The 57671-nt window shown below is 36.5% G+C and carries 60 protein-coding genes, 1 pseudogene and 2 other annotated features; of the genes and pseudogenes, 47 read left to right on the forward strand and 14 right to left on the reverse strand.

Going from position 1 to position 57671, the window contains the following annotated elements:
- Positions 1–2 precede the first annotated feature (2 nt).
- Both AC0IXC_RS08685 and ald read left to right on the forward strand, forming a co-directional pair.
- Positions 3–794, forward strand: coding sequence for an SDR family oxidoreductase (locus AC0IXC_RS08685; RefSeq protein ID WP_002015530.1), 792 nt, complete (start codon positions 3–5; stop codon positions 792–794).
- Positions 795–1008: 214 nt separating this feature from the next.
- Positions 1009–2142: an alanine dehydrogenase gene (ald, locus tag AC0IXC_RS08690; protein ID WP_088034037.1), complete on the forward strand. Its 1134-nt coding sequence runs from the start codon at positions 1009–1011 to the stop codon at positions 2140–2142.
- Between the two features lie 51 nt (positions 2143–2193).
- On the opposite strand, the gene AC0IXC_RS08695 is transcribed toward ald, so the two are convergent.
- Together AC0IXC_RS08695 and AC0IXC_RS08700 are read right to left on the reverse strand one after the other, a co-directional pair.
- Entirely contained in the window at positions 2194–2619 is a 426-nt protein-coding gene (locus tag AC0IXC_RS08695; protein ID WP_002138610.1) for a hypothetical protein, read from the reverse strand.
- Entirely contained in the window at positions 2616–2879 is a 264-nt protein-coding gene (locus AC0IXC_RS08700; RefSeq protein WP_133059863.1) for a helix-turn-helix transcriptional regulator, read from the reverse strand. The genes AC0IXC_RS08695 and AC0IXC_RS08700 overlap by 4 nt, the downstream gene beginning before the upstream one ends.
- 131 nt (positions 2880–3010) lie before the next feature.
- On the opposite strand from AC0IXC_RS08700, the gene AC0IXC_RS08705 reads away from it, so the two are divergent.
- The 6 genes and pseudogenes from AC0IXC_RS08705 to AC0IXC_RS08730 all read left to right on the forward strand — a co-directional run bounded on the left by AC0IXC_RS08705 (position 3011) and on the right by AC0IXC_RS08730 (position 5516).
- Positions 3011–3433, forward strand: coding sequence for a hypothetical protein (locus AC0IXC_RS08705; RefSeq protein ID WP_107887375.1), 423 nt, complete (start codon positions 3011–3013; stop codon positions 3431–3433).
- 44 nt (positions 3434–3477) lie between these two features.
- Positions 3478–3810: a cupin domain-containing protein gene (locus AC0IXC_RS08710; RefSeq protein WP_002129379.1), complete on the forward strand. Its 333-nt coding sequence runs from the start codon at positions 3478–3480 to the stop codon at positions 3808–3810.
- Positions 3807–4601 carry a GNAT family N-acetyltransferase gene (locus tag AC0IXC_RS08715; protein ID WP_471652830.1) on the forward strand — a complete coding sequence of 265 codons (795 nt, stop codon included), beginning with the start codon at positions 3807–3809 and terminating at the stop codon, positions 4599–4601. The genes AC0IXC_RS08710 and AC0IXC_RS08715 overlap by 4 nt, the downstream gene beginning before the upstream one ends.
- A 3-nt stretch (positions 4602–4604) precedes the next feature.
- Complete coding sequence (locus AC0IXC_RS08720) at positions 4605–4949, forward strand: DUF6176 family protein (protein ID WP_002167581.1); 345 nt, start codon at positions 4605–4607, stop codon at positions 4947–4949.
- Between the two features lie 50 nt (positions 4950–4999).
- A pseudogene (locus AC0IXC_RS08725) lies at positions 5000–5246 on the forward strand (anti sigma factor C-terminal domain-containing protein); the annotation flags it as partial.
- 63 nt (positions 5247–5309) lie between these two features.
- Entirely contained in the window at positions 5310–5516 is a 207-nt protein-coding gene (locus AC0IXC_RS08730) for a hypothetical protein (RefSeq protein WP_002088956.1), read from the forward strand.
- Between the two features lie 45 nt (positions 5517–5561).
- On the opposite strand, the gene pepQ is transcribed toward AC0IXC_RS08730, so the two are convergent.
- Positions 5562–6659, reverse strand: coding sequence for a Xaa-Pro dipeptidase (gene pepQ / locus AC0IXC_RS08735; RefSeq protein WP_002143359.1), 1098 nt, complete (start codon positions 6657–6659; stop codon positions 5562–5564).
- 148 nt (positions 6660–6807) lie between these two features.
- Between pepQ and AC0IXC_RS08740 the strand changes: the two genes are divergently transcribed.
- Positions 6808–7491 (forward strand): metal-dependent hydrolase, encoded by a 684-nt coding sequence (locus AC0IXC_RS08740; RefSeq protein WP_193662813.1) that lies wholly within the window; start codon positions 6808–6810, stop codon positions 7489–7491.
- Positions 7492–7531: 40 nt separating this feature from the next.
- Here the strand turns inward: AC0IXC_RS08740 and AC0IXC_RS08745 are convergent, their stop codons facing one another.
- Positions 7532–7693: a hypothetical protein gene (locus AC0IXC_RS08745; protein ID WP_100248390.1), complete on the reverse strand. Its 162-nt coding sequence runs from the start codon at positions 7691–7693 to the stop codon at positions 7532–7534.
- Between the two features lie 244 nt (positions 7694–7937).
- On the opposite strand from AC0IXC_RS08745, the gene AC0IXC_RS08750 reads away from it, so the two are divergent.
- Complete coding sequence (locus tag AC0IXC_RS08750) at positions 7938–9251, forward strand: CBS domain-containing protein (RefSeq protein ID WP_002088951.1); 1314 nt, start codon at positions 7938–7940, stop codon at positions 9249–9251.
- A 211-nt stretch (positions 9252–9462) separates the two neighbouring features.
- Complete coding sequence (locus tag AC0IXC_RS08755) at positions 9463–9726, forward strand: DUF3949 domain-containing protein (RefSeq protein ID WP_098635284.1); 264 nt, start codon at positions 9463–9465, stop codon at positions 9724–9726.
- A 7-nt stretch (positions 9727–9733) separates the two neighbouring features.
- Here the strand turns inward: AC0IXC_RS08755 and AC0IXC_RS08760 are convergent, their stop codons facing one another.
- Positions 9734–10039, reverse strand: coding sequence for a YtpI family protein (locus AC0IXC_RS08760; RefSeq protein ID WP_002138595.1), 306 nt, complete (start codon positions 10037–10039; stop codon positions 9734–9736).
- A 315-nt stretch (positions 10040–10354) separates the two neighbouring features.
- Between AC0IXC_RS08760 and AC0IXC_RS08765 the strand changes: the two genes are divergently transcribed.
- Entirely contained in the window at positions 10355–11287 is a 933-nt protein-coding gene (locus AC0IXC_RS08765) for a DHH family phosphoesterase (RefSeq protein WP_002143355.1), read from the forward strand.
- A 52-nt stretch (positions 11288–11339) separates the two neighbouring features.
- Here the strand turns inward: AC0IXC_RS08765 and ytrI are convergent, their stop codons facing one another.
- Together ytrI and AC0IXC_RS08775 are read right to left on the reverse strand one after the other, a co-directional pair.
- Positions 11340–11843 (reverse strand): sporulation membrane protein YtrI, encoded by a 504-nt coding sequence (gene ytrI, locus AC0IXC_RS08770; RefSeq protein ID WP_002088948.1) that lies wholly within the window; start codon positions 11841–11843, stop codon positions 11340–11342.
- Positions 11840–12253: a YtrH family sporulation protein gene (locus AC0IXC_RS08775; protein ID WP_002034291.1), complete on the reverse strand. Its 414-nt coding sequence runs from the start codon at positions 12251–12253 to the stop codon at positions 11840–11842. The genes ytrI and AC0IXC_RS08775 overlap by 4 nt, the downstream gene beginning before the upstream one ends.
- A gap of 42 nt (positions 12254–12295) precedes the next feature.
- Here AC0IXC_RS08775 and dnaE point away from each other — a divergent pair, with 42 nt between their 5' ends.
- The 8 genes from dnaE to AC0IXC_RS08815 all read left to right on the forward strand — a co-directional run bounded on the left by dnaE (position 12296) and on the right by AC0IXC_RS08815 (position 23166).
- Complete coding sequence (dnaE, locus tag AC0IXC_RS08780; RefSeq protein ID WP_326997483.1) at positions 12296–15628, forward strand: DNA polymerase III subunit alpha; 3333 nt, start codon at positions 12296–12298, stop codon at positions 15626–15628.
- Positions 15629–15761: 133 nt separating this feature from the next.
- Entirely contained in the window at positions 15762–16970 is a 1209-nt protein-coding gene (ystJ, locus tag AC0IXC_RS08785; RefSeq protein ID WP_161793975.1) for an NADP-dependent malic enzyme, read from the forward strand.
- A gap of 14 nt (positions 16971–16984) precedes the next feature.
- Positions 16985–17629 carry a FadR/GntR family transcriptional regulator gene (locus AC0IXC_RS08790; protein WP_002015502.1) on the forward strand — a complete coding sequence of 215 codons (645 nt, stop codon included), beginning with the start codon at positions 16985–16987 and terminating at the stop codon, positions 17627–17629.
- Between the two features lie 185 nt (positions 17630–17814).
- Positions 17815–18684, forward strand: a complete 870-nt coding sequence (gene accD, locus AC0IXC_RS08795; RefSeq protein ID WP_002015500.1) for an acetyl-CoA carboxylase, carboxyltransferase subunit beta — start codon at positions 17815–17817, stop codon at positions 18682–18684.
- The gene (gene accA, locus AC0IXC_RS08800) at positions 18672–19646 is read left to right on the forward strand and encodes an acetyl-CoA carboxylase carboxyl transferase subunit alpha (RefSeq protein WP_000818787.1); all 975 of its coding nucleotides are present in this window, start codon (positions 18672–18674) and stop codon (positions 19644–19646) included. The genes accD and accA overlap by 13 nt, the downstream gene beginning before the upstream one ends.
- A gap of 128 nt (positions 19647–19774) precedes the next feature.
- Positions 19775–20734, forward strand: coding sequence for a 6-phosphofructokinase (gene pfkA / locus AC0IXC_RS08805; RefSeq protein ID WP_002034288.1), 960 nt, complete (start codon positions 19775–19777; stop codon positions 20732–20734).
- A gap of 53 nt (positions 20735–20787) precedes the next feature.
- On the forward strand, positions 20788–22545 hold the full coding sequence (gene pyk, locus AC0IXC_RS08810; protein ID WP_002015497.1) for a pyruvate kinase: 1758 nt from the start codon (positions 20788–20790) through the stop codon (positions 22543–22545).
- A gap of 231 nt (positions 22546–22776) precedes the next feature.
- Positions 22777–23166: an FxsA family protein gene (locus AC0IXC_RS08815; RefSeq protein ID WP_471652831.1), complete on the forward strand. Its 390-nt coding sequence runs from the start codon at positions 22777–22779 to the stop codon at positions 23164–23166.
- Between the two features lie 474 nt (positions 23167–23640).
- Here AC0IXC_RS08815 and ytvI read toward each other — a convergent pair whose 3' ends face one another.
- Positions 23641–24759 carry a sporulation integral membrane protein YtvI gene (ytvI, locus tag AC0IXC_RS08820; RefSeq protein WP_002143350.1) on the reverse strand — a complete coding sequence of 373 codons (1119 nt, stop codon included), beginning with the start codon at positions 24757–24759 and terminating at the stop codon, positions 23641–23643.
- Between the two features lie 420 nt (positions 24760–25179).
- On the opposite strand from ytvI, the gene AC0IXC_RS08825 reads away from it, so the two are divergent.
- The 24 genes from AC0IXC_RS08825 to AC0IXC_RS08940 all read left to right on the forward strand — a co-directional run bounded on the left by AC0IXC_RS08825 (position 25180) and on the right by AC0IXC_RS08940 (position 50649).
- The gene (locus tag AC0IXC_RS08825; RefSeq protein WP_000625507.1) at positions 25180–25641 is read left to right on the forward strand and encodes a DUF441 domain-containing protein; all 462 of its coding nucleotides are present in this window, start codon (positions 25180–25182) and stop codon (positions 25639–25641) included.
- A 386-nt stretch (positions 25642–26027) separates the two neighbouring features.
- The gene (gene citZ / locus AC0IXC_RS08830) at positions 26028–27176 is read left to right on the forward strand and encodes a citrate synthase (protein ID WP_002015492.1); all 1149 of its coding nucleotides are present in this window, start codon (positions 26028–26030) and stop codon (positions 27174–27176) included.
- Positions 27177–27336: 160 nt separating this feature from the next.
- Entirely contained in the window at positions 27337–28629 is a 1293-nt protein-coding gene (gene icd, locus AC0IXC_RS08835) for an NADP-dependent isocitrate dehydrogenase (protein WP_002088934.1), read from the forward strand.
- A 19-nt stretch (positions 28630–28648) separates the two neighbouring features.
- Positions 28649–29587 (forward strand): malate dehydrogenase, encoded by a 939-nt coding sequence (mdh, locus tag AC0IXC_RS08840; RefSeq protein WP_002034284.1) that lies wholly within the window; start codon positions 28649–28651, stop codon positions 29585–29587.
- A 216-nt stretch (positions 29588–29803) separates the two neighbouring features.
- Complete coding sequence (locus AC0IXC_RS08845) at positions 29804–30277, forward strand: MaoC/PaaZ C-terminal domain-containing protein (RefSeq protein ID WP_002015489.1); 474 nt, start codon at positions 29804–29806, stop codon at positions 30275–30277.
- Positions 30278–30372: 95 nt separating this feature from the next.
- Positions 30373–30609 carry a hypothetical protein gene (locus tag AC0IXC_RS08850; RefSeq protein WP_002034283.1) on the forward strand — a complete coding sequence of 79 codons (237 nt, stop codon included), beginning with the start codon at positions 30373–30375 and terminating at the stop codon, positions 30607–30609.
- A gap of 164 nt (positions 30610–30773) precedes the next feature.
- Positions 30774–31493, forward strand: a complete 720-nt coding sequence (gene phoP, locus AC0IXC_RS08855; RefSeq protein ID WP_002015484.1) for a two-component system response regulator PhoP — start codon at positions 30774–30776, stop codon at positions 31491–31493.
- Positions 31486–33249 carry a sensory box histidine kinase PhoR gene (gene phoR, locus AC0IXC_RS08860; RefSeq protein ID WP_002167588.1) on the forward strand — a complete coding sequence of 588 codons (1764 nt, stop codon included), beginning with the start codon at positions 31486–31488 and terminating at the stop codon, positions 33247–33249. Before phoP ends, phoR begins: the two co-directional genes overlap by 8 nt.
- 284 nt (positions 33250–33533) lie before the next feature.
- Positions 33534–36167: a DNA polymerase I gene (polA, locus tag AC0IXC_RS08865; protein ID WP_471652832.1), complete on the forward strand. Its 2634-nt coding sequence runs from the start codon at positions 33534–33536 to the stop codon at positions 36165–36167.
- 12 nt (positions 36168–36179) lie between these two features.
- Positions 36180–37010, forward strand: a complete 831-nt coding sequence (gene mutM, locus AC0IXC_RS08870) for a DNA-formamidopyrimidine glycosylase (protein ID WP_471652833.1) — start codon at positions 36180–36182, stop codon at positions 37008–37010.
- 72 nt (positions 37011–37082) lie between these two features.
- Complete coding sequence (ytaF, locus tag AC0IXC_RS08875; protein WP_002034279.1) at positions 37083–37715, forward strand: sporulation membrane protein YtaF; 633 nt, start codon at positions 37083–37085, stop codon at positions 37713–37715.
- Positions 37716–37768: 53 nt separating this feature from the next.
- The gene (coaE, locus tag AC0IXC_RS08880) at positions 37769–38371 is read left to right on the forward strand and encodes a dephospho-CoA kinase (RefSeq protein ID WP_002034278.1); all 603 of its coding nucleotides are present in this window, start codon (positions 37769–37771) and stop codon (positions 38369–38371) included.
- A 109-nt stretch (positions 38372–38480) separates the two neighbouring features.
- Complete coding sequence (locus AC0IXC_RS08885) at positions 38481–39509, forward strand: glyceraldehyde-3-phosphate dehydrogenase (RefSeq protein ID WP_033709483.1); 1029 nt, start codon at positions 38481–38483, stop codon at positions 39507–39509.
- 385 nt (positions 39510–39894) lie between these two features.
- On the forward strand, positions 39895–40278 hold the full coding sequence (gene speD / locus AC0IXC_RS08890) for an adenosylmethionine decarboxylase (RefSeq protein WP_002003660.1): 384 nt from the start codon (positions 39895–39897) through the stop codon (positions 40276–40278).
- Between the two features lie 196 nt (positions 40279–40474).
- On the forward strand, positions 40475–40936 hold the full coding sequence (nrdR, locus tag AC0IXC_RS08895) for a transcriptional regulator NrdR (RefSeq protein WP_001203686.1): 462 nt from the start codon (positions 40475–40477) through the stop codon (positions 40934–40936).
- Positions 40937–41081: 145 nt separating this feature from the next.
- Entirely contained in the window at positions 41082–42488 is a 1407-nt protein-coding gene (locus AC0IXC_RS08900; protein ID WP_471652834.1) for a replication initiation and membrane attachment family protein, read from the forward strand.
- Between the two features lie 33 nt (positions 42489–42521).
- Positions 42522–43460: a primosomal protein DnaI gene (dnaI, locus tag AC0IXC_RS08905; protein ID WP_002015473.1), complete on the forward strand. Its 939-nt coding sequence runs from the start codon at positions 42522–42524 to the stop codon at positions 43458–43460.
- A gap of 389 nt (positions 43461–43849) precedes the next feature.
- Positions 43850–44731, forward strand: a complete 882-nt coding sequence (gene ytxC, locus AC0IXC_RS08910; protein WP_061673936.1) for a putative sporulation protein YtxC — start codon at positions 43850–43852, stop codon at positions 44729–44731.
- Positions 44732–44762: 31 nt separating this feature from the next.
- Positions 44763–44990, forward strand: a binding site (T-box leader).
- A gap of 48 nt (positions 44991–45038) precedes the next feature.
- Positions 45039–46976 (forward strand): threonine--tRNA ligase, encoded by a 1938-nt coding sequence (thrS, locus tag AC0IXC_RS08915; RefSeq protein WP_002034275.1) that lies wholly within the window; start codon positions 45039–45041, stop codon positions 46974–46976.
- Between the two features lie 206 nt (positions 46977–47182).
- Positions 47183–47303, forward strand: a sequence feature (ribosomal protein L20 leader region).
- A gap of 63 nt (positions 47304–47366) precedes the next feature.
- Positions 47367–47870, forward strand: coding sequence for a translation initiation factor IF-3 (infC, locus tag AC0IXC_RS08920; protein WP_002015470.1), 504 nt, complete (start codon positions 47367–47369; stop codon positions 47868–47870).
- A 21-nt stretch (positions 47871–47891) separates the two neighbouring features.
- On the forward strand, positions 47892–48092 hold the full coding sequence (gene rpmI / locus AC0IXC_RS08925; RefSeq protein ID WP_001125945.1) for a 50S ribosomal protein L35: 201 nt from the start codon (positions 47892–47894) through the stop codon (positions 48090–48092).
- Between the two features lie 38 nt (positions 48093–48130).
- Positions 48131–48487 carry a 50S ribosomal protein L20 gene (rplT, locus tag AC0IXC_RS08930; RefSeq protein ID WP_001138364.1) on the forward strand — a complete coding sequence of 119 codons (357 nt, stop codon included), beginning with the start codon at positions 48131–48133 and terminating at the stop codon, positions 48485–48487.
- 515 nt (positions 48488–49002) lie between these two features.
- Positions 49003–49494, forward strand: coding sequence for a dUTP diphosphatase (locus AC0IXC_RS08935; protein ID WP_002015469.1), 492 nt, complete (start codon positions 49003–49005; stop codon positions 49492–49494).
- Positions 49495–49563: 69 nt separating this feature from the next.
- Complete coding sequence (locus AC0IXC_RS08940; protein WP_471652835.1) at positions 49564–50649, forward strand: M42 family metallopeptidase; 1086 nt, start codon at positions 49564–49566, stop codon at positions 50647–50649.
- Positions 50650–50690: 41 nt separating this feature from the next.
- Here the strand turns inward: AC0IXC_RS08940 and AC0IXC_RS08945 are convergent, their stop codons facing one another.
- Positions 50691–51308 carry a TetR/AcrR family transcriptional regulator gene (locus tag AC0IXC_RS08945; protein ID WP_002015467.1) on the reverse strand — a complete coding sequence of 206 codons (618 nt, stop codon included), beginning with the start codon at positions 51306–51308 and terminating at the stop codon, positions 50691–50693.
- A 296-nt stretch (positions 51309–51604) separates the two neighbouring features.
- On the opposite strand from AC0IXC_RS08945, the gene AC0IXC_RS08950 reads away from it, so the two are divergent.
- Together AC0IXC_RS08950 and AC0IXC_RS08955 are read left to right on the forward strand one after the other, a co-directional pair.
- Complete coding sequence (locus tag AC0IXC_RS08950) at positions 51605–52258, forward strand: HlyD family secretion protein (protein WP_002190842.1); 654 nt, start codon at positions 51605–51607, stop codon at positions 52256–52258.
- Positions 52259–52270: 12 nt separating this feature from the next.
- A complete protein-coding gene (locus tag AC0IXC_RS08955) occupies positions 52271–54064 on the forward strand; it encodes a DHA2 family efflux MFS transporter permease subunit (protein WP_002143335.1) in 1794 nt (597 codons plus the stop codon).
- Between the two features lie 21 nt (positions 54065–54085).
- On the opposite strand, the gene AC0IXC_RS08960 is transcribed toward AC0IXC_RS08955, so the two are convergent.
- The 5 genes from AC0IXC_RS08960 to sspI form a co-directional block, all read right to left on the reverse strand.
- The gene (locus AC0IXC_RS08960; RefSeq protein WP_341087279.1) at positions 54086–54442 is read right to left on the reverse strand and encodes an ammonia permease; all 357 of its coding nucleotides are present in this window, start codon (positions 54440–54442) and stop codon (positions 54086–54088) included.
- Between the two features lie 24 nt (positions 54443–54466).
- Positions 54467–54838, reverse strand: a complete 372-nt coding sequence (locus AC0IXC_RS08965; protein ID WP_002165001.1) for a hypothetical protein — start codon at positions 54836–54838, stop codon at positions 54467–54469.
- Positions 54839–54980: 142 nt separating this feature from the next.
- On the reverse strand, positions 54981–55694 hold the full coding sequence (locus AC0IXC_RS08970) for a CPBP family intramembrane glutamic endopeptidase (RefSeq protein ID WP_002167594.1): 714 nt from the start codon (positions 55692–55694) through the stop codon (positions 54981–54983).
- Positions 55695–55833: 139 nt separating this feature from the next.
- Positions 55834–56391, reverse strand: a complete 558-nt coding sequence (locus tag AC0IXC_RS08975) for an HD domain-containing protein (RefSeq protein WP_002143328.1) — start codon at positions 56389–56391, stop codon at positions 55834–55836.
- Positions 56392–56569: 178 nt separating this feature from the next.
- Positions 56570–56779: a small acid-soluble spore protein SspI gene (gene sspI / locus AC0IXC_RS08980; protein ID WP_000009511.1), complete on the reverse strand. Its 210-nt coding sequence runs from the start codon at positions 56777–56779 to the stop codon at positions 56570–56572.
- A gap of 82 nt (positions 56780–56861) precedes the next feature.
- On the opposite strand from sspI, the gene AC0IXC_RS08985 reads away from it, so the two are divergent.
- Positions 56862–57659: a TrmH family RNA methyltransferase gene (locus AC0IXC_RS08985; RefSeq protein ID WP_002015458.1), complete on the forward strand. Its 798-nt coding sequence runs from the start codon at positions 56862–56864 to the stop codon at positions 57657–57659.
- Positions 57660–57671: the final 12 nt, after the last annotated feature.

Genomic DNA, 57671 nt, shown 5'->3' on the forward strand with positions numbered 1-57671 from the left:
ATATGGAGTATAGCAATTTAAAAGGAGGCATGTTTGTGAGACACGCGCTCATTACAGCCGGTACGAAAGGTTTAGGAAAGCAAGTAACAGAAAAGTTATTGGATAAAGGATATTCCGTAACAGTAACATATCATAGCGATACAAGTGCTATGGAAACAATGAAAGAAACATATAAAAATATGGAAGAACGTCTACAGTTCGTGCAAGCTGATGTCACGAAAAAGGAAGATTTACATAAAATAGTAGAAGAAGCGATGAGCCGTTTTGGCAAAATTGACTTCTTAATTAATAATGCTGGTCCTTACGTATTTGAAAGGAAAAAATTAGTCGATTACGAAGAAGACGAATGGAATGAAATGATCCAGGGTAATTTAACAGCGGTGTTTCATTTATTAAAACTTGTCGTACCGATTATGAGAAACCAGCAATTTGGTCGTATTATTAACTATGGATTTCAAGGGGCAGATAGCGCGCCTGGATGGATTTATCGTTCAGCCTTTGCAGCTGCGAAAGTCGGACTTGTTTCTTTAACGAAAACAGTCGCATACGAAGAAGCTGAATACGGTATTACTGCGAATATGGTATGTCCTGGTGATATAATTGGTGAAATGAAAGAGGCAACGATTGAAGAAGCACGAAATCTGAAAGGTAGTAACACACCAATTGGTAGATCTGGAACAGGGGAAGATATCGCAAGAACCATTTCGTTTTTATGTGAGGACGATTCTGATATGATTACTGGCACGATTATTGAAGTAACAGGCGCTGTTGATGTTATTCATAGACATCGATAGAATTAAATAAAGTGAAGTTTCGAATAATTGGACAGTTTATCCTTTATACTGAGAGGTACGGATAATACTGTCCTTTCATGTAAGATTAAATCTATCGGAAAACTTGTATTAATTTTTTGTCAAATATTGAGATATTATGTTAGAATATAAGAGTATAGAAAGCGCTTTAAAAAATGATTCAGGGGTCATTTCATAACTCAAGGGGGAACTAATAATGCGTATCGGTATTCCAACAGAAATTAAAAACAATGAAAACCGCGTGGCAATGACGCCAGCGGGAGCTGTACATTTAGTACAAAATGGTCATGAAGTTTTTGTTCAAAAAGGATCAGGTGTAGGATCAGGCTTTACAGATGAAGAATACGTACAAGCTGGTGCGAAACTTGTTGAAACTGCTGAAGAAGCATGGAATCAAGATATGGTTATGAAGGTAAAAGAGCCAGTTGAAAGTGAATACGGTTATTTCCGCGAAGGTTTAATTTTATTCACATACTTACACTTAGCTCCAGAGCCAGAATTAACGAAAGCATTAATTGATAACAAAGTGGTATCAATTGCATACGAAACAGTACAATTAGACAATCGTTCTTTACCATTACTTGCACCTATGAGTGAAGTAGCTGGTCGTATGTCTGCGCAAATCGGTGCACAGTTCCTTGAGAAAAACAAAGGTGGTAAAGGTATTTTACTTGCAGGTGTTCCAGGGGTGAAACGCGGTAAAGTAACAATTATCGGCGGTGGTCAAGCTGGTACAAACGCAGCGAAAATTGCAGTAGGTTTAGGTGCAGATGTAACAATCATCGACTTAAGTGCAGAACGTCTTCGTCAATTAGATGACATTTTCGGAAACCAAGTGAAAACGTTAATGTCTAACCCGTATAACATTGCAGAAGCTGTAAGAGAATCTGACCTTGTAATCGGTGCAGTATTAATCCCAGGTGCAAAAGCGCCAAAACTTGTAACAGAAGAAATGATTCAATCAATGGAACCAGGTTCTGTTGTTGTAGATATCGCGATTGACCAAGGTGGTATTTTCGAAACAACTGACCGTATTACAACTCACGACAACCCAACTTACGAAAAATATGGTGTTGTTCATTATGCAGTTGCAAATATGCCAGGTGCGGTTCCACGTACATCAACGCTTGCATTAACAAACGTAACAGTACCATATGCAGTACAAATTGCTAACAAAGGCTATAAAGACGCTTGCTTAGGCAACTCTGCATTATTAAAAGGTATTAACACATTAGATGGCTATGTAACATTCGAAGCAGTTGCGGAAGCTCACGGCTTACAATACGCTGATGCGAAAGAGCTTCTTGAAAAAGCTCCTGCTTTATCATAATAGAAATAAAATAAGGACCTTTCCTTTGTAGGAAGGGTCTTTTTGTTTAAATTAATTATCTAATTTCTTCACAATTTTCAAGCCGAACATCATTGTAAAGAAAAGAATGCCGAACAAGTAATACAAGGCATACTCAACTCGTATCATCGAATTTTTGTCAGTGATATATAAAATAAATAGTATTGCAGAACCGATTAAATGAGATAGGCCGAAAATTTGTGCCATAAGTTTTAAACTCATCTTCTCGATTCTTTCATCCATTTCAGGTAATGGATATTTCTCGGAATCGTTCTTTTTTTTCTTAAAGAATATTCGTTTCACTACGAATAGTATTAAGGCTAAGAGTATGTATACGCCAGCGAATAGAAGGACAGAACTAATCTTTTCTTCATCATTATTATCGAAATAAAGAAAAGTTGAACCTAACAATAAAATGGTAAGATGCGAAATGAACTCTTGATTAAAAGTATTTTTCATTCTTTTTCCTCCCCAGTTTTATCTAATTGAAATAAATCTTCTACTTTACAGTTGAAAAACTCACATAATTTCAATGCTAATTCTAAACTTGGGTTGTATTTATTCTTCTCGATAGCGATGAGGGATTGTCTAGTGATTTGAACAGAGGAAGCTAATTGCTCTTGGGTGATGTCTCTAACGACGCGGAATTGTTTTACTTTATTTTGTATCAAATATACAAAGTCTCCTTTTTGTAAATTTGTTACAGTTATTATATCCATTTTTAGGTAATAAGTAAATAAAACTTTACAAAAAGTAAACAAAACTTTACGTGAAATATTGCTTGTTATGATGTTGTTTTTTGTGATAATTTGGAATTAAATGAAAAATGAAAGTCGATAGAGGAGATTCAATGGGGAGCAAAAAGAGTAAGAAAAAGCAAGCTAAAAGACAAAAGTATATAAAGAAAAAACAGGAACAGAACATACCTCTTTCAAAAAAAGTAGTCATTATGATAGAAAAAACATTTCGGTATATTTGTATGTTCTTGTATGTGATTTTTTGCGTGTTTTTATGTGGGATGGTTAAAAATTTTGGGATAACCCCTAATGTTATTGAAGGTATTTTTGGCGTTACACTTGTTATGGTAGAAGGATTCTTATTCTTTATATTATTTGATAAAGTGTGGCCTAGTCATGAAAGTAAAAAAGATAGAAAAAGAAGAAAAAAATCTTCATCCGATTCAAGCTCATCAAGCGGATTTGGTGATTACAGTAGCAACGATTGTAGCAGCTCAAGTGACGGTGGAGGAGATTGCGGAGGTGGTGGAGACTAAGTTAGTTTTTCAGAAGAACGACTAATGAAAGGGTGGGACGAAAGATGGAAACTGTAAATTTATTAGAATTAACAAAGGACATTCAAGAACAACATAAAAACTTCGTCGTTTCAAATGTAAATAATCATTGCTTACGAATCGCCGTATTTACTGGTGAATATGATTGGCACTATCACTCTAATTCGGATGAATTATTTATTGTGCTAGAGGGAGAACTACTTATCGATTTTGAAGATGGAGAGACGGCGGTTTTAAAGCCAAATGATTCTATCTTAATTCCAGCATGCACGATCCATAGAACGAGAGCATTCAAGAGAACGGTAAATCTTTGTTTTGAAAATATAGAGGCTGATACGATTAAAGTGGAGCAATTATGAAAAAAATATCTGTAGCCCAGTATAGAAAAATCCTTTCGATTTTAGAAGGTCATACAAGGACAACAACCTTTGCTCATGCGGTATGTGATCAAATGATAGATGGTGAAGTTTTTGCAAACGAGAAATTAACAGCAGGACTAATTCGTACAGCTAATGGTATCTATTATTTATTTGGTGATACGGATGATCAAAATTATAACGAATATTTATTTGCGTATTTAAAAATGGCTATTGAAAAAACAGAGAAACGATTTACACTGTTCACTTCGAGTGAAGAGTGGGAAATGATGATTGAAGAGTACTTTAGTAATGCATTTCGGAACATCCCACGAATGACATTTCAATTTCAAAGAGAAGTTTTTGAAGATAGAAGAATAGAATTAAACAAAAATACATATGAAATTAAACGTATTGATAAAAGTGATATAGAACGAAGTAATGAATTTACAGAGGATTATTACAAAGAATATTGGGGATCAAAAGAAGTGTTTTTAAATAACGGCTTTGGTTTTTGTATAGAACAAGATGGGATGATTGTAGCCGAATGCGTCTCAATATTTAGAGGGAATGGTTTTGCTGAAATTGATATTGCAACACATGAAGCACATCAAGGGAAAGGGTTAGCTCAAGCTGTCGCAACACGTTTCATTGAACAGTGTATACAAAATCATATTACACCATGCTGGGATTGTAATGTAGATAATATTCCCTCGCAAAAATTAGCTAGTAAATTAAGCTTCCATAATCCAGTAGAATATGTTTTGTTTGTCCGCAAGAAAATGGGGGAATAAAAGATGAACGTAGAATTAACAAGATTCAAAGTCAAGCCAGGTAAAAGTCATCGCGTAGATGAATGGATGCAGCTTCTTAATGATAATATGAAAGAAGTGCTTTTGACATTAAACGACGAAAAGATGTATGTAGAGACAATTTTCCGGGAAATAAGAGATGGAGAAGAGTACTTATATTGGTATTCTGTGCAAGGAGAAGGCGGGGCTCTTGTCGAAAATTCTCATCATGAAATTGATAAAAAACATTTAGAGTTTTGGTATGAATGTATTGATGAAGAAGCACCGTCTGTTGATATGGAAACAGAAGTTGTTATGATTCAAGATGTTGTGAAGGAAGTAATGAAATAATAGAATAGTATGTTGGAGAGAAGCGCATCAAAATAGATGTGCTTTTTATTTTGAAAAACGATTTAACAATAAACTCAAAAGAGTTTCTGTACCAAATGAAGTCTTTAGCAAAAAAATAGTGAAGGTATACCAAGTGATTATTTTGAACAATATTATAAAGAAATAAAAAACACGAAACCAAAAGACCTACCAATATACGGTGTAGTCGTAACAGGGAAAACAGAGGATTTACAAGATTTACAAGGAGCGCCATATATTAAAGCGGCTGTTAGAGGTGTAACAGTGGAGAAATATTAATTACAGTTAATTAATGTGAATAATCAGAAAATTTATGTTATAATATGGGAAAAGGAGGTTTATATGAGGCAAATACATGGAGCAATTTATATTTACATAACAATGTTTTTCGTGGCGATATCCTATGGATTAGGGCACGTGTATTCGCATCCTATACTAACTTTCTTAAGCGGAGCATGTATGGCGTTTGCGCTTCTTGTCCACCTTTTCTCAGTTTGGATCGTGAAATTTCAAATTAATATTAGTGAAATAGAAGAAGGCACTTTTTAAAGGGCCTTCTTTAATAAAAAGGTAGCGATCACGCTACCTTTTTTATTATTTCACAAATTGTAATTCTTTCGGGAATTTCGTTAAGATTTCTGATCCGTCTTTTGTGATGTAAATATCATCTTCAATACGAACGCCGCCTACGTTTGGTACGTAAATACCTGGCTCGATTGTGAAGACCATACCTTCTTTTAATAGAGACTCATTGCCTTCTTTTACATCTGGATATTCGTGTACGCTAATTCCAAGTCCGTGACCAAGTCGGTGTGGGAAGAAGTCTCCATAACCTGCATCTGCGATAACAGAGCGAGCGGCGTTGTCAATTGCACCAAATGTAACGCCTGGTTTACATGCTTCAACTGCTTGTAGTTGTCCAGCAAGTACAGTGTTGTAAATGCGAGTTTGTTCTTCAGAAATATCACCAAATGCTACTGTACGCGTAATATCAGAGCAATAACCTTCAATGATTACACCTAAATCAAATAGTACGAAATCGCCGCGTTTCATTTTGTTTGCACCTGGAATACCGTGTGGAAGAGCAGAGTTTGAGCCTGCTAATACCATCGTATCGAATGACATTTTATGGATGCCTTTTGTTTTTAATTCATGCTCAATAATTGCTAATACTTCTAGCTCACTACGATTTTCTTTAATTGCATTTACACCAACTTCAACAGCATAATCTGCCATTTTAGCCGCTTCACGCAAAATAGAAAGTTCTTTTTCGTCTTTAATTAAGCGAAGTTCGCGAACTTTCTCTTCAGCTGATTTGAAAGCTGCATTTGGGAATAACTTTGTTAATTCTTCGTAACGTTCTACGTTTAAATGTTCTTTTTCAATTGCAACTGCATTTGCATCAATACCACGATCTTTAATTGCTTTTGCAATCATATCCCATGGTCTGTCCGTATCAGTAAATCCGATAATCTCATGTGCCCAGCCAGCGTTACGTGCTTGGCCTTCTTCCATTTTAGGACAAATTAAAATAGGCTCTTTTTCTTGGAATACAAACATACCAAGTAGTCTTTCATGTGGTTCACAGTGGAAGTTTGTCATGTAGAAGACGTTCGGTGTAGAAGTTAAGAACGCAGCTTCTACGTTTTTTTCTTTTAGCCATTGCATTAAATTTTCTAATCTAGCATTCATCGATTGGCACCCCCGAGATATTTAATTACAAATATAACTTTACATCGGAGGAAAGCGTTATGACAAGTAAATCGATGTTAGAAAAGACAGGGAATTGAGAAATCATGTAGAATAAAAAGTGAGAATGTGAATAGGGAGGAATGTAATGATGAAAGTATCGTATCACGGGCATTCAGTTGTAAAGATTGAAACGAATGGAAAAGTTATTTTAATTGACCCATTTTTAACGGGAAATCCGAAAACAGATTTAAAGGCTGAAGATGTAAAAGTTGATGCGATTATTTTATCGCACGGACACGGTGATCATGTTGGGGATACAGTAGCGTTAGCAAAGAACAATAATGCGGTCGTTGTGGCACCGTTTGAATTAGCGACATTTTTAGGGTGGCAAGGTGTAAATACACATCCAATGCATATTGGTGGTTCACATGAATTTGACTTTGGAAAGGTGAAATTTACTCAAGCATTCCACGGCTCTAGTTATATTGATGAAGAAAATAAGACGATTACATATACAGGTATGCCAGCTGGTATTTTGTTTACAGCAGAGGAGAAAACGGTATATCATGCAGGAGATACTGCTTTATTCTCTGATATGAAGTTAATTGGAGAACTGAATAATATTGATGTAGCATTTTTACCAATTGGCGATAATTTCACAATGGGGCCAGAAGATGCTGTGTTAGCAGCAAAATGGATAGAGGCGAAAACAGTTGTACCGATGCATTACAATACGTTCCCAGTTATTGAACAAGATCCATATCAATTTGTAGAAAAGCTACAAAATTGTACAGGGAAAGTATTAGAAGCTGGAGAAAGTATTACACTATAAAAAAGAAACCCTTCATTTGAAATGACAAGTGAAGGGTTTTTTATGTGTGTAGTACAGTTTTTAAAGTTTGCGCTTGTTTTGGTGATTCTTTTCTTTTTGGAAGTGGCTGTTCGGGTGTTTCATTCAACTCCATTGCAACTTTTTTCCCATCTACGAAAGCTAAAAATACAGCACCTACAACCTCTAAAAATTTTTTCATCATGTATTCGCTCCTTTGTTTCATTTCTTGTCTTAATTGTATATTGAAGCGTCTGGACAAACTATCGAACGAGATGACAACAGCATTACATTGTTGTAATAGAATGACTGGTGGAATGTAAGGGGTATTTTGTTATAAAAAAAATGGTACAGGCATATAAAGAGAGAGTGTAACAGTTTTGAAAATATAGTATACTGAAAATACAACACATGAAGAATTTAGGGAAAAGAAAGTATGGTGAAACCATTTGGCTACCAAACATAATCAAATTTTAGAACATATTAATAGCCTGCCGGTAGGGCATAAAATTTCTGTGAGGCAAATTGCGAAAGATTTGAGTGTAAGTGAAGGGACAGCTTACCGTGCAATTAAAGACGCAGAAAATAAAGGATATGTTAGTACAATTGAACGTGTCGGAACAATTCGAATTGAACAAAAGAAGAAAGAGAATATCGAAAAACTGACATATGCAGAAGTCGTTAACATTGTCGATGGTCAAGTACTTGGAGGCAGAGAAGGACTACATAAAACATTAAATAAATTCGTAATCGGGGCTATGAAATTAGAAGCGATGATGCGCTATACAGAAGCAGGGAATTTACTTATCATCGGTAACCGTACGAACGCACATCAATTAGCACTAGAAGCTGGGGCAGCAGTGTTAATTACGGGCGGATTTGATACGGAAGATCATGTGAAGAAATTAGCAGATGAATTAAAACTTCCAATTATTTCAAGTAGTTATGATACATTTACGGTCGCAACGTTAATTAACCGTGCAATTTATGATCAACTTATCAAGAAAGAAATTGTACTCGTTGAAGATATTTTAACGCCGATTGAAGAAACGTTATATTTAAAGCCAAATGATACAGTACAGCAATGGCATGCGTATAATGAAGAAACGATGCATGGACGTTATCCAATTGTTGATGAAAATAAAAAGGTGTTAGGTATTGTAACTTCAAAAGATATGATTGGTGTCGTGAAAGAAACACCAATTGATAAAGTGATGACAAAGCATCCAATTACGGTAAACGGAAAAATGTCTGTCGCAGCTGCAGCACGTATGATGGTGTGGGAAGGTATTGAGTTACTTCCTGTTGTGGAAGAAGGGAATAAATTGCAAGGGATCATTAGTCGCCAAGATGTACTTCAGGCGTTGCAAATGATTCAACGTCAACCGCAAGTTGGGGAAACAATTGATGATATTGTAACGAACCAATTTATGACGCCGAAAGAAGCGAAAAATGAGCATTTGTATCAATTTTCAGTGACGCCACAAATGACGAATTCAATCGGGACGTTATCTTACGGTGTATTCACAACAATTGTGACAGAAGCAACAAACCGTGTCATTCGTGCGCAGAAGAAGAGCGATTTAATTGTTGAAAACTTAACCATTTATTTCGTTAAGCCAGTTCAAATTGATAATGTTGTATCAGTTCATCCGAAAGTATTAGAAATTGGGCGTAAATTTGGTAAGATTGATGTAGAAGTGCATCATGAAGGTAATGTTGTCGGGAAAGCATTACTTATGGTGCAATTGATCGATAAATAAAAAGATGGAACAAATCGTCTTGGTTTGTTCCATCTTTTTTGTTTTATTGGGTTTGGAAGCTGTTGCTAAAGATGTGGAAGAGTTTTAGCGGGAAATATATATAAGGAGAGATGATTGTATAATTAGAAAAAACAGAATATTTATTTGTTTAGAGTGTATACTATGATATAATTAGATTGTAAGATAATGGATGTCGGAAGGGGGATGCAATATGTCATCAGAATTACTCTTTTTTGGTGGTATCGCACTCTTTTATTTCTTTGTGATGATACCAATTCAATACTTATACTTACAAGGATTAAATGAAAAAAAGAAACGAACAGGATTATCTCAGCAAGAACTATACAAACAGATGTCTTTTGGAGAAGAACAATTACATTTTCACGTGCAAGGTAATCCCTTTAATATACCATCTGCGTTTGTTGCATATATGATTTTGAAAGTGAAGGGACGTAAAAAAGCATCACAATGTTGATGCTTTTTTACGTTGTTTTATAAGATTCGGCTTCTTTGACTGCTAATGGTAGAAAGTGTTTATATTGGCGGAATCCATTAAATGTACTCGCGCTGCCAAGTAAAATAAACAAAACACCAACGATAATGCGTGCAGTTGAAAGTTCTAAAAAGAATTGGTTTATCCCAAAGAATAGGACGAATAAGCCGAGTGCCATTGCGGATTTTCCTGAGAGCCAACCTTTCTCCATTGGACGGTTTGTACGAAAGAACTTTGTTTTGTAGAAGAGGTACAACACAAATGAGATGATAATACAAAAGACGAATATTGGCATAATACACGCTCCCATCGATTGGTATAAAAATAACAATTTAGAAAAAAGAAAAATCTAAACTTTCTAACTTTTATTATAAAGCAATTGTTCGCATGTATGAAATGTTTTCCGTTATAATGAGGGATAAAGTGAAACTTTAATTAGTGTGGGGAGATCCCACGTACTAATTATTAACCCTCACCAATCGGGCTTTTACGTGCATCCAGGCTCCAAATTAATTTTGCCCCATTGTTTTTAATACTTTTGAGGTGGGAGTCTTACTACACGTTAATGCGGGATAAAATGAAGAAGTTGAATAAAAAGGAGATTATACATATGCATGAGCAAATTTTAGGAGCAATTAAAGAGTTTGATACAATTATTATTCATCGTCATGTGCGTCCAGATCCAGATGCATTAGGTTCACAGGGCGGTCTTGGTACGATTCTACAAGAATCGTTTCCAGAGAAAAATATTTATACGGTTGGGTACAATGAACCGTCACTAGAATATTTACGAGTAATGGATGATATTGAAGATAGTGTATATGAAAATGCACTTGTTATCGTATGTGATACTGCGAACCAAGAACGTGTTGACGATCAACGCTATGCAAAAGGGAAGATGTTAATTAAAATTGATCATCATCCGAATGAAGATCCGTACGGAGATATTACGTGGGTAGATACGACATCAAGTTCTACAAGTGAAATGATTTATGAGTTTTACAGTTATGGAAAAGATAAAGGATTACAGATAACGAAAGAAGCAGCTCGTCTTATTTTAGCGGGTATTGTTGGGGATACAGGTCGTTTCTTATTCCCGAATACAACAGCGAAAACACTTCGTTACGTAAGTGAGCTCGTTGACATGGATGTGAAATTTACAGATTTATACAATGAAATGTATAAGACAAAAGAAAAAATTGCTCGTTTAAACGGTTATATTTTACAAAACTTCACAATGGTAGAAGAAGGCGCAGCGTACATTAAATTAACGAAAGAGGTACTAGAAGAGTTTGATGTACTTTCTACTGAAGCATCTGGTGTTGTCGGAGCACTTGGTAATATTGATGGATTAAAGGCATGGGTTCTATTTTTAGAGGAAGATGATGTTATTCGTGTTCGTCTTCGTTCAAAAGGACCAGTTATTAATAAGTTAGCAATGCAATATAATGGCGGAGGACATCCGATGGCTTCTGGTGCAAAAGCATCTTCTTGGGAAGAAGCAGATCGCCTGTTTGCTGATTTACGTGAGCTGTGTAGATAAAAATTGTAGGTTGAACGAAAGAGAAGGAGAGGCACTGAAGCCCTCCTTTTTTTTATTTTTCTTTCTCTATATCAATACTAATTTCAAGTACGGTATCAAAAGAGACTGTGTCTACTTTAAAGCGGTATATACGATCGTAATGTTTGTACGTTTTATTTTCGATGACTTTTTTGAGCAGGTCTTTATTTTTTGCGATGCTTTGAATGTTTTTCGTTAAAAGATGCTGGAGATCATTATGGATAGAAGTGGTCATGTTTTCAAGTGTAAGATTGTCTAAATCATATTTTTTTCGATTTATAATTTTTATTTTGATTTCTTGAATTGTTAAGAGCCGTTTATTTTCTGTGTTCAATTTCTCTTGGTCTTCGAGAAGGACGTGGAGTTTTGCTTCTTGTTTTTCGATAATTTCTTTTTGTTCTGCTATTTTACTAGTTTGTTCTTCTTGAAAAACACCGTATATGTACAAAAAAACAAACCAGCTCAACACGCCTCCAACAGCAGCGCCAGCTAAAACTAAATACCACCTTTTGGCTGTATTGGCACTGGGTACTCTCATACATGTTCCTGTGTAAGCCATTTAATAATAATAAGACCAGTTTGCATACCGCCAGTTGCAAAAAAAATAAGGAGAATTTGTTTTACGATATCTTTCATATCTCCGCCAAAGAAGCTTCTTTCAAAGCTATAAAAGGTATCGAACGTTCCGCCAATTGCTGCAACGAGTGCCCAAATTCTTAAATTTTGGGCGAATTGATTAATATAAGTTAGAGCTGGTTTTCCGATGAGAAATGCACCAAATCCGCCAATTAATGAACCACCAAGTATAACTCCAAAGGCAATAAAATAACTAATAATAAGCAGAGAGAAAAAAGTATGTTCTCTTACATCCATCGTCATTCCCCTTTCTTCTTCATATATATGGACAAAGTATGAGAAGTATGTTTTGATTTCCGCTTTCCTCATCACCTATAATAAAAGTAGTCACATAGGTAAAGAGAGGGTACAACAGTGAAGTTTGTGCATTTACAATGTCAAACCGTTTTTAGTTTATTAAAAAGTGCTTGTAAAATTGATGAGCTTGTCATTCGGGCGAAAGAGCTTGGATTTTCATCGCTGGCCATTACAGATGAAAATGTTATGTATGGAGTTATTCCGTTTTATAAAGCATGCAAGAAAAATGGTATACAGCCTATTATCGGCTTAACAGCTTCTATTTTTAGTGAAGAAGAAGAAAGGTCTTATCCACTCGTCTTACTTGCTGAGAATGAAATAGGCTATCAAAATTTATTAAAGATCTCTAGCAGCATTATGACGAAGTCAAAAGAAGGTATCCCGAAGAAGTGGCTTGCTCATTATGCGAAAGGGTTAATTGCAATTTCACCAGGGAAAGACGGAGAGATTGAACAGCTATTATTAGAAGACAAAGAGAGTCAGGCTGAAGAAGTAGCTCGTACGTATCAAAATATGTTCAGCAATTTTTATATAAGTTTGCAGCATCATGCGATTCAAGATGAACTGCTTTTACAAGAAAAACTGCCTGAATTTATTAATAAGGTAAACGTTCCAGTCGTTGCAACAAATGATGTTCGCTATATTAATCAAAGTGACGCACTTGTTCATGAATGTTTATTATCTGTTGAAGGCGGAACGAAAATGACTGATCCAGATAGACCGAGAATGAAAACGGATCAGTATTATTTAAAGTCATCGGATGAAATGGGAGCATTATTTTCTCATGCTGAGGAAGCGGTTCAAAATACAATAACAATCGCGGAACGTTGCCAAGTAGAAATTCCTTTCCATGTAAATCAATTACCGAAATTTCCTGTTCCATCTAACGAGACGAATGATACGTATTTGCGCCGTGTTTGTGAAGAAGGTTTGCAGAAACGCTATGGTACGCCGAAAGAAGCGCATATAGGACGTTTGGATCATGAATTAAATGTTATTTCTCGTATGGGATTTAGCGATTATTTCCTCATCGTATGGGACTTTATGAAATATGCACATGAAAATCATATTTTAACTGGGCCAGGCCGTGGATCGGCAGCTGGTTCACTCGTTTCTTACGTATTGGAAATTACAGATATTGATCCGATTGAATATGAATTATTATTTGAAAGGTTTTTAAACCCTGAACGTGTGACACTTCCAGATATTGATATTGATTTTCCAGATATAAGACGTGATGAGATGATTCGATATGTGAAAGATAAATATGGTCAGCTTCGTGTTGCTCAAATTGTAACGTTCGGAACTCTTGCAGCGAAAGCCGCAATTAGAGACATTGCTCGTGTAATGGGACTCCTGCCAAGAGATATTGACATATTTTCAAAACTTATCCCATCAAAGCTTGGTATAACGTTAAGAGATGCATATGAGGAATCGCAATCGCTCCGTGAGTTTATACAAGGGAATCTGTTACATGAGCGTGTGTTTGAAATTGCAAAACGTGTAGAGGGATTACCGCGTCATACGTCTATTCATGCAGCTGGCGTTATTATGAGCCAAGAACCGTTAACGGGAAGTGTAGCGATTCAAGAAGGGCATAACGATGTCTATGTTACGCAATATCCAGCTGATGCATTGGAAGAACTTGGATTGCTCAAGATGGATTTTTTAGGCTTACGTAATTTAACGTTACTTGAAAATATTATAAAATTTATTGTTAAAAAAACCGGGAAACAAATTGATATAAGAAATTTACCTCTGCAAGATGAAAAGACGTTTCAATTGTTAGGAAGAGGGGATACAACAGGTGTATTCCAGCTTGAATCAGGTGGTATGCGAAATGTACTTCGTGGGTTAAAACCAAATGAATTTGAAGACATAGTCGCCGTTAACTCGTTATACAGACCAGGACCGATGGAACAAATTCCAACCTTTATTGAATCGAAGCATGGGAAAAGACAAATTGAATATTTACATCCGGATTTAAAGCCGATTTTAGAAAGAACATACGGCGTAATTGTATACCAAGAACAAATTATGCAAATCGCATCGAAGTTAGCTGGATTTTCGCTTGGAGAAGCGGATTTGCTGCGCCGTGCAGTGAGTAAAAAGAATCGTGATATTTTAGATCAAGAACGTAAGCATTTTGTTCAAGGTTGTTTGGAAAACGGATACGATGAGACATCTTCAGAACAAATTTATGATTTAATTGTAAGATTTGCGAATTACGGTTTTAACCGAAGTCACGCTGTAGCTTACAGTATGATCGGATATCAGCTTGCATATTTAAAAGCAAATTATACGCTGGAATTTATGACTGCGTTATTATCAAGTGCAATTGGAAATGAAGATAAGATTGTGCAGTATGTACGAGAAACGAAGCGGAAAGGTTTTCACGTTTTACCGCCGTCTCTTCAGAGAAGTGGTTACAACTTCCAAATAGAAGGGAATGCGATTCGATATAGTTTACTTTCGATTCGGAATATCGGGATGGCTACCGTGACGGCATTACTCGAAGAACGAGAGGAAAAAATGTTCGAAGATTTATTTGAGTTTTGTCTTCGTATGCCATCAAAATTTGTAACAGAGCGAAATTTAGAAGCGTTTGTCTGGTCTGGTTGTTTTGACGGTTTTGGTGTTTCGAGGACGACGTTATGGAGAAGTCTTAAAGGAGCGTTGGAGTATGCAAATCTTGCACGTGATTTTGATTTAGGGGATGCTGTTCCGAAATCAAAATACGTACAAGGAGAAGAGCTATCCTTTATTGAACAGTTAAATAAAGAGAAGGAAGCACTCGGTTTTTATTTATCTAGCTATCCGACAGCGCAGTATGCGGAGCTAGGAAAAGAATTAGAAATTCCATCTCTTGCTCAGGCGATGCGACATAAGAAAAAAGTACAAAGAGCGATCGTATATATAACAAGTGTGAAAGTTATTCGTACGAAAAAGTTGCAAAAGATGGCGTTTATTACGTTCTGTGATCAAAATGATGAAATGGAAGCCGTTATTTTTCCAGAAACGTATATACATTTTTCGGACAGGTTACAAGAAGGTGCAATCGTTTTAGTTGATGGTACGATCGAGCAAAGAAATCATAAGTTGCAATGGATCGTGAATGGACTATATCCGCTAGAAGAAATGGATGTTTATGAAGGAATGAAAGAAGCATCTGTTTACGTGAAATTGCCGTCTCAATATGAAAAAAAGCTTGTAAATCAAGTTACAAAAATATTGTTTGATTATTCAGGTTTTACGAAAGTACTAATTTATTATGAAAAGGAACATAAAATGGTACAATTATCTCGAAGTTTATCGATTCATCCAAGTGAAGAATGTCTAGGAGCACTTCGTGAAATTGTCGGTGACGAAAATGTCGTTGTGAAAATATAATGGACAATTTCCCTACACTTCGATTATTATAGTAGTAGTGTTCGTGGTCAGACCACTTGGAGAAATTGATATCAGCAAGCATAATTTGAGGAGAGTGGATAGTTTGTCAACACTTCGTGAAGAAGCACTTCACATGCATAAAGTGCATCAAGGAAAATTAGAAACTGTATCAAAAGTAAAAGTAGAAAATGCAAAAGATTTAAGTCTTGCATATTCTCCAGGGGTTGCAGAGCCTTGTAAAGAAATTTATGACGATAAAAGTAAGGTATATGAATATACAATGAAGGGAAATATGGTAGCAGTTGTGACAGATGGAACGGCTGTACTTGGTCTTGGTAACATTGGACCTGAAGCATCTCTTCCAGTAATGGAAGGTAAAGCTGTATTATTCAAGAGCTTTGCTGGTGTAGATGCATTCCCGATTGCCTTAAATACAAACGATGTAGATAAAATTGTTGAAACTGTAAAATTAATGGAGCCAACTTTTGGCGGTGTAAACTTAGAAGATATCGCAGCGCCAAACTGCTTCGTTATTGAAGAACGTTTGAAAAAAGAGACAAACATTCCAATATTCCATGATGATCAACACGGAACAGCTATCGTAACAGTAGCAGGCCTTGTGAACGCGCTGAAGTTAGTTGGAAAGAAAATGTCTGACATTAAAGTTGTCGCAAATGGTGCAGGTGCAGCAGGTATTGCAATCATTAAACTTTTATACCGCTATGGTGTACGTGACGTTATTATGTGTGACCGTAAAGGTGCAATCTATGAAGGTCGTCCTGTCGGTATGAATCCGGTGAAAGATGAAGTTGCAAAATATACAAATAAGAGTCGTATAGAAGGTTCTTTAGCTGACGTTTTACAAGGTGCGGACGTATTCATTGGTGTATCTGCAGCAGGTGCATTAACTGAAGAGATGGTTCGTACAATGAATGACGATGCAATTATTTTTGCAATGGCGAATCCGGTTCCAGAAATTATGCCAGAATTGGCAAAAGCAGCGGGCGCAGCTGTTGTTGGAACAGGTCGTTCTGACTTCCCGAACCAAGTAAATAATGTACTAGCGTTCCCAGGGATTTTCCGCGGTGCACTTGATGTACATGCGACACAAATTAATGAAGAAATGAAGATGGCAGCTGTACAGGCCATTGCAGAGCTTGTATCAGAGGATGAGTTGAATGCAGATCATATCATTCCAGCACCATTTGACGCGCGTGTAGCGCCTCAAGTAGCGGCTTACGTTGCGAAAGCAGCAATGGAGACAGGAGTAGCTCGCCGTCAAGTAGATCCAAATGAAGTCGCTGAGAAAACAAAACAATTAGCGCTGATTGGTAAAGAATAAGCGAGGAATTTCCATTGACATCATCAAATACAAAAGTATATCTCGAAATTGTAAAAAAAATCCGTTCCATTATGGAAGAGGATTGTTTAGTGGCAGGGGATCGTTTGCCATCTGAGCGTGAGTTAAGTTCACGCTTAAATGTTGGACGTTCCTCTGTAAGAGAAGCATTACGTGCGTTAGAGCTGGTAGGATTAATTGAAACGAGACGTGGTGAGGGAACGTTTATTCGAAACTTTTACGATAACGGTCTTGTACAATTAATTGCTCCGTTCTTGCTGCAAGATGAGAAAACAATTCGTGATTTATTACAAACAAAACGATTGCTTGAGAAAGATATGATTCGACTTGTATGTAATTTACCGAAAGAAACGTTTTCTGAAGTACTAAGTAAATTACACCAAGTGCTTGAAGAAAATGAAAGCTCAATTCCGGTGCTTCATCAAACGTTCTTTAAAACACTTATTGAACAATTCGATAATTATTTACTCTATCGCATTTGGATGATCGTAAATGATTACGTTGCAACTCTTTCTTGTGAAGTTTCAGGAGATTCTATCGAAATGTATAGAAAGCTTTATGCTACTTTGGAAGTGAAACAAGAAAATGATGCATTAAAAATTTACGATGAATTAGTAGAGAATATACAGTTTCACTCGTAATGTATAAAATTTGTCGAAATGACCATGACACGTTATGACAAACATTCTACCGCATAGCGGTTAAAGTTAAACGTAAAGAGAGAGGTTATTAGACAGATTGAGAAGATAAGGCTAACATCAAACATTGGTGTTAGCCCCATTTTCTTCTTACGCTAACCTTAGCTCTCAATGAAGGGGGTCAAATTGTGCTAAGAGATTTATTCGTGAAAAAGAAAAAGTACGCTGCAATACCTTCAGAACAAGTACGAAAAGATGTACCAGATGGCGTTATGACAAAATGTCCGAAATGCAAAAAAATCATGTATACGAAAGAGCTTCTTAAAAATTTAAAAGTATGCGTGAATTGTGGATATCATCATCCGATGAATGCATGGGAACGCCTTGATAGTATATTGGACGAAGGTTCATTTCGTGAGTATGACAAAGAGATGGTTTCACTAAATCCACTTGAGTTTCCGGGATATGAAGAGAAACTAGAAAACGATCGTAAGAAGACTAAATTGAATGAAGCGGTTGTAACTGGTGAAGGAACAATTGATGACATGCTTGTTGTTGTTGCAGTAATGGATTCTCGTTTTCGAATGGGCAGCATGGGCTCTGTTGTAGGAGAGAAAATTGCCCGTGCGGTTGAAAAGGCATACGACTTACAAGTTCCATTTATTATCTTTACTGCTTCGGGTGGTGCTCGTATGCAAGAAGGGATATTAAGTTTAATGCAAATGGCAAAAACAAGCGTAGCTTTGAAAAAGCATAGTAATGCAGGAGGGTTATTTATTTCTGTTATGACTCACCCAACGACGGGCGGGGTTTCAGCGAGTTTCGCTTCACTTGGTGATTACAATCTTGCAGAGCCAGGTGCACTTATCGGATTTGCTGGTAGACGCGTAATTGAACAAACAGTGCGTGAGAAACTACCGGAAGATTTCCAAACGGCAGAATTTTTACTAGAGCACGGTCAATTAGATGCGGTGGTGCATCGTGATGATATGAGAGAATCACTCCGTAAGATTTTAGAAGTTCATCAAGGGGGGGAAATGGCTGTATGGCAGAGCTAGAATTTGAAAAACCAGTTGTTGAGCTAAGAAATAAGATTCGTGAACTGAAAGACTATACGAAAAACAGCCAGATGGACTTCAGTGAGGAGATTCGTATTTTGGAAGACAAGCTAGAAAAACTAGAGGAAGATATATACGGCAATATGAAAGTATGGGACCGTGTTCAAATTGCTCGTCATGCAGAACGACCGACAACGCTCGATTATATTGAGCACTTATTTACTAATTTTTTTGAATGTCATGGAGATCGCCTATTTGGCGACGATGCAGCGATTGTCGGCGGCATTGCGAAATATAAGGGGATGCCCGTAACTGTAATTGGGCACCAACGCGGAAAAGATACGAAAGAAAATATTCGTCGTAATTTTGGGATGCCTCATCCAGAAGGATATCGAAAAGCACTGCGTCTAATGAAACAAGCGGAAAAGTTTAATCGTCCCATTATTTGTTTCATCGATACGAAGGGAGCTTATCCTGGTAAAGCAGCTGAAGAACGTGGACAAAGTGAGGCAATTGCCCGTAATTTATTTGAAATGGCGGGTTTAACTGTACCTGTTATTTGTATCGTTATCGGTGAAGGTGGTAGCGGTGGTGCGTTAGGTCTTGGAGTAGGAGATTACATTCATATGCTGGAAAATTCCACTTATTCTGTTATTACACCAGAGGGTGCGGCGGCGATTCTTTGGAAAGATGCTGGTAAAGCAAAAGAAGCTGCAGAAGCGATGAAAATTACAGCATTAGATTTGAAAGAATTAGGTGTAATTGACGAAATTATTCCAGAGGCAAAAGGCGGAGCACATCGTAATGTTTTGAAACAATCAGAAAATATAGATTTAATGCTTAAGAAAACTTTTGAACAATTAAGCGGAATTTCGAAAGATGAATTAATCGAAAAACGTTATGAAAAATATATGAAAATTGGGCAAGTTTCGTTTTCAAACGCTTCCATTGGGATAAAATAAGAAAAGCGTGCGTTCCTCTTCGCGAATGCACGTTTTTATTATGAAAAGACACATCTTCTCCATTGTGTTTTTGTATTTTTTCGTGTTATTTTATTATAAGGCAAATAATCTTTATGAGGTGAGTACAAATGAAACGTATTGGTGTATTAACAAGTGGTGGAGATTCACCTGGTATGAATGCTGCCATTCGTGCAGTTGTTCGTAAAGCGATTTTCCATGATATTGAAGTATATGGTATTTACCATGGATACGCTGGTTTAATTTCTGGTCATATTGAAAAATTAGAACTTGGTTCTGTTGGCGATATTATCCACCGTGGTGGTACAAAATTATATACAGCAAGATGTCCTGAGTTTAAAGACCCAGAAGTACGACTAAAAGGAATCGAGCAATTAAAGAAACATGGTATTGAAGGACTTGTCGTTATTGGTGGAGATGGTTCGTACCAAGGCGCAAAAAAATTAACTGAGCAAGGATTCCCATGTGTAGGTGTACCAGGTACAATCGACAATGATATCCCTGGAACAGACTTCACAATTGGTTTTGATACAGCTTTAAACACTGTTATTGATGCAATTGATAAAATCCGTGATACAGCTACATCTCATGAACGTACATATGTTATCGAAGTAATGGGACGTCACGCTGGAGATATCGCATTATGGGCTGGTTTAGCTGATGGTGCAGAAACTATCTTAATTCCAGAAGAAAAGTATGACATGGAAGATGTTATCGCTCGTCTGAAACGCGGTAGTGAACGTGGTAAAAAGCACAGTATTATCGTTGTAGCTGAAGGTGTTGGAAGTGCAATTGACATCGGTAAGCACATTGAAGAAGCAACAAGCTTTGATACTCGTGTAACTGTATTAGGTCACGTACAACGTGGTGGATCACCAAGTGCACAAGACCGTGTATTAGCTAGTCGTCTTGGCGCAAGAGCAGTTGAATTATTAATTGCTGGTAATGGCGGACGTTGTGTTGGTATTCAAAATAATAAACTTGTTGATCATGACATTATCGAAGCGTTAGCTCAAAAGCATACAATCGATAAAGATATGTATCAATTATCTAAAGAATTATCTATCTAATCGGCTTAATGCCTTGTATTTGGGAACGGTTTCATAATTTTCGGAGGTGCAATATGCGTAAAACTAAAATTGTATGTACTATAGGTCCTGCTAGTGAAAGTATTGAGAAATTAGAACAATTAATGGAAGCGGGTATGAACGTTGCTCGTTTAAACTTCTCTCATGGTAGCCATGAAGAGCATGGAGCTCGTATTAAAAATATTCGTGAAGCTTCAAAGAAAACTGGTAAAACAGTTGGTATCTTACTTGATACAAAAGGTCCAGAAATCCGTACACATGACTTCGTAGACGGACAAGCTGAGCTTGTAACAGGTGCAGAAGTAATTCTTTCTACTGAACAAGTATTAGGAACTGCAGAGAAGTTCTCTGTATCTTATGCTGGCCTTTATGATGATGTTGATCCAGGCTCTCGTATTCTAATCGATGACGGTCTTATCGAACTAGAAGTAATCGAGAAAGCTGACGGAAACATCCGTACAAAAGTATTAAACAGCGGAACTGTAAAAAATAAAAAAGGTGTTAACGTACCAAACGTAAGCATTAAGCTTCCTGGTATCACTGAAAAAGACGTGCAAGATATCGTTTTCGGTATCGAGCAAAAAGTTGATTTCATCGCAGCATCTTTCGTACGTAAAGCATCTGACGTATTAGAAATTCGTGAATTATTAGAAGGGCATAACGCTCAATACATCCAAATCGTACCAAAAATCGAAAACCAAGAAGGTATCGACAACATCGATTCAATCTTAGAAGTTTCTGACGGTTTAATGGTTGCTCGTGGTGATATGGGTGTAGAAATTCCACCAGAAGAAGTACCATTAGTACAAAAACGTCTAATCAAAAAATGTAACGTATTAGGCAAACCAGTTATTACTGCAACACAAATGTTAGATTCTATGCAACGTAACCCACGTCCAACTCGTGCGGAAGCAAGTGACGTAGCAAACGCAATCTTCGATGGAACAGATGCAATCATGCTTTCAGGTGAAACTGCTGCGGGTCAATACCCTGTAGAAGCTGTAACAATGATGGCTAACATTGCGGTACGTGTTGAAAAATCATTACAATATGAAGATATGTTCAAAAAACGTATTAAAGAGTTCACGCCAACAATTACAGATGCAATTAGCCAATCTGTTGCGCACACAGCACTTGCTCTTGATGTAGCTGCAATCGTAGCTCCAACAGAAAGTGGACATACTGCGAAAATGATCTCTAAATACCGTCCGAAATCTCCAATCGTAGCTGTAACATCTGACGAGCAAGTAGGACGTCGTCTTGCACTTGTTTGGGGTGTTCAAGCATTTATGTCTGAGAAACGTGCAGCTTCTACTGACGAAATGTTAGATACAGCAATTCAAACAGGTATGGATGCGGGTCTAATCGGACTTGGAGATACTGTAGTAATCACTGCTGGTGTTCCAGTTGCTGAAACTGGTACAACAAACTTAATGAAAATCCACGTTGTTGGTGAAAAAGTTGCTAAAGGGCAAGGAATCGGTCGTAAATCTGCAAAAGGTAAAGTAGTTGTAGCGAAAACAGCTGCTGAAGCTGTAGCGAACGTAAACAAAGGTGATATCCTTGTTACAACAAGCACAGATAAAGATATGATTCCTGCAATTGAAAAAGCTGCTGCTCTAGTTGTAGAAGAAGGCGGTCTAACAAGCCATGCAGCTGTTGTAGGTGTATCAATCGGTATTCCTGTTATCGTTGGTGTAAACGGCGTAACAACAACTTTAAAAAATGGCCAAGAAGTAACAGTTGATGCAGCACGCGGAATTGTTTATAATGGACATGCGGAAGTGCTATAAGAAGTAATACGGAGAGAAGGATCGGAGTCCTTCTCTTTTTTTTACACAAAAAAGGATAGAGATAGCTTTAAATGCCTGAAATCGCTTTGAAAAACGTTTATTATAATGTTTAGTGGGAGAGGGTTGTTTGTCCCTTGTGAAGCTTGTATGAGCGTTTTAATGGGCTTATAAAGGGTTTTGGAAGGGTGATACTTTCAAGCCTTTTAAATGAAATATGAAGGAGTGTGAGCTATGAAGTGGTTACTGTTCTTACTTATTTTAGTGCCGGCGATTGAGATTACGGTGTTAATAGGGTCGAGTCATGTAATAGGTTTATGGTCTACGTTCGCTATGATTGTATTTACGGGTATTGTGGGTGTATATTTGGCGAAACGACAAGGGTTTAAAGTACTTAGAGAGATTCAATTTAGGCTAAATAGAGGAGAAATGCCGGGTGATGCGGTTCTAGATGGTATTTTTATATTCGTAGGAGGTATTCTTTTAGTACTGCCTGGATATGTGACGGATATAATAGGTTTTATCTTTGTTGTTCCTATAACGAGGGCTTTATTGAAGCCGGCTGTTATGAAGTGGATTGATTGGAAATTTAGAAAGAGAACTACTATTATTATTCAGAAATAACGCGTAGATTATAGCGATCTACGCGTTATTTTTTTATTTGCCACTTATAGTCAATTGTTAGCTTCCTGATCGGGTTGGATTTTTGTTAGTTATTAAACGATAGGATGCAGAGGGTTCTTGTGAATGAAAAGTGTTACGTTAGGATGATGTTTTTTGCTTGTAGTAAGATTCGACTAGTGAGCAGAAGTTAGACAGGAAAAGAAAAATTACTGATTAAAGGGTTCATCTGCCTTGTTTTGTATATTTATTCATTTACATAAAAAGTAATAGATGTAAGTAATAATTATAAAATATATAGAATAAAAATGTATTTTTGTCCTAAAATATGCGTTTTTATGCAAAAAAATAAGAGGATTATCCTTTTTTAGGAAATTCTCTTATAGATGTAGGTAGTACAAAAAAGTACAGTGAATAATCAGTGGGAATTTCCCACTGATTACAGTTAATTTTTTATTGTGTATGAATTAGGAAATATTATTTTGATGGCGAACCCTTAATGAATTTCCATAAGTCGTGGAATACATGAGCTTTGTGTAATGTATTAAGTAGTACTAATATGACTGGACCGATGATTAATCCTAAAAAACCAAAGAGCTTAAAGCCGACAAATAGAGCGATGAGTGTCGCTAATGGATCTAGTCCAATATTAGATGAAAGTACTTTTGGCTCCATGATTTGTCTTTGGACAATCACGACGATGTATAGGATGAGAAGACCGATGGCGAATGCAGTATCACCTGTGAAAAATACGTATATAACCCAAGGAACGAAGACGGCTCCAGTTCCTAAATACGGGAGTAAATCGACAACCCCTGTAATAATCGCGATAGTAATTGCGTATGGCACGCGTAATATTAAAAGGCCGATTAGTACAATGATAGTTGTCATAGATACGAGTGTAAGTTGCGCTTTAACAAAACCAAACAAAGCTTTTCTTAAATCGACAAAAATAGTTTTTCCGTATCCATGCAAACGATTAGGTAGAAGTTTTCTTACTTTATGAGCAAGACGGTGCCAATCGTAACTAATGAAGAAGGTGGCTAATAAGACGAAGACAAGGACAGTTAAAGTTGTTGGTAATGCACTAATGAAATTTGTTAACCCACTTATAATGGCGGTTAAAAGTTCTTTCATTTGTGTCGTTGCTTCGGTGCCTAAGTTTTGAATGTTTTGTGTAATAGTGTATCGCTGTGGTTCTCCGAGATGATTAAATTTAGAGATTAAATCATCATAGAGAGGCATAATATGATTAAGTGCAAATTGTTGGGCGAATGCAACGATATCTGGAAACTTAACTGTAACAATTTGTAGTAAGTACGTTGTGGCAGATATTGCTTCAGTTACAAGGTATGTAACAAGTCCAACGATAGCTCCGAATACGAGAATTAAGCTAACGAGTACCGCTAATGCGCGAGGGAATTGTAGTTTTTGATTAAGGAAATTGACGACAGGATTAATCAAATAAGCGAATGCAAAAGCGATAATAAAAGGGTAGATAAGGCCTGACATGTACAGCAATGCATAGAACCCAACTACTGTTGCTACAATGACAAACATGAGTCGTAATATCATATATAGTAAGTTTCGGTTCAAAGATGTATACCTCCCATTCCAATTTGGATTATCCTAATTCGTTCAACTTATAACTAGTGAGATTCACTGATCAAAGTTTCACTTTATGTTATAGTGGAATGATGGATTTTTCCTGCTTTTTCAATATATGAGTGACCGGAAAAGCTTGGTGTTGATGCTTCTACTATATGGTAAAAACTTCATTTTCTCTTCTTTTTATTTTACCTGTTTCTTAATAGAAAAGAAAGGAGAGACGACCGTTTTTAAAAATGTATACATGCTTAAATTTTTGATGGTTAGAGTTTCAGTTTGTCATTTTAAAATATGAAAAAAATGAAGTGGTTATTGTTGCATATACATCGATATAGCATGTATAACGATAGGTTTAAAGGTATTTTTGTTTGGAAGCGAGTTCATTATTTTCAGAAAGGAAGTGCAAACATGATTAGTCAGTCAACGTTATTTTTATTCATACTACTTATTATAGGACTTATTGCTAAAAACCAATCGCTTACTGTAGCTATTGGAGTGTTATTCTTATTGAAATTTACGTTTTTAGGAGATAAAGTCTTTCCTTATCTACAAACGAAAGGGATTAACCTTGGTGTAACAGTCATTACAATAGCAGTGCTCGTACCGATTGCGACAGGGGAAATAGGCTTTAAACAACTCGGAGAAGCAGCGAAATCGTATTATGCATGGATTGCTTTAGCCTCAGGTGTGGCGGTCGCTTTGTTAGCGAAAGGCGGCGTACAATTATTGACGACGGACCCACATATTACAACCGCACTTGTTTTTGGGACAATTATAGCTGTAGCTTTATTTAATGGAGTCGCTGTAGGTCCATTAATTGGGGCTGGAATTGCCTACGCAGTTATGAGTATTATACAGATGTTTAAATAAGGAATTTTATAGTAATATAAAATTTTTGAATTCTTTCTGTTCACAAAAGTCAGATAATTGTTTATAATAGGATTAGAAACTTTGAAAAGTTACATAACAGCAGAGACTTTACACCAGATAAAATAAAAACAACATAAAACAATTTTATAATGATATTGTTTTATGTTGTTTTTATCATAAACTCTTCGGAATTTATTTTCCTCACTAACTTGTTGTTCTGAGCGTGAGGATTCGGGGAGACATTCACGCTCATGCTTTCCATGTAAGTAATGGACAATAAGAGGGGAACATCGCAATAAATTTGCATGAACGTGCATTTTGCTTGCCTAAAGAGTGAACGAGCGTTCATAATTTATAAGGGGAGCAAATAGATATAAGGAGCAAGGTTGGGAGAATTTTCAGGAAAAGGAGAGAATGTCATGACTGTTATTCGAGGTTTAGAAGGGGTAGTAGCAACAACATCATCTGTGAGCTCTATTATTGATGATACATTAACTTATGTTGGGTATAATATTGATGATTTAGCTGAGAATGCTACGTTCGAAGAAGTAGTGTACTTATTATGGCACCGCAAGCTTCCTAATGAAAAAGAACTAGCGGAATTTAGTGGAACAGTATCTGAATACTATAAAGTACCAGGTGAGATTTTAACATATTTGAAACAAGTAGATTTAAAAATCGCGCACCCGATGTCGGTTTTACGAACTGCGATTTCCATGCTATCATTATATGATGAGAGCGCTGAAATAATGGATGGAAAGTCTAATTATTTGAAAGCGGTTAAATTACAGGCTCAAGTCGGAACTTTAATTGCGGCTTATGCAAGAATTCGTAAAGGGTTAGATGTTGTTGAGCCAAGAAAAGATCTATCATTAGCTGCAAACTTCTTGTACATGTTAAATGATCGTGAGCCAAATGAAGTTGAAATTGAGGCTTTTGATAAGGCACTTGTACTTCATGCCGATCATGAGTTAAACGCTTCTACATTTACTGCACGTGTTTGCGTAGCTACACTTTCAGATGTGTATTCTGGTATTACAGCAGCAATCGGTGCATTAAAAGGTCCTCTTCACGGCGGGGCAAATGAAAATGTAATGAAGATGTTAACTGAAATTGGCGAAGAAGAAAATGTAGAATCATATATTCATAATGCTCTTCAAAATAAAGTGAAAATTATGGGATTTGGTCATCGCGTATATGAGCATGGTGATCCACGCGCGAAACACTTACGCGAAATGTCTAAGAGATTATGCGTGCTTTTAGGAGAAGACAAATGGTATAATATGTCTATCAAAATTGAAGACATTGTAACAAAAGAAAAAGGTCTTCCACCAAATGTTGATTTCTATTCAGCTTCTGTATACCATTGTTTAGGAATTGACCATGACTTATTTACACCTATCTTTGCAATTAGCCGTATGTCAGGCTGGTTAGCTCATATTCTAGAACAATATGAAAACAACCGTTTAATCCGTCCGCGTGCTGATTATGATGGACCGACACATCAAGTGTACGTTCCGCTAGCGCAACGATAAGCGAAAAACACTATTTTGATAGTGAAAATACGCTTTCAAAAGTCTGATTTTTTTGGGAAGATATAATGATTAGAATATTTAAATTTGAATAACGGTTTGAACTGAGGGGTTATTCCCTCAGTTTCATACATATGAAATTTCAAACATGGGGGTTATCACATTGACGACAGGTGAAAAAATTACTGTAACTAATGGTGTTATGAATGTACCAAACAATCCGATTATTCCATTTATCGAAGGAGATGGAATTGGTCCTGATATTTGGGCTGCAGCATCTCGCGTAATAGAAGCAGCAGTTGAAAAAGCTTATGATGGTGAGAAGAAAATCGTTTGGAAAGAAGTGCTTGCAGGGGAAAAAGCATTCAACCAAACAGGCGAGTGGTTACCAGAAGAGACTTTAAATTTAATTCGTGAATATTTAATCGCAATTAAAGGTCCACTTACAACTCCAGTTGGTGGTGGTATTCGTTCTCTAAACGTTGCGCTTCGTCAAGAATTAGATTTATATGTATGTCTACGTCCAGTTCGTTACTTTGAAGGTGTTCCTTCACCTGTAAAACGTCCGGAAGATACTGATATGGTTATTTTCCGTGAAAATACAGAAGACATTTACGCTGGAATTGAATATGCACAAGGTTCTCCAGAAGCAGAAAAAGTTCTTGCTTTCTTAAAAGAAGCAATGGGTGTTAATAAAATCCGCTTCCCAGAAACATCAGGGATTGGTATTAAACCAATTTCAGAGGAAGGGACAAAGCGTCTTGTTCGCGCTGCAATTCAATATGCAATTAACGAAAAACGCTCTTCTGTTACATTAGTTCATAAAGGAAACATTATGAAATTTACAGAAGGTGCTTTCAAAAACTGGGGTTACGAAGTAGCGGAACAAGAATTTGGCGACAAAGTATTTACTTGGGCTGAATATGATCGCATTGTTGAAAAAGATGGAAAAGATGCAGCGAATAAAGCGATGGCAGACGCAGAAGTGGCTGGGAAAATCATCGTAAAAGATTCTATTGCAGACATCTTCTTACAACAAATTTTAACTCGTCCACGTGAGTTTGATGTTGTTGCAACAATGAACTTAAACGGAGACTACATCTCTGATGCACTTGCTGCACAAGTAGGTGGAATTGGTATTGCACCTGGTGCAAACATTAACTATGTGACTGGACATGCTATCTTTGAAGCTACACATGGTACAGCTCCAAAATATGCAGGTTTAGATAAAGTAAACCCATCTTCAGTTCTTCTTTCAGGTGTATTATTATTAGAGCACTTAGGATGGAACGAAGCTGCGAATTTAGTAACTGATTCAGTTGAGAAAACAATTGAATCAAAAGTAGTAACTTATGATTTCGCACGCTTAATGGAAGGTGCAACAGAAGTGAAATGTTCTGAGTTCGCTAATGAACTTATTAAAAACATGGATGTAGCGATAATCAAAAACGCATAATTAAAGCGGGGGGTAAATTATGACAATCAAACGCAAGAAAGTTTCAGTCATCGGTGCAGGATTTACAGGAGCAACAACAGCATTCTTATTAGCACAAAAAGAACTTGCAGATGTTGTATTAGTGGACATTCCACAGCTGGAAAATCCAACAAAAGGGAAAGCGTTAGATATGTTAGAAGCGAGCCCAGTACAAGGTTTTGATGCTAACATTATTGGTACATCTGATTACGCAGATACTGCTGATTCTGACGTTGTCGTTATTACAGCAGGTATTGCGCGTAAGCCTGGTATGAGCCGTGATGACTTAGTAGCAACAAACTCTAAAATTATGAAAAGTATTACGCGCGACATTGCAAAACATTCACCAAATGCGATTATTCTTGTATTAACAAATCCAGTTGATGCAATGACATATTCTGTATTTAAAGAAGCAGGATTCCCGAAAGAGCGTGTTATCGGTCAATCGGGCGTATTAGATACAGCTCGTTTCCGTACATTTATTTCACAAGAGTTAAACCTTTCTGTGAAAGACATTACAGGATTTGTTCTTGGTGGACATGGTGACGATATGGTACCTCTTGTACGCTATTCCTATGCAGGTGGCATTCCGTTAGAAACATTAATTCCAAAAGAGCGTTTAGAAGCAATCGTAGAACGTACACGTAAAGGTGGCGGTGAGATTGTAGGCTTATTAGGAAACGGTAGTGCATATTACGCGCCAGCAGCTTCTTTAGTTGAAATGACAGAAGCGATCTTGAAAGATCAACGCCGTGTATTACCAGCTATTGCGTACCTTGAAGGTGAATATGGTTATAGTGACCTTTACTTAGGGGTACCAGTAATTCTAGGTGGTAACGGAATTGAAAAAATTATTGAATTAGAACTTCTTGCAGATGAGAAAGAAGCGTTAGATCGCTCTGTAGAATCTGTACGTAACGTTATGAAAGTTCTTGTTTAATAATTAAATATAAGTGGAAAAAGATTCGGGGCCCCGAATCTTTTTCTACTATATATTGAAATGTTTTTTTGAAATAATATGAAAACGCTATCATTTGGTGTATCCTATAATGAAACTATAGACTTATACTATACATTGCCCTCATCACAGTAAATTTCGGATAAGGTATCGCTTTTAGTAGGATAATAAGGTGAAAAAATCGGAGGGGGTTGTAACATGTTAAAGAAAAAAGTTCAAATTGGTCGTAGAATGGATGAAATTACAGTAGGAGAGAAATTATCTATCACTGAAAAAATTGAGGATAAAGATTTGTTATTGTACTTAGGGTTAACGAATGATGCCAATCCATTATATATTCAGCATGATTACGCATCCCAAACTCCGTATGAAAAGCCGATTGTCCCAAGCATTATGCTAACGGGACTGATTACAACGGCGGTTACGAAATATTTACCAGGTCCAGGTAGTCATATTACTAGGAAGGACCTTACGTTCGTGAAACATGTTCACCATTATGAAACGTTACAAATCCACTTTGAAGTTGTGGCTGTTTCAGAGGAGGAACATACAATTGATATGCTTGTATTTGCTCATGATGAAAAAGGAGAAACTGTTGTAAAAGGTTCATTAACAGTAACACCACCTTTTAAATCTGTTTCCATTATGGAAAAAGCATTAGATAATTTTTAAAAAATGAAAGTTAGAATGATATAAAAGTAGCGTTAGTCATATTCTTATTAAGGGTATGCTAGCGCTACTTTTTGTTTGGAAAGGGTGATATAACTGTGAAATGGGAGAGGGAAGACATTATTTTTGAAACGATAAGAGAAGCTGAAGTATGGGCCGATTCAATCGCGAATGAAATGTACGGGAAAGTATTTGATGGATATGAAACACCAGATTATAAAATAGCGTATGCTCTTTCGTTTTTCCTAGCGCAAAATCGAGAGTTTATAGTTCATACGGAAAAAGAGTTTAAAAAAGATAGATTCATCTATAAAGTTTGGATAGCGACCGGATAGAGGGAATGAAGTTACGATTGCTTTTATTTTCCGAAACTCTAGTACAAACGAGCTCCATGAATAGACAATTATATTGAGGGAGACCTTGTTTTCTAGTATGATGAGAATAACGGGGAAAATACTAGGATGAAGAAGGTTTCAAGTCTATAACTTGGAGGAAAAGAATGAACAATCGTATTTTAGTAGTTGATGATGAGGAATTTATCTTAACTTTAATTGAATTTAATTTACAACAAGCTGGGTTTGAAGTTATTACAGCAATGGATGGAGAAATGGCGCTTCAAAAAGCGACTACAGAACGCCCAGATTTAATTATATTAGATTTAATGCTTCCAAAAATGGATGGTATGGAAGTTTGTAAAGAATTACGATTGCAGCGTATTATGACGCCGATTTTAATGTTAACAGCAAAAGATGATGAATTTGATAAGGTGCTAGGTCTTGAGCTTGGGGCTGATGATTATATGACGAAGCCATTTAGTCCAAGGGAAGTTGTTGCTCGTGTGAAGGCGATTTTGCGCCGTACGAAATTACAGCAGGAAGAACAAGTTTCAGAATCGCCAGATGAAGAGAGCATCAAAATTGCAGAGCTTAAAATTTTACCGGAGTTTTATGAAGCGTACTTCCAAGGAAGGAAACTGGAATTAACACCGAAAGAATTTGAGTTACTTGTTTATCTTGCGAAAAATAAAAGTCGTGTATTAACTCGTGACCAATTATTAAGTGCTGTATGGAATTATGATTTTGCCGGTGATACAAGAATTGTTGATGTCCATATTAGCCATTTGCGCGATAAAATTGAACAAAATACGAAAAAACCGACGTACATTAAAACGATACGTGGTTTAGGTTATAAATTAGAGGAGCCAAAAGTGGATGAATAAGTTTCGTTCCAGGCTTCTTTTTACATTTGTTTCTCTTATCGTTTTTATTTTAGTTGGACTAGGTGTATTATTAGAAACTGTATTTGAAAACTACTATATAGATCATGCTAAAGAGAGAATGATAAAAGAGACACAGTACGTTGCGGTATTAGCAGAAGAGCAAGGGTTTGATGCTGTTTTAAAAAAGCCTTATGTATTTGAAAAGTTAGAAGAAAAAATACCAGCTTCTATTATATTTGTTGATGAAAAAAAGAAAGTTCAATATAGCGGAGGGCAACCATCTGCATTTAATCAAGAGATGATTAAAGAACTTTCTTCTGAAGCAGCAAAACAACGAAGTAAAGTGATTACGCAAGAAACAGATCAAAAGAATGAATTTTATCATGCGGTGTTCGTTCAAGATCTAGCAGGAAAACAAGGATATATTTTGGTGAAAAGTACAATTGAGCCATTGAAAGACGTACATCAAAAAACGTGGGGATTATTAATTATAGGATTTGTTATCGCTTGTCTCGTAGTCGTATTTTTAGGTATGAAAATTACGGGGCAATATATTAGGCCGATTGAATCGGTTACGAAAGTTGCCATTGAATTAGCGAAGGGAAATTATAAAGCACGCGCTTATGAAAGTCATTCGGATGAAACAGGGATGCTGAGTAAAGCGATTAATATTTTAGCTCGTAATTTACAAGAGATGACTCTTGAGCAGGAAATGCAACAGGATCGTCTGCATACGTTAATTGAAAATATGGGAAGTGGAATGATTTTAATTGATAGCCGCGGTTATATAAACCTTGTAAACCGTTCTTATAAGGAAACTTTCCACGTAACAGATGAAGAATATTTAGATCGCTTATATTATGAATCGTTTCATCATACAGAAATTATTGAGCTTGTGGAAGAAATCTTTATGACAGAAGTGAAAGTGCGTAAACAAATGTTATTGCCGCTTGGAATTGAGCGAAAGCATTTTGAAGTATATGGAGCGCCAATTATTGGGACGAACCATGAATGGAAAGGTATTGTTCTTGTGTTCCATGACATAACAGAGTTAAAGAAATTAGAACAAATGAGAAAAGACTTTTTAGCGAATGTTTCTCATGAACTAAAGACGCCAATTACTTCTATTAAAGGTTTTTCCGAAACGCTCTTGGATGGGGCTATGGATAATAAAAAATTCTGCGAACATTTCTTACATATTATTTTAAAAGAAAGTGAACGCATGCAAGGATTAATTGAAGATTTATTAGACTTGTCAAAGATCGAGCAACAAGGGTTTAAACTAAATATGGGGACCGTTGATATGAAGGAACTTCTTGAAGATATTCATATGGTGCTTGATAATAAAGCGGGAGAAAAAGAAATCTCTTTACAAGTGAATGCATTGAAACGAGTTTCCGTTATTGGAGATCCAGGCCGCTTGAAACAAATCTTTATTAATTTAATTAATAACGCGATTGTATATACACCGGCTGGAGGCGTTGTTTCTGTTGAATTGGCAGAAGATAAATATAATGCTTATATAAAAGTATCTGATACTGGAATTGGTATTAGTAAAGAGGAAATCCCACGTATTTTTGAACGCTTTTACCGAGTGGATAAAGCAAGAAGTAGAAATACGGGTGGAACGGGTCTTGGTTTATCAATTGTAAAACATTTAGTTGAAGCGCATCAAGGTACGATTACGGTGGATAGTGAGGTTGGGGAAGGAACAACATTTACAGTTGTTTTACCAAAATCAGCTACTGAAAAATAGGATGAAGGATATTTACAATATATTAACAATGGCTTAATTAAATATTAATAAAGCTCTGTTAATATAATATATGAAAACCCCTTCATCCAAGGAGTAATTTTGGACGAGAGTAGTTATGCTATTCTCGTCACTTCCCTTTATGCCAATGTAAGTCTGTTTATATATGATAGAAAAAAACCGTTATTTTTCTTCTCTCTATTAGTCATGTTAATATAGAGAGAGGACAGGAACGGTTTTTTTCTGTGGAAAAAATTGTTTCAAATATGTATGGGGAGGTTTGTAGTTTGGAAAAAAAAGTCGTATTAGTAGATGGTAATAATATCGCGTATCGTGCTTTCTTTGCACTACCGCTTTTAAATAACGACAAAGGTATACATACGAACGCAATTTATGGTTTTACAATGATGTTAATGAGGATACTAGAGGAAGAAAAACCGACGCATATGCTTGTGGCGTTTGATGCGGGGAAAACAACATTCCGTCATAAAACGTATAGTGATTACAAGGGAGGGCGTCAAAAGACTCCACCTGAGTTATCAGAGCAATTCCCGTTTATTCGTGAGGTGCTTGATGCATTCAATGTACCGCGTTATGAGCTGGAAAATTATGAAGCGGATGACATTATGGGAACGTTAGCGAAAGAAGCGAGTGAGCAAGGGTTTCATGTTAAAGTTATTTCAGGAGATAAAGATTTACTGCAACTTGTTTCAGATAATACACTCGTATGTATTCCTCGCAAAGGGATTACGGAAGTAGATGAATATACGAAAGAAGCTTTATTTGAGAAATATAGCTTATCACCAAAGCAAATTATCGATATGAAAGGTTTAATGGGAGACCAATCGGATAACATTCCAGGTGTACCAGGTGTTGGTGAGAAGACAGCAATTAAATTATTAACGCAATTTGAAACGGTAGAAGCAGTATATGAAAACTTAGATCAAGTGAGTGGAAAGAAATTAAAAGAAAAGTTAGAAGCGAATAAAGAACAAGCTCTTATGAGTAAAGAACTTGCGACTATTATTACAGATGCACCGATTACTGTGCATGTAGATGATATGGAATATAAAGGGTATGAACCAAGCAATTTGATTCCAATGTTCGAGAATTTAGGATTTACATCCCTTTTAAATAAGTTAGGTGTTACGCCGGAGGAAACGGCTCCAGCTGAATTAGATGATATTACATTTGATATTGTAGAAGAAGTTGCAGAAGAAATGCTTCAGCAAGATAGTGCGCTTATTGTTGAAGTGCAAGAAGATAATTATCATAAAGCCGATATTCAAGGTTTTGGTATTCAAAATGAAAATGGTTGTTACTTTATTCCAGCCGATGTTGCTCTTAAATCGGATGCTTTTAAAGAGTGGCTTGCAAATGGAGAAATGAGAAAACATACATTTGATGCGAAGCGTGCTATCGTTGCTCTCAAGTGGAAAGGTGTAGATATTCAAGGGATTGACTTTGATTTATTAATTGCCGCTTATTTACTTGATCCAGCCGATACAGATAAAGATTTCCGTACTGTAGCGAAAATGAAAGAAACGCATGCCGTAAAATCTGACGAAGAAGTTTACGGGAAAGGTGCGAAGCGTGCTGTTCCGGAGCTAGAGGTAGTAGCGGAGCATGTAGCTCGTAAAGTGCATGTATTATATGATGTAAAGCAAACGTTCTTAGAAGAATTAAAAAAGAACGAGCAATATGAATTATTTACGGAATTAGAATTACCACTTGCACGTGTATTAGCTGATATGGAAGTGAAAGGTGTAAAAGTTGATACGGAGCGTCTTCGTAATATGGGAGAAGAACTTGCAGGTAGATTAAAGGAAATGGAACAGGAAATTTATAAGCTTGCGGGAACAGAATTTAATATTAATTCACCGAAGCAACTTGGGGTTATTCTGTTTGAGAATTTAAACTTACCAGTTATTAAAAAGACGAAAACAGGTTATTCTACGTCGGCGGATGTATTAGATAAACTTATGGATCGTCATGAAATTATTCCAAATATTTTACATTACCGTCAATTAGGAAAGCTAAATTCAACTTACATTGAAGGTTTATTGAAAGTTGTACATGAAGATTCATCTAAAATCCATACTCGTTTTAATCAAGTGTTAACGCAAACAGGTCGATTAAGTTCAACAGATCCGAACTTACAAAATATCCCGATTCGCTTAGAAGAAGGAAGAAAGATTCGTCAGGCATTCGTTCCATCAGAAGAAGGATGGATCATGTACGCGGCTGATTATTCACAAATCGAACTTCGTGTGCTTGCTCACATTGCAAATGATCCAGGGTTAGTTGAAGCGTTCCAACATGACATGGATATTCATACGAAAACAGCTATGGATGTATTTGGTGTTGGGAAAGATGAAGTAACATCTAACATGAGACGACAAGCAAAAGCTGTTAACTTCGGAATTGTGTATGGTATTAGTGATTATGGTCTTTCGCAAAACTTAGGAATTACAAGAAAAGCAGCAGCGGAATTTATTGAAAAGTATTTAGAAAGTTTCCCTGGTGTACAAGAATACATGGATGAAATCGTAAAAGATGCGAAACAAAAAGGATATGTGGTTACATTATTAAATCGTCGCCGTTATATTCCGGAAATTACGAGTCGTAATTTCAATTTACGTAGCTTTGCTGAGCGTACAGCTATGAATACACCAATTCAAGGTAGTGCGGCTGATATTATTAAAAAAGCGATGATTATTATGGCAGATCGTCTAGAAGAAGAAGGATTACAAGCACGTCTTCTTCTGCAAGTACACGATGAATTGATATTTGAAGCACCAAAAGAAGAAATTGAAAAATTAGAGAAGCTTGTACCTGAAGTAATGGAGCATGCAATTGAACTAGCCGTTCCATTGAAAGTTGATTATTCTTACGGTCCAACTTGGTACGATGCGAAATAAGGACGTGATGAAATGCCGGAATTACCAGAGGTTGAAAACGTTAGACGGACGCTTGAAAATCTTGTAACAGGAAAAACGATTGAAGATGTCGTTATTACTTATCCCAAAATAGTAAAACGACCGGATGATGCAGAAATTTTTAAAGAAATGCTAAGAGGCGAGACAATTGAAAATATAAAGCGAAGAGGTAAGTTTTTACTTTTGTATGTAACGAACTATGTAATTGTTTCACATTTGCGCATGGAAGGTAAGTTTTTACTTCATCAAGAGGATGAGCCGATTGATAAACATACGCACGTCCGTTTCTTATTTACAGATGGAACTGAATTACATTATAAAGATGTGAGAAAGTTTGGTACGATGCATCTCTTTAAGAAAGGTGAAGAGTTGAATCAAATGCCTCTTGCTGACTTAGGCCCGGAGCCATTTGATGCTGAATTGACACCGCAGTATTTACAAGAAAGATTGGAAAAAACAAATCGTAAAATAAAAGTCGTATTATTAGATCAGCGTCTTTTAGTAGGGCTTGGAAATATATATGTAGATGAAGTGTTATTCCGTTCTCAAATTCACCCAGAACGAGAAGCTGCATCTTTAACAAAAGAAGAAGTAGAAAGAATTTACGAGGCGATTGTTACAACGCTGGGCGAAGCTGTTAAGCGAGGCGGAAGTACAATTAGAACGTATATTAATTCACAAGGACAAATTGGTTCGTTCCAAGAACTTCTAAATGTATATGGGAAAAAAGGAGAACCGTGTGTTACTTGCGGTACGATATTAGAGAAAACAGTTGTTGGCGGAAGAGGAACGCATTACTGCCCGATTTGTCAGCCGAGAATATAGAAAAGAGATAACATCGGATAGGCATTTGTCATATACATACAGCAGGGCTATGTATAAGGGAGGAGCTTACCGATGTACCTTTATTTATCTCTTATTTTATTAGCTTTTACATTAAGCTTAGATAGCTGTAGTGTAGGGCTAACATATGGTTTAAGAAGCGTAAGAATTCCACTAAGGTCAATTATAATTATCGGGATCTGTTCAGCAGCTGTAATGCTCGTTTCCATGGGAATTGGACATATGATCGCGAAAATATTTTCACCTGTTATCGCAACGCGTATCGGTGGGCTTGTTCTTATTGGAATTGGAATTTGGGTATTATACCAATTTTTTCGAAGTGATAAAAAAGAAGAACCGAAGCAAGAGGAGAAGGTTTGGAAATTAGAAATTGCTTCACTCGGGCTAGTGATTCAAATTTTGCGGAAGCCGACAGTTGCGGATTTTGATAAATCAGGAACTATCTCTGCAGGAGAAGCGTTACTTCTCGGTATCGCTCTTTCTATAGATTCGTTTGGTGCTGGAATTGGTGCATCTTTATTAGGTTATGCACCCGCGATGATGGCGGTATTAGTCGCGGTTATGAGTTCTTTATTTTTATTTATTGGAATGAAGCTCGGTACGATTTTATCAAATATGAAATGGTTACAAAAATTTACATTCCTGCCTGGGGTATTACTCATTATTATTGGAATTTGGAAAATGTAAGTATGGGCGTGGAACATTAGTTTCGCGCCTTTAATATTGTGAGGAGGATTATTATGACAGTAGTAATTGGATTAACAGGAGGCATTGCAAGCGGAAAAAGTACGGTATCAGAAATGTTTCGTGAAATGAGTATACCGGTTATTGATGCAGATATTATTGCGCGAGAAGTTGTAGAACGAGGAAAACCGGCATATAACAAAATTGTAGAGGTGTTCGGAACGGAAGTGTTACAAAAAGATGGAGAGCTTGATCGACCAAAGCTTGGGAGTGTCGTTTTTTATAATGAAGAAAAACGATTGCAGTTAAACGAAATTGTTCATCCTGCAGTGCGTGAAGAAATGAATGCACAAAAGGAGATGTACATAAAAGAAGATATGCAAGCGGTTGTGTTAGATATCCCTCTTTTGTTTGAAAGTAAATTAACAAATCTCGTTGATCGTGTTTTAGTTGTAGCAGTCACACCGAATACGCAATTGGAACGTTTAATGAAACGAAATAACTTTTCAGAAGAAGAAGCAAAGGCTCGTATTCAATCTCAAATGCCATTAGAAGAAAAAGTAAAGAAGGCAGATGAAGTAATTTATAATGATGGCACAATTACTGGAACGAAAACACAATTAGCCTCTATTTTGAAAGAATGGAACATTATTGATTAAAAAATTGTGAAATTAATGAAAATGCTTAGTGACATATCTCCTTTTTGTGTTATACTATTATTGGGATTGGAGATAAATAGTATAACGCATTCAAGGGGGATAACATATTATGACTCGTGTGGCAATTAATGGATTTGGACGTATCGGGAGAATGGTATTTCGTCAAGCAATAAAAGAAAGCGCATTCAAAATTGTAGCAATAAATGCAAGCTATCCATCAGAAACGTTAGCGCATTTAATTAAATATGATACAGTTCATGGAAAGTTTGACGGAACAGTGGAAGCATTTGAAGATCACTTACTAGTTGATGGGAAAATGATTCGCCTTTTAAACAACCGCGATCCAAAGGAGTTGCCTTGGAAAGATCTAGGTGTTGAAGTTGTAATTGAAGCAACTGGTAAATTTAACTCGAAAGAAAAAGCAATTCTTCATGTTGAAGCTGGAGCGAAAAAAGTTATTTTAACAGCACCTGGTAAAAATGAAGATATAACAATCGTAGTTGGTGTGAACGAAGACCAATTAGATATTACAAAGCATACTGTTATTTCAAATGCATCTTGTACAACAAACTGTTTAGCGCCTGTTGTAAAGGTGTTAGATGAGCAGTTCGGAATTGAAAACGGTTTAATGACAACTGTTCATGCTTATACAAATGACCAAAAAAATATTGATAACCCACATAAAGATTTAAGAAGAGCGCGTGCTTGCGGACAGTCTATCATTCCAACAACGACGGGTGCTGCAAAAGCGCTAGCAAAAGTTCTTCCACACTTAAACGGAAAACTTCATGGTATGGCCCTTCGTGTACCAACACCAAACGTGTCTCTTGTTGATTTAGTAGTAGACGTAAAACGTGATGTAACAGTTGAAGATATTAATGAAGCGTTCAAAACTGTTGCAAACGGTGCATTAAAAGGAATTGTAGAATTCTGCGAAGAGCCTTTAGTGTCTATCGATTTTAATACAAATACACACTCAGCTATTATTGATGGTTTGTCTACAATGGTAATGGGTGATCGTAAAGTGAAAGTACTTGCTTGGTATGATAACGAGTGGGGCTACTCTCGTCGTGTTGTAGATCTTGTAACGTTAGTTGTTGATGAATTAGCGAAACAAAAAAATGTGCAACATATTTAAGTGAACGAGAGAGGGCAAGTGAAAATTTGCCCTCTTTTTTATTTTTTTCTGAAAAGGAAAAAAATTATATAAGTATATTTTTAAATAGTGGACATACCACGAAACGTTGGGATTACTGTATTCGTGAATCATTAATTTTTTTTAGGGAAAAGTAAAGAGGAAAATATGACAGAAAATCGAAAAAACTGTTGTTGCAAAATGAAAATAAACAAAGTATACTAACACTCGTAAACTTAAGAGCTGAGGTACGTAGTCACTACTTAAAGGGTTAGGACCTCTCTGGACTAACTTTCCCCCGTGGTAGTGGAGCAAGCCAAATTGCAAATTAGTTTTCAATTCGAACAGTTAGAATAAATTTACAAGGGGGAACTGTAGAATGGATACTATGGATACGATGGGTCGTCACGTGATTGCTGAACTTTGGGATTGCGATTTCGACAAGCTTAATGACATGCCGTATATTGAACAATTATTTGTGGATGCAGCACTAAGAGCTGGTGCTGAAGTACGTGAGGTTGCTTTTCATAAATTTGCACCACAAGGTGTAAGTGGAGTAGTAATTATCTCGGAATCACATTTAACAATTCATAGCTTTCCGGAGCACGGTTACGCAAGTATTGATGTTTATACTTGTGGGGATCGTATTGATCCAAATGTTGCTGCAGAATATATTGCAGAAGGTTTAAACGCGAAAACGCGTGAGAGCATCGAGCTTCCTCGAGGCACTGGTAGCTTCGAAATTAAGCAGAGAGAAACAAAAGCTCTTTAAAAAAGAACATAATTGATTTAAAATGTAAAGAGGTGTATAATGCACCTCTTTTTTAGTTTATATAAAATAGGATCACGATATGTAATAACTTAGAGTGGTCATTATAGAAGAATGAGTTATATAATATTGTATATATATTTTCACATGTAGGTGAGTAGCGAAAGAATAAAGATTATAGTGTAAAGGAGTGAATGAATTGCGTTGTCCATCCTGTTTTCATAATGGAACAAGAGTGTTAGATTCGCGTCCGGTAGACGAGGGGCGCTCTATTCGAAGAAGAAGAGAGTGTGAAAGTTGTTTAAGTCGCTTTACGACATTTGAAAGAGTAGAAGAATCACCTCTTATCGTTGTTAAAAAAGAAGGAACACGAGAAGAGTTTAATAAAGAGAAAATTTTACGCGGTTTAATTAAAGCGTGTGAAAAAAGACCTGTATCTTTAAGGCAGTTAGAGGAAGTAACACAAAGTGTGGAGCGTGAACTTCGTAACTTAGGTATATCAGAAGTGAAAAGTGATATGATTGGTGAAATTGTTATGGAAGAACTTCGTGATATTGATGATGTTGCTTACGTACGTTTTGCTTCTGTGTATCGTCAATTTAAAGATTTAAATGTATTTATTGAAGAATTAAAAGATATACTGCAAAAAGAGAGAGAGTAGAAGGAATCTCTTTATATACTGTAAGTAAACGAGATAAGAGAGCTAGAAGCGGAAGCTAATAGCTCTTTTTCGCTAATAAATTATATAATAAAGATAGAACGAGTGAAATGTAGGCTAGATTGGATGAGAGAAAGGAAAAGCAAGAATGGAAAAACAGTCATGGATGGAGCTATTGCCGATTGATCGTTATAAAGTAAGTGCGAAAGGGTTGTTACATAATTACGACCGGAAAGTATTAACGATGTTGTATCAGCCGTTAATAGGTAGTAGAGCTTTTAGCGTATACATGACACTATGGGGAGAGTTAGAGCAAGATCGTGTGTTTGGAAAAGAGAATACACATCACTCCCTTATGGTGACTATGCAAATGCAACTTCCTGAAATATATGGGGAACGAGTAAAGTTAGAAGCGATTGGTCTTTTAAATGTATATATTAAGAAAGAAAAAGATATTCGGATGTTTATATATGAATTGCAACCACCTTTATCTCCGAAGCAGTTTTTTGATGATATTGTTTTAAGTATCTTTTTATATAATCGCTTGAGTCGGACAAAATACAACCAAGTAAAGCAATATTTCTTAGAAGAAGAATTCGATTTTGCTTCTTATGAAAATGTTACGCGCTCCTTCAACGATATATTTGATTCGTTTAACCCAGGTCAGTTTGAATATGCGCAAGAAGAACTGCGTATCCCGAAAACGACAATTATGCCAAGTAACGAGAATGGGGATGCTCCGAAAGTTTGGAACGATTTCTTTGATTTCTCTTTATTTGTAGACGGACTATCAGCCCTTGTTCCTAAAAAGGCGATTACAGATCAAGTGAGAGAATGTGTTATTACACTCGCTTATGTGTACGGTGTGGATGTGTTATCGATGCAAAATATCGTTCTTGGCGCAGTGACAGAAGTGCAAACAATTGATATCGAAAGGCTTCGGAAGGGAGCACGCGATTGGTATCAATTCGAAAATGGTCAAGCGTTACCTGTATTAAGTGAAAGAGTGCAACCTCATGCTGCTCGTACAATGAAAGAGAAAGAGCCATCTACGCAAGAAGAGATGCTAATGAAACAGTTAGAGGAAATCTCGCCAAAACAACTATTGAAAGAGATTTCAGGCGGTGCAGAGGCGACGAAAGCGGACTTGCAAATCGTTGAGGATGTAATGATAAATCAAAAGTTAACGCCAGGGGTTGTGAATGTACTTATTTATTACGTTATGCTACGCTCAGATATGAAGCTTGCTAAAACGTATGTCGAGAAGATTGCTGGACATTGGGCGCGAAAAAAGGTCGGTACAGTAGGCGAGGCGATGGCGCTAGCGAAAGAAGAGAATCGTCAATATCAAGAGTGGGCTGAGACGAAGAAAAAAGGTCGTACAGCGAAGAAAACAGTGCGAAAAGAAATGGTACCAGATTGGCTTAAAGAAGAGTCGAAAGAAGAAGAGAAAGAACCTGTGAAAAATGACGTAAGTGCGAAAAAAGATGCAAGTACGTTAGAAGATGAACGGAAACGATTAGAAGAAGTATTGAAAAAATATAAGCGTGATTAATAAAAGAAAATGAACGCTCTTTGAGGTGAGAAAATGGAGCATATTCAAAATTCATTTACGAAATTAATGGAAAATAAAAACTTTAAAAATAGATATGAAGTCTTAAAGGCAGAAGTGATGGCGCACCCTCGTGTGAAAGAATTTATAGACGAACATAAAGGTGAAGTAACGACTTCTATGATTGAACGAAGTCTTGTGAAGTTATATGAATATATTGGACAAAGTGTAGGGTGTGCGGATTGTCCAGATTTAGGGTCATGTAAAAATATGCTACAAGGATATGAGCCGAAGCTCGTCATTCAAGGTAAGATGATTGATATTCAATACGATCGTTGTATTAGAAAAGTAGCATATGATGAGAGAAAAAAATATGAAAAACTCGTTCAAAGTGTATATATGCCAGTTGACATTTTGCAGGCAACTATGGAAAATTTAGACCCTTCAGATTTAGATGCACGTATTGATGCAATAGGTGCAACGAATGAATTTTTAAACACATATGAACCAGGTAAAAAAGCACAAGGTTTATATTTGTACGGTAAATTTGGTGTAGGGAAAACATATCTTTTAGGGGCAATTGCAAATGAACTTGCGCGAAAGAAAATTAGTTCGATGCTCGTATACTTCCCTGAATTTTTACGTGAAATCAAAAGTTCGATTCAAGATAATTCGATTAGCGGAAAGATTGATGCTGTCAAACGTGTACAAGTATTAATGTTAGATGATATCGGGGCAGAAGCGATGTCAAGTTTTGTACGTGATGATGTACTCGGTGCAATCTTGCAATTCCGTATGTTGGAAAACTTACCGACGTTCTTTACATCTAACTTTGATTTCAAACAGTTGGAACATCATTTAACGTATACACAGCGCGGTGAAGCAGAAGAGATGAAAGCGGCCCGTATTATGGAACGAATTAAATATTTAGCGAAGCCAATCCCAATTGGCGGGAAGAATCGTCGTAATAAGTAAAGAGCGAGCTGAGAAGCTTGCTCTTTTTTATCCCGCTATTGGCGGGCAGTAAGACTCCCACCTCAAAATTCGGCTGTAAAGCAAAGAAGTTAGGTGGGAGCCCTGCTGCCCGTAAAAGCCCGATTGGTGCGGGCTAATAATCAGTGAACGATGGACAAAACCTCCACTGATTAAAGTTTCACTTTATTTTAATCATTTTTTCAGAGTAGCTTGTATCATTTTTTTCTCCCTCCCTTAATATATATAAAATTAGCAAGCCATATCGAGTGGATGTTCTAACAATGGGAGATAGGTTTCTACTAAGAGTGAACTTCCATAGATCGGACTCTTATAGGATTTGTAACGTATAGATGCAATCCTTTAGAGCGGGGATAAAAGGGGGGACAAAAGTGATTGAAATTTGCTTCGAAGAAAAAAATGATGCTGTGTACGTATACAGACAACTAACGAAAAGAACAGAATCCTTATATAAGGAAACAAGTGTATATTTAAACGAACAAAAGGTTGTTATTCATATACCATTATGTGAATCAAATTATATTGAAAAGATTTTATTGCCAGTATTACTATATTTCATTATGAATGTGAAACAAAATGAATGGATTCATACCATTTTAAAGGAAAAGTTTTTTTATGAAGAACAAGAAGAGTGTCATCAAATATTGCATATGGCACATGAGATTTTAAAGGAAAGAAGAAAAGGAGTATCTAGTGATTTAACACGTCAAAAATTTGAATCTTATATTGCGTCGTCTTTGAATGATTGGCTTTGTGATCCGCTCTCATTCTCGTTTTCATCATACGTTCGTTTTCGTCTTCGTACATATAGGGAAATGGTAACTAAGCTTGCTGAAGTTGCAATTGATGAGTATAAGATGGAGCAGGAATACCAAATATTCATTGAGACACTTCGCCAACAAGTAAGTAGCCGGAAATCACGTTTGTCCTGTGTACATCTTATTTTTGATGAAAGTTTTATTTTCTATGATGATAAAGGTAGGCGTTTAAAACAGGAGAAATTGGTTCAATATATAGATGAAGAATTATTAAAGAAACAAGATGTATATATCGATACGAAAGTAATTGCACCACTTCTTTCTATTTCGCCGAAAAAGATTTATTTATATACGAAAGAACAAGATCATAATATGATTATTACTTTGCGAAATGTATTTCAGGAACGAGTGCAACTACATGGATTACATGAGTTTGAGCGCAATGTGAAAAATTTAAAAAATAAAGGTAACGCCCTTGATTTTCTAAGTTTTTGAGCATATAATTACCTACATAAATGAAATATATTGAAATGTCATGATGAGGACATGAGTAGTTATCTACGATTTTCAGAGAGGGAAGCCTTAGGGTGCGAGCTTCCTAGTACGGGATTATTACTTACCACCTCTAAACTTTAGCAGTGAACGTTTTTCTAGTAATTGCTAACGGACAACACCGTTATGTTGAACTTGAGCAATTAACAATAAGGTTAATTGGAACAAGGGTGGAACCACGAATTCAACACTCGTCCCTTTTTATGGGATGAGTGTTTTTTATTTTGAAAAAAAAGAGGAGTGACCAGTGATGGCAGATGTAGTTAAAATTACTTTCCCTGATGGAGCTGTGAAGGAGTTTCCAAAAGGAGTAACAACTGAAGAAATCGCAGCTTCTATTAGCCCAGGCTTAAAGAAAAAAGCTGTGGCTGGAAAATTAAACGATGAGATGATCGATCTTGTTACACCAATCGAAGAAGATGGTGCAGTTTCTATTATTACATTAGATTCTGAAGATGGCTTATATATTTTACGCCACTCAACAGCTCACCTTTTAGCACAAGCGTTAAAACGTTTATATAAAGATGTTAAGCTTGAGCTTGGCATTGGTCCAGTAATCGAAAATGGCTTCTACTACGATATTGATATGGAAGAAGCAATTACAGTTGAAGACTTCAAGAAAATCGAAAAAGAAATGCAAAAAATCGTGAACGAAAACTTAGAAATCGTTCGTCATGAAGTACCACGTGCAGAAGCACTTCGTCGCTTTGAAGAAATCGGCGATGAGTTAAAATTAGATTTAATTAACGATCTTCCAGAAGATGCAGTTATTTCAATCTATGAGCAAGGCGAATTCTTCGACCTTTGCCGTGGTGTTCACCTTCCATCTACAGGGAAGATTAAAGTGTTTAAATTATTAAGTGTTGCTGGTGCTTACTGGCGCGGCGATAGCAATAATAAAATGTTACAACGTATTTACGGTACTGGATTCGTTAAGAAAGCAGAATTAGATGAGCACTTACGTATGCTTGAAGAAGCGAAAGAGCGCGATCACCGTAAATTAGGTAAAGAGTTAAAACTATTTACTAATAGCCAAAAAGTAGGACAAGGTTTACCACTTTGGTTACCAAAAGGTGCAACAATTCGCCGTATTATCGAGCGTTACATCGTTGATAAAGAAGCAAGCTTAGGCTATGATCACGTATACACTCCAGTATTAGGAAGTAGAGAGCTTTATGAAACTTCTGGTCACTGGAACCATTACCGTGATGGCATGTTCCCATCAATGGAAATGGATAATGAAGAGTTAGTTCTTCGTCCAATGAACTGCCCTCACCATATGATGGTTTATAAAAACGATATTCACAGCTACCGTGAATTACCAATCCGTATTGCGGAACTTGGAACAATGCACCGCTATGAAATGTCTGGAGCATTATCTGGATTACAACGTGTACGCGGAATGACTTTAAATGATGCGCACATTTTCGTTCGTCCAGATCAAATTAAAGAAGAATTAAAACGTGTTGTAAACTTAACGTTAGAAGTGTACAAAGATTTCGGTTTAGAAAACTATTCATTCCGTCTATCTTATCGTGACCCAGCAGATACTAAAAAGTATTATGCTGATGATGAGATGTGGGAAAAAGCACAAGGTATGTTAAAAGAAGCTATGGATGAAATGGGTCTTGATTACTATGAAGCTGAAGGTGAAGCGGCATTCTATGGTCCGAAACTTGACGTTCAAGTTCGTACTGCTCTTGGAAAAGACGAAACACTTTCAACTGTACAATTAGACTTCTTACTTCCAGAACGCTTTGAATTAACTTACGTTGGTGAAGACGGTAAACAACATCGTCCAGTTGTAATTCACCGTGGTGTTGTATCAACTATGGAACGTTTCGTAGCCTTCTTAATTGAAGAATACAAAGGCGCATTCCCAACTTGGTTAGCTCCAGTTCAGGCGCAAGTAATTCCAGTTTCTCCGCAAGTACATTTAGACTATGCGAAGAAAGTACAAGATGAATTACGACGTGCTGGTATCCGTGTTGAATTAGACACTCGTGAAGAGAAAATTGGTTACAAAATCCGTGAAGCACAAATGCAAAAGATTCCGTACATGCTTGTAGTAGGTGACAATGAAGTTACTGAAAATGGCGTTAACGTACGTAAATATGGTGAACAAAAATCAGAAACAATCGCATTAGATGCGTTTGTTGACATGATTAAGGTAGAAGGAAAACGATAAGAAAGAGCCGCGGTATACCGCGGCTTTTTTATGTATTATAAAAAAGAAAATCTAGAAAAAATAACCAAACAATACTTATCATAAAAAAGTATTGCAAGTATGCTGGTTGTTTGTTACAATATTTCTTGTTGTTAGTAAAACACATCGCGTCTTCTTGACAGACGTCATGTCCTATGATAAACTCATCAAGGATAATAGAATATGGTTTTGACAAGTAGAAGCACCCGCTTCTCACCTGATGGACGCATTCGCAGTTAGCAGGTAAATGTATTTCTTACTAAAGATATTACAAGTGTGGGTGCCGTGTGCCCGCACTTTTTTTGTCCGGGTTCTACAATTGCAAAACGTATTCTAAGAAAACCTTGGAGGTGGCTTACTATTAGCAAGGATATGATGATTAACGAGCAAATTCGTGCACGTGAAGTACGCTTAGTTGGCGCAAACGGCGATCAACTTGGAATCAAGTCTCGTAATGACGCTTTAGACTTAGCTGCAGGTCTTAATCTTGATTTAGTATTGGTTGCTCCAAATGCGAAACCACCAGTATGCCGCATTATGGACTACGGTAAATTCCGCTTTGAGCAACAGAAGAAAGAAAAAGAACAGCGCAAAAATCAAAAAGTAATTAGCATGAAAGAAGTTCGTTTAAGTCCAACAATTGATGAACATGACTTTAACACAAAACTTCGTAATGCTGTCAAGTTTTTAGAGAAAGGCGACAAGGTTAAAGCGTCAATTCGCTTTAAAGGACGTGCCATTACTCATAAAGAAATCGGTCAACGTGTTTTAGATCGCTTCTCAGAAGCTTGTGCTGAAGTTAGTACAATTGAATCTAAGCCTAAAATGGAAGGACGTAGTATGTTCTTAGTTTTAGCACCGAAAAACGATAAGTAATAGATAGAGGAGGAAATACCTATGCCTAAACAAAAAACTCATCGCGGCGCTGCAAAGCGTTTCAAAAAGACTGGATCTGGTAAACTGAAGCGTTCTCACGCTTACACAAGCCATTTATTCGCTAACAAATCTACAAAAGCTAAACGTAAACTACGTAAAGCTGGTGTAGTTAGCGCTGGTGACTTCAAACGCATTCGTCAAATGCTTGACAACTTAAAATAAGTTCGGCTGATATATAGAACAAACTAGGAGGTAATATTATGCCAAGAGTAAAAGGTGGTACAGTTACTCGTCAACGTCGTAAAAAAGTTATAAAATTAGCAAAAGGTTACTACGGTTCTAAGAGTACATTATTTAAGGTTGCTAACCAACAGGTTATGAAATCTCTAATGTATGCATTCCGTGACCGTCGTCAAAAGAAACGTGACTTCCGTAAATTATGGATTACACGTATCAACGCAGCAGCTCGTATGAATGGTCTTTCTTACAGCCGCTTAATGCACGGTTTAAAAAATGCTGGCATCGAAGTTAACCGCAAGATGCTTGCTGACTTAGCTGTTCATGACGAAAAAGCTTTCGCTGAATTAGCAACAGTTGCAAAAAACAACATTAACTAATTGTTTAAAACCTTAGAAGATTTTCTTCTAAGGTTTTTTTATTTACATTTATTGTAAAATCCTCCACTTATTATCGTTATTTCTTGCTCAAGTATATTAAGATGTGCTTGTAAGAAGTTTTGTAACGATAACGAGGAGACTTTTACATGAAAGTAGGAAAGATTAACGGATGTGTCGTTATCGATATGACAAAATCAATATAAAAGCTATAGCGATATAAAAGAATATATATATAAAGTCAGGAGAATCCTCCTGACTTTTTTTATTTGAACTCATTCGTGAGAAGTGCATCTTTCCTAGCAGAAACGACACTGCTATAATGGAAAGATGATATGGAGCTTTCATCAAGTGAACAATCTATGAGTGATGATTGAAACGTATTTGCAAATTAAGGACAAGCTATCTTTATAAAGATGTAGGTAGCTGACTTGTTAATAAGAAACGAAAAATAATAATGAACTTTGAGATGAAACAACATTGTTGCGGAAAATGCGATGTTGGAGGAGGACAATAGAATGGACTTACTACAACTATTTAAATTACAAAAAGAATTAGATGACCGTATTGTGAAAGAACATGACTTACAACCGAAAAAATTGTTAAAAGAAAAAATGTTAGCTCTTCTTGTAGAAATTGGAGAACTTGCAAATGAAACACGTTGTTTTAAATATTGGAGCAATAAACCAGCTTCAGAACGTGAAGTAATATTAGAAGAATACGTAGATGGTTTACATTTTATTTTATCAATCGGAATCGATTTAGGAATTGATAAAAACTTCTTATTCTATAAATGTGCGCAAACGAATAAAACACAAGTGGAAATTTTCTTAGACACATATGCGAAAGTAATTCGTTTTACAGATCAACCTTCTATTACGAACTATATTGAACTATTTACAAGCTATCTTCGCCTTGGACAAGCGCTTGAATTTGAACAAGATGAAATTGAAAAAGCATATTTAGATAAAAATGAAGTAAATCATCAGCGTCAAACACAAGGATACTAATTTAATTTTTGAATATTTCAATTTCCTTTTGTATAATAAAGTGACTGAAGAAAAAGGAGGGTGTTGGCAATGATAAAATTAGACGAGACATTGACAATGCTAAAAGAATTAACAGACGCACGCGGTATTGCGGGTAACGAGCGCGAACCACGTGAAGTAATGAAGAAGTATATTGAGCCGTTTGCAGATGAACTTTCTACTGACAATTTAGGAAGTTTAGTTGCGAAAAAAGTTGGGGAAGAAAACGGCCCGAAAATTATGGTTGCAGGTCATTTAGATGAAGTCGGATTTATGATTACGCAAATTGATGAAAAAGGCTTCCTTCGTTTCCAAACGGTGGGTGGCTGGTGGTCGCAAGTTATGCTTGCACAGCGCGTAACGATTGTAACGCGTAAAGGAGATGTAACAGGTGTAATTGGTTCAAAACCACCGCACATTTTACCTCCAGAAGCTCGTAAAAAGCCAGTTGAAATTAAAGACATGTTCATCGATATTGGTGCTTCTAGCCAAGAAGAAGCGATGGAGTGGGGCATACGACCAGGAGATCAAGTTGTACCGTACTTCGAATTCCAAGTGATGAAGAATGAAAAGATGTTACTTGCAAAAGCATGGGATAACCGAATTGGTTGTGCAATTGCAATTGACGTATTAAAACAATTAAAAGATGAAAAGCATCCAAACGTTGTATACGGCGTTGGGACTGTACAAGAAGAAGTTGGTCTTCGTGGTGCGAAAACATCTGCAAACTATATTAAGCCAGATATCGCATTCGCAGTAGATGTAGGTATTGCTGGTGATACACCAGGTGTAACGGCAAAAGAAGCACAAAGTAAAATGGGTGATGGTCCGCAGATCATTCTATATGATGCTTCGGTTATTGGTCATACAGGTTTACGTGATTTCGTTGTTGATGTTGCGGATGAATTACAAATTCCATATCAGTATGATTCTGTAGCGGGCGGGGGAACGGACGCAGGAGCAATTCACATTTCTGTAAATGGTATCCCATCTATGGCAATTACGATTGCGACACGCTACATTCATTCTCATGCAGCGATGTTACATCGTGATGATTATGAAAACGCAGTGAAGTTAATTGTAGAAGTTATTAAACGTCTTGATAAAGAGGCTGTACATAACATTACATTTAATTAATAGAAAGAAGCGAAGGATAACCTCCTTCGCTTTTTTCATTTTTAAAACGGTCTTTCTAATCCTGCTGCAGTATGAGCTCCTAAAATAATTAAGCGAGTTAATTGCATTGCCATGAAATGTGGGGTATAAATCATGCCTCTTTTTAACCATGACATAATCATTCCGATATGAGCGCCTGTAACATAACTAATAAGAATATCACGAGGGACCATAAGGTCTTCATCATCTGGCTGGGAAATAGATAGGCTTAATGTTAAATGTGTTTGAATTGTTTTCATCATTTTATAAGAATAGTTTCCAGCTGCCTTATCGCCGAGCATAACGTTATAGAAATTAGTATTGTCTGCGATATGCTCAAACAAAGCTAAAAAAGTTGGATGCGGTGAATCAAAAGTGAGCTGAAAATCTTCTTTATTTCGATTTTGTGGTTTAATTACTGCAGCTAGTTTTTCTAACATTTCTTCTATGCTTTTTTCTAATAAATCATATTTATCATGGTAATGGCTATAAAATGTAGCACGATTTACAGGAGCGCGTTCCGCGATATGTTGCACAGTTACATTTTCGAAGCCCTTTTCGCCTACTAAAGCGACAAAAGCATCCTGTATGAGTTGTCTCGTTCGTTTTACACGTGGATCATTTGTATTTTTAATAGACATTTTTACTTCACCTCGTTTAATTTTTTAACCTTAAACAACACATGTATAGTGTGATGTTGTTTAAACAACATATAGGTTTAAATTGTTGGTTGTAGATTCGGGATAATTATTTATAATTATAAACGATAGTCCTTTAGAAATCAGCACCGCTAGGATGCAGACAAAACATAGTTTGCGTCGTAAAAGGTGTGCTTTTTTTGTTTAAAGGTTAATATAATTAACAATTAAACAATATAAACACTAAGGATGTAAATAGTTTAGAAAAAAATTATATGCGATATAAGGAGAGGAATGCAATGAATCAGTTTCGAAGAATGGTAATTATCAACATTATCACATTAATTGTATTAGTTGGCGGCGGTATTGGCGGTTATTACTATTACAATCAAGCGGAAAACTATTTAAAAACAGAAAATGCAAAGATTGACGGGAAAGTAATCCCAATTGCATCACCAGTAGCAGGTAAATTAACAGACTGGAAAGCTGAAGTCGGAAAAAATTACAATGAGAACGATAAATTAGGTGCGGTTACTGTAGCAGGAGCAAATGGTGAGCAAACAGTAGATGTAACAATTCCGCAAAATGCAACAGTTGTACAATCAAATGCAACAACTAATGCGTTCGTTGGGGCAGGTAGCCCAATTGCTTATGCATTTGATATGAGCAATTTATGGGTAACAGCAAATATTGAAGAAACAAATATTGATGATGTTCAAAAAGGCCAAACAGTAGATGTGTATGTAGACGCATACCCAGATACAACGTTAACGGGAAAAGTAGAACAAGTTGGATTAACAACAGCGAATACATTCTCGATGTTACCATCAAGTAACGCAACAGCGAACTATACGAAAGTAAAGCAAGTTGTACCAGTTAAAGTTTCTTTAGATCATAGTAAATCAGTAAATATTGTTCCTGGAATGAATGTGTCAGTTCGTATTCATAAGTAAGGGGGAGATGAGATGTCCTCAATTGCAATTGTAGGATATGCACTATTTTGTATAATCGTCTTCTTCCTTGTAAATCGTCTTTTACGAAAGAAAAAAACGAATGTGGGAGAAGAACAAGTCCCAGCCGTAAGTAAGATAGAAGTAAGTCAAGCAGAAACAGTAGAGAAAGAACTTGAACAAAAACAAGAAACAGAAGCTTCTAACGTAGTGGAATTAGAAACAGGGAAGCAAGAGCAAGTAAAACAGGAAAAAGAAATGCTGAAGAGACAATTGCCGGTAGAGAATGTGAATGTAAAGGCAGTTGTAGCTGTATTAATTCTCGGTATGTTCGTTTCTATTTTAAACCAAACGATCATTAATGTTGCACTGCCTCCATTAATGAATGAATTTAACGTATCAACTTCAACAGCACAATGGTTAATTACAGGCTTCATGCTTGTAAACGGAATTTTAGTACCAATCAGTGCATTTTTAGTTTCACGATTTACGTATCGTAAATTATTCATAGCAGCAATGTTATTCTTCACTGTAGGATCTATCATTTGTGCTACATCAGGAAACTTTACAATGATGATGACAGGCCGTGTTGTTCAAGCGGTTGGCGCAGGTATTTTAATGCCAGTTGGTATGAATATCTTCATGACATTATTCCCGCCTAATAAACGCGGAGCAGCTATGGGGTTACTTGGGGTAGCGATGATTTTAGCACCAGCTATCGGACCAACTGTAACAGGTTGGGTAATTGAAAACTATAGCTGGAACTTAATGTTCTATGGGATGTTTGTTATCGGTTTAATTATTACGTTCTTATCTTTTAAATTCTTTACACTAGCTCAGCCCGTGTCCAAAACAAAGTTAGATGTATTCGGTGTTATTAGTTCAAGTATTGGACTAGGTAGCTTACTGTACGGATTTAGTGAAGCTGGAAATAATGGCTGGACTAGTGCAGAAGTTGTTATAACACTTATCATCGGTGTCATTGGTTTAGCTGTATTTATTTGGAGAGAGTTAACAACAGACAATAAAATGCTTGATTTACAAGTGTTTAAATATCCGACGTTCACTTTCACATTAGTAATTAACGCGATTGTAACGATGGCCTTATTCGGAGGTATGTTATTACTTCCAGTATACTTGCAAAACATTCGCGGTTTTACACCGATGGAATCTGGTTTATTATTACTTCCAGGATCATTAATTATGGGGATCATGGGACCAGTTGCAGGTAAACTATTTGATAAGTATGGTATTCGTCCGTTAGCAATTGTCGGATTAGCCATTACAACATTTGCGACATATAAATTTACAACGTTATCGATGGATACACCGTATAGCGTTATTATGACGGATTATATTATACGCTCAATTGGTATGTCATTCATTATGATGCCAATTATGACAGCTGGTATGAATGCACTGCCGATGAAATTAATTTCTCACGGTACAGCAACGCAAAATACGTCAAGACAAGTAGCTGGTTCAATTGGAACAGCGATATTAATCACGCTTATGACGCAACAAACTACTGCTCACGTAGCGGATTACGGCAATATGTTAACAACGTCAAACCCGATTTTAGTTGATAAAGTACACGGTATGGGCCAAAGCTTAGCGGCATTAGCCGGATCAGCTCAAGCAGGAGATGCGATGAGTACACAACTATTATTCGGACAAATTTCAAAGCTATCTGCAATTAACGGTATTAACGATGCCTTCTTAATTGCAACTATATTAGCCGGTATTGCTTGGGTGTTATCGTTCTTCTTACCATCAGGCAATAAACCAAATAGAAAAGCAGGGAATTAATTTCCCTGCTTTTTTGTCTTTTTAAAGAGTGAGATATAAAAAATGATAACCAGTTACGGAGCACAGCCCTGTTATAAACAAAATTGTCCCCATAGAACGAATACTCGATATTTGCCCTCCGCTTATAATAGCTAATAGTCCAGCTAAAGAGAAGAAACACCAATATAAAGTTCCTGAAATTGGAACCACCCCCTCTAAATCTATTCCAAAACTTATACAAATGATAGGAACAACGATAAGCGATATGCTAATCAAACCAGCTATAATAGTAAGTGATTTACGATATTTAATGCCAGCAATAATTAAAAAAATGCCAACGATGAATTGGCATAACATCAAAGTAAGAGCCAAAATCATCCAAGTTAATATTCCAAACACTTCTGTATTACCTCCGATAAAATATTATATATAGAATGAATCCCCTACAGACATAAGTACCCAGAAAATAACCCCTAATATGCCAGCGATAAAAATAATGAATCCCATATTACGTATACTTTTAATCTTTGCCTGTAATCCATTTAATCCTGCCAATAATCCAGTTAAAGAAAACAGTATCCAATATAAAGTAGTTGAAATAGGGAGGATCGTATCGCTATTCACCCCCATGCCCCAAAAAACAAAAGGTAGTGTGACAAAAGATAGGCTAAGTAGCCCCATTAAACCCACAAATAATTTAAGATGTTTAATGCTAGTAATAATTAAAAAAATACCACCGAAAAATCCGCATAAAACAAGAAGTGGCATATAAAAAATCCAAAGTAAGCTCGACATAAATAATCTCCTTCTATGGTGATGAGTTATATTTTACTACATGAGGTTTATTTTGGATATTATTAATAAATATGTATAAATTGATAGAAATGAGAAGTGATGATACGAATTAATAAAAGAGGTATCGCGATGACACCTCTTTCTAACTCAAGAATGCTAACATATTATTCATAATATGAAATAACATAGCTGGAATAATGGATTTTGTTTTTTTACATAAAATAGCCATTAATAATCCCATGAAGAAAGTAATTACCATTACTCCAAGTGAGTATGTATGAGCGATACCGAAGAAGAAGCTTGTTATGATGGCTGCAATCCAAAATGGAAAGCGTTCTGAGAAGAAGCGAAGTATAAAACCACGGAAAATAAGCTCTTCAAAAATTGGTGTGAGTATAGCGAAGCCGAGAAGTAATAATATTTGATACTGCTTAAAAACGTCTAAGTTTAGTGCGGAAGATTGCTGCTTTGTTGCGTCTTGGAACACATAATTTAACAAGATGTAATTGAGTATAATGTTTATAGCGAAGAAAAGAAGTAAGTATACGTATGTACGCCATTCTTTAAGTACTTTAAAGTTAAAAGATTTTAGTAGTAATTTTTTTGCGGGTTCGAATTTAAAAATGAAGAATAACAACACGGCTAGTTGTAATACGATACTTGCAGTATTTGCAATAGATTCATACAGGGCAATTTGTTTTTTATCTGTAAGACCGGCTGTATAAATTGTTAAGGGCATTGCGAGGAACACAGTAATAAGTCCGGTTCCGAAAAAAGCGAATAAAACGGAGCTAATAAATTGTCCCCATGACATAGAGTATTTCTGTTCATTAGAAAGTTGTGTAGCGGGTTGCATTTGTAAAATCACCTCTTTATATTTGTATATTTAATTATAAAGTATTTTGCTTTTGAGTGTAACATTTAAATATTACATACAAAGGTGTATTTTTCGCAAAATAATAAAAGAGGTATCACCCTATAGTGATGCCTCTTTCTCATTGATAACTATGTTCTGCCTTGTCATTCAATTTCTTTTGCTCTATTTGTAATTCACGCTCTACCAATCGGTCTAATTGCTGAATAGCTTTAAGTGCTTTTTCATAAGAAATCGTTCTATAATGGTGCGCTCCGCCCGGTTCTTCATCTGCTTCGTCTGCCCATTTAATAATGTTTTGAAGAGATGTTCTTTCAATTTCTTGCTGTACTAAGAAAGAATCTGTATGAAGAAGAATCGCAATAGAAATTTCTTTTGCTAGTTTAGGATGTTCTCCTAATCTAATAAGCAATTTATGAGATCTTTCTGCCCCTTTAATCGCATGTATATCATTCTTTTTATACAAGTCATAGTCCCATTCGCCGCCTGTGTACCACGTATGATGTCCGATATCATGAAGGAAGCCAGCCTTTGTCGCAGCATCGACTGAGGCGTGATGCTTTTTGGCTAAGTGAAACGCATGGTAAGCGACAGCAATCGCGTGGACCATTCCAGAACGGTTTACATATTTTTGTGTAATGTGATGTTTAAAAACTTGTTCAAGCGTAATACGTTGCATAAAACATTCACTCCTTTTATCTAATGATGTACATGAAGAAAAATCGATCGGTTTAAATGTATTTTGAACATTGTACTCCATCGGGGTAGCGTTAGTAAAGTAGAAATGTTTAGGAGAAGAAAAATTTTATAGACATAAAAGGTCACCTTAGTTTTTTTCTAAGGTGACCTTTTATTGCTTATTTTTTTAATCCTTGCTCCAGTGTTCCTAACATTTCGTGTTTTTCATTTTCATCAGCATTTTTCCAAATGACTTCGAATAAAACGCCAAGACCTGGAAGCATTTTTTCTTCACCGCTTTGAATTGCATCGACAATCGTTTCTTGTAATTGATCTTGTGAATTTCCAGATACATTCGCTAATACCGCGCCGCGTAAATTAAAACTCATTATCTTCACCTCTTCTTCAGAATTGAAACTGACGTTAGTTTTTGTTCTTTTTTATGTAAATATGTATGAAAAATAGGCTATAATGATAAGACAAGAAGAGAGGGAAATACATATTATGAAAAACATTGATTCAGTACAAAACCCGCGTGTGAAGCAGTGGAAAAAGCTGCAGACGAAAAAAGAGCGCGATAACAAAGCTTTATTTTTTGTAGAAGGATTCCATTTAGTAGAGGAAGCGTTAAAGGCAGGAGTTGTAACAGAACTTATCGTTTCAGATCAGACAGATCTTCCGAAAGATTGGACAGTTAATGATGTTGAAATGTATATTGTGCCTGAAGCAATTGTAAAAGTACTTCGCGAAACAGAAACAACGCAAGGTGTATTTGCTGTTTGTGAGAAACATGAGAAAGAAGTAGCTCTTACTGATGGGAAATTTCTTTTATTAGACGGCCTTCAAGACCCAGGTAATTTGGGAACGATTATTCGTACAGCGGATGCAGCTGGTATTCATGCCGTTGTGCTTGGAGAAGGGTGCGTTGATGTTTATAATAGTAAAGTACTACGATCTACACAAGGTTCTATTTTCCACTTACCGGTTGTAAAAGGGAACTTAGAAGAATGGGTAGACAAGTTAAAAGAAAATAACGTCCCTGTATATGGAACAGCTCTTGAAAATGGAGTTCCATTTGGTGAAGTAACCCCGGCTGGAAGTTTTGCATTAATTGTAGGGAATGAAGGAAGCGGCGTACGCCAAGAAATTCTTGCGAAAAGTGATCAAAACTTGTATATTCCGATTTACGGCGGGGCAGAATCATTAAATGTTGCGGTTGCAGCAGGGATTTTAACGTATTATTTACAAAGCCCAGTTGCGAATCGATAAAAAACTTCTTAT

This window comes from Bacillus sp. AC266, from assembly GCF_979253805.1.

What these genes read in the sequence shown, in the direction of transcription:
- AC0IXC_RS08685 (WP_002015530.1), top strand. Translation starts at nt 3, where the DNA reads ATGGAGTATAGCAATTTAAAAGGAGGCATGTTTGTGAGACACGCGCTC.
- ald (WP_088034037.1), top strand. Translation starts at nt 1,009, where the DNA reads ATGCGTATCGGTATTCCAACAGAAATTAAAAACAATGAAAACCGCGTG.
- AC0IXC_RS08695 (WP_002138610.1), bottom strand. Translation starts at nt 2,619, where the DNA reads ATGAAAAATACTTTTAATCAAGAGTTCATTTCGCATCTTACCATTTTA.
- AC0IXC_RS08700 (WP_133059863.1), bottom strand. Translation starts at nt 2,879, where the DNA reads ATGGATATAATAACTGTAACAAATTTACAAAAAGGAGACTTTGTATAT.
- AC0IXC_RS08705 (WP_107887375.1), top strand. Translation starts at nt 3,011, where the DNA reads ATGGGGAGCAAAAAGAGTAAGAAAAAGCAAGCTAAAAGACAAAAGTAT.
- AC0IXC_RS08710 (WP_002129379.1), top strand. Translation starts at nt 3,478, where the DNA reads ATGGAAACTGTAAATTTATTAGAATTAACAAAGGACATTCAAGAACAA.
- AC0IXC_RS08715 (WP_471652830.1), top strand. Translation starts at nt 3,807, where the DNA reads ATGAAAAAAATATCTGTAGCCCAGTATAGAAAAATCCTTTCGATTTTA.
- AC0IXC_RS08720 (WP_002167581.1), top strand. Translation starts at nt 4,605, where the DNA reads ATGAACGTAGAATTAACAAGATTCAAAGTCAAGCCAGGTAAAAGTCAT.
- AC0IXC_RS08730 (WP_002088956.1), top strand. Translation starts at nt 5,310, where the DNA reads ATGAGGCAAATACATGGAGCAATTTATATTTACATAACAATGTTTTTC.
- pepQ (WP_002143359.1), bottom strand. Translation starts at nt 6,659, where the DNA reads ATGAATGCTAGATTAGAAAATTTAATGCAATGGCTAAAAGAAAAAAAC.
- AC0IXC_RS08740 (WP_193662813.1), top strand. Translation starts at nt 6,808, where the DNA reads ATGAAAGTATCGTATCACGGGCATTCAGTTGTAAAGATTGAAACGAAT.
- AC0IXC_RS08745 (WP_100248390.1), bottom strand. Translation starts at nt 7,693, where the DNA reads ATGATGAAAAAATTTTTAGAGGTTGTAGGTGCTGTATTTTTAGCTTTC.
- AC0IXC_RS08755 (WP_098635284.1), top strand. Translation starts at nt 9,463, where the DNA reads ATGTCATCAGAATTACTCTTTTTTGGTGGTATCGCACTCTTTTATTTC.
- AC0IXC_RS08760 (WP_002138595.1), bottom strand. Translation starts at nt 10,039, where the DNA reads ATGCCAATATTCGTCTTTTGTATTATCATCTCATTTGTGTTGTACCTC.
- AC0IXC_RS08765 (WP_002143355.1), top strand. Translation starts at nt 10,355, where the DNA reads ATGCATGAGCAAATTTTAGGAGCAATTAAAGAGTTTGATACAATTATT.
- ytrI (WP_002088948.1), bottom strand. Translation starts at nt 11,843, where the DNA reads ATGAGAGTACCCAGTGCCAATACAGCCAAAAGGTGGTATTTAGTTTTA.
- ystJ (WP_161793975.1), top strand. Translation starts at nt 15,762, where the DNA reads ATGCATAAAGTGCATCAAGGAAAATTAGAAACTGTATCAAAAGTAAAA.
- accA (WP_000818787.1), top strand. Translation starts at nt 18,672, where the DNA reads ATGGCAGAGCTAGAATTTGAAAAACCAGTTGTTGAGCTAAGAAATAAG.
- pfkA (WP_002034288.1), top strand. Translation starts at nt 19,775, where the DNA reads ATGAAACGTATTGGTGTATTAACAAGTGGTGGAGATTCACCTGGTATG.
- pyk (WP_002015497.1), top strand. Translation starts at nt 20,788, where the DNA reads ATGCGTAAAACTAAAATTGTATGTACTATAGGTCCTGCTAGTGAAAGT.
- AC0IXC_RS08815 (WP_471652831.1), top strand. Translation starts at nt 22,777, where the DNA reads ATGAAGTGGTTACTGTTCTTACTTATTTTAGTGCCGGCGATTGAGATT.
- AC0IXC_RS08825 (WP_000625507.1), top strand. Translation starts at nt 25,180, where the DNA reads ATGATTAGTCAGTCAACGTTATTTTTATTCATACTACTTATTATAGGA.
- mdh (WP_002034284.1), top strand. Translation starts at nt 28,649, where the DNA reads ATGACAATCAAACGCAAGAAAGTTTCAGTCATCGGTGCAGGATTTACA.
- AC0IXC_RS08845 (WP_002015489.1), top strand. Translation starts at nt 29,804, where the DNA reads ATGTTAAAGAAAAAAGTTCAAATTGGTCGTAGAATGGATGAAATTACA.
- phoP (WP_002015484.1), top strand. Translation starts at nt 30,774, where the DNA reads ATGAACAATCGTATTTTAGTAGTTGATGATGAGGAATTTATCTTAACT.
- phoR (WP_002167588.1), top strand. Translation starts at nt 31,486, where the DNA reads ATGAATAAGTTTCGTTCCAGGCTTCTTTTTACATTTGTTTCTCTTATC.
- mutM (WP_471652833.1), top strand. Translation starts at nt 36,180, where the DNA reads ATGCCGGAATTACCAGAGGTTGAAAACGTTAGACGGACGCTTGAAAAT.
- ytaF (WP_002034279.1), top strand. Translation starts at nt 37,083, where the DNA reads ATGTACCTTTATTTATCTCTTATTTTATTAGCTTTTACATTAAGCTTA.
- coaE (WP_002034278.1), top strand. Translation starts at nt 37,769, where the DNA reads ATGACAGTAGTAATTGGATTAACAGGAGGCATTGCAAGCGGAAAAAGT.
- AC0IXC_RS08885 (WP_033709483.1), top strand. Translation starts at nt 38,481, where the DNA reads ATGACTCGTGTGGCAATTAATGGATTTGGACGTATCGGGAGAATGGTA.
- speD (WP_002003660.1), top strand. Translation starts at nt 39,895, where the DNA reads ATGGATACGATGGGTCGTCACGTGATTGCTGAACTTTGGGATTGCGAT.
- AC0IXC_RS08900 (WP_471652834.1), top strand. Translation starts at nt 41,082, where the DNA reads ATGGAAAAACAGTCATGGATGGAGCTATTGCCGATTGATCGTTATAAA.
- dnaI (WP_002015473.1), top strand. Translation starts at nt 42,522, where the DNA reads ATGGAGCATATTCAAAATTCATTTACGAAATTAATGGAAAATAAAAAC.
- thrS (WP_002034275.1), top strand. Translation starts at nt 45,039, where the DNA reads ATGGCAGATGTAGTTAAAATTACTTTCCCTGATGGAGCTGTGAAGGAG.
- infC (WP_002015470.1), top strand. Translation starts at nt 47,367, where the DNA reads ATGATGATTAACGAGCAAATTCGTGCACGTGAAGTACGCTTAGTTGGC.
- rpmI (WP_001125945.1), top strand. Translation starts at nt 47,892, where the DNA reads ATGCCTAAACAAAAAACTCATCGCGGCGCTGCAAAGCGTTTCAAAAAG.
- rplT (WP_001138364.1), top strand. Translation starts at nt 48,131, where the DNA reads ATGCCAAGAGTAAAAGGTGGTACAGTTACTCGTCAACGTCGTAAAAAA.
- AC0IXC_RS08935 (WP_002015469.1), top strand. Translation starts at nt 49,003, where the DNA reads ATGGACTTACTACAACTATTTAAATTACAAAAAGAATTAGATGACCGT.
- AC0IXC_RS08940 (WP_471652835.1), top strand. Translation starts at nt 49,564, where the DNA reads ATGATAAAATTAGACGAGACATTGACAATGCTAAAAGAATTAACAGAC.
- AC0IXC_RS08945 (WP_002015467.1), bottom strand. Translation starts at nt 51,308, where the DNA reads ATGTCTATTAAAAATACAAATGATCCACGTGTAAAACGAACGAGACAA.
- AC0IXC_RS08950 (WP_002190842.1), top strand. Translation starts at nt 51,605, where the DNA reads ATGAATCAGTTTCGAAGAATGGTAATTATCAACATTATCACATTAATT.
- AC0IXC_RS08955 (WP_002143335.1), top strand. Translation starts at nt 52,271, where the DNA reads ATGTCCTCAATTGCAATTGTAGGATATGCACTATTTTGTATAATCGTC.
- AC0IXC_RS08965 (WP_002165001.1), bottom strand. Translation starts at nt 54,838, where the DNA reads ATGTCGAGCTTACTTTGGATTTTTTATATGCCACTTCTTGTTTTATGC.
- AC0IXC_RS08970 (WP_002167594.1), bottom strand. Translation starts at nt 55,694, where the DNA reads ATGCAACCCGCTACACAACTTTCTAATGAACAGAAATACTCTATGTCA.
- AC0IXC_RS08975 (WP_002143328.1), bottom strand. Translation starts at nt 56,391, where the DNA reads ATGCAACGTATTACGCTTGAACAAGTTTTTAAACATCACATTACACAA.
- sspI (WP_000009511.1), bottom strand. Translation starts at nt 56,779, where the DNA reads ATGAGTTTTAATTTACGCGGCGCGGTATTAGCGAATGTATCTGGAAAT.
- AC0IXC_RS08985 (WP_002015458.1), top strand. Translation starts at nt 56,862, where the DNA reads ATGATAAGACAAGAAGAGAGGGAAATACATATTATGAAAAACATTGAT.